General features: G+C 47.3%; 47 protein-coding genes, 9 tRNA genes and 2 pseudogenes (1 of these 58 running past the window's edge). 44 read left to right on the top strand and 14 right to left on the bottom strand.

Translation table 11 applies throughout. The features are described 5' to 3' along the window. From corC to COW15_RS19310, 5 genes are all read right to left on the bottom strand, one after another. Positions 1–9: the start of a CNNM family magnesium/cobalt transport protein CorC gene (corC, locus tag COW15_RS19330; protein WP_293635153.1), read on the bottom strand. The gene continues 867 nt to the left of window position 1, outside the view; only the first 9 of its 876 coding nucleotides appear in the window; it begins with the start codon at positions 7–9; its stop codon lies off the left edge, out of view. A 39-nt stretch (positions 10–48) separates the two neighbouring features. Further along, on the bottom strand, positions 49–510 hold the full coding sequence (gene ybeY / locus COW15_RS19325; protein ID WP_293635151.1) for an rRNA maturation RNase YbeY: 462 nt from the start codon (positions 508–510) through the stop codon (positions 49–51). Continuing rightward, on the bottom strand, positions 500–1555 hold the full coding sequence (locus tag COW15_RS19320; protein WP_293635149.1) for a PhoH family protein: 1056 nt from the start codon (positions 1553–1555) through the stop codon (positions 500–502). Before COW15_RS19320 ends, ybeY begins: the two co-directional genes overlap by 11 nt. A gap of 195 nt (positions 1556–1750) precedes the next feature. Next, positions 1751–3175, bottom strand: a complete 1425-nt coding sequence (miaB, locus tag COW15_RS19315; RefSeq protein WP_293635147.1) for a tRNA (N6-isopentenyl adenosine(37)-C2)-methylthiotransferase MiaB — start codon at positions 3173–3175, stop codon at positions 1751–1753. An 85-nt stretch (positions 3176–3260) separates the two neighbouring features. After that, entirely contained in the window at positions 3261–3593 is a 333-nt protein-coding gene (locus tag COW15_RS19310) for a hypothetical protein (RefSeq protein WP_293635145.1), read from the bottom strand. A 302-nt stretch (positions 3594–3895) separates the two neighbouring features. Between COW15_RS19310 and COW15_RS19305 the strand changes: the two genes are divergently transcribed. The 10 genes from COW15_RS19305 to COW15_RS19260 all read left to right on the top strand — a co-directional run bounded on the left by COW15_RS19305 (position 3896) and on the right by COW15_RS19260 (position 8132). Beyond that, on the top strand, positions 3896–5110 hold the full coding sequence (locus tag COW15_RS19305) for an FAD-dependent monooxygenase (protein ID WP_293635143.1): 1215 nt from the start codon (positions 3896–3898) through the stop codon (positions 5108–5110). A 154-nt stretch (positions 5111–5264) separates the two neighbouring features. Further along, a complete protein-coding gene (pth, locus tag COW15_RS19300) occupies positions 5265–5852 on the top strand; it encodes an aminoacyl-tRNA hydrolase (RefSeq protein WP_293635141.1) in 588 nt (195 codons plus the stop codon). Between the two features lie 130 nt (positions 5853–5982). After that, positions 5983–7074, top strand: a complete 1092-nt coding sequence (ychF, locus tag COW15_RS19295) for a redox-regulated ATPase YchF (RefSeq protein ID WP_293635139.1) — start codon at positions 5983–5985, stop codon at positions 7072–7074. A gap of 208 nt (positions 7075–7282) precedes the next feature. Next, positions 7283–7359 (top strand) — tRNA-Met (locus COW15_RS19290). Between the two features lie 86 nt (positions 7360–7445). Then, positions 7446–7530 (top strand) — tRNA-Leu (locus COW15_RS19285). Positions 7531–7605: 75 nt separating this feature from the next. After that, positions 7606–7680, top strand: a tRNA-Gln gene (locus COW15_RS19280). A gap of 21 nt (positions 7681–7701) precedes the next feature. Next, a tRNA-Gln gene (locus tag COW15_RS19275) sits at positions 7702–7776 on the top strand. A gap of 2 nt (positions 7777–7778) precedes the next feature. Further along, a tRNA-Met gene (locus COW15_RS19270) sits at positions 7779–7855 on the top strand. 81 nt (positions 7856–7936) lie between these two features. Continuing rightward, positions 7937–8021, top strand: a tRNA-Leu gene (locus tag COW15_RS19265). 36 nt (positions 8022–8057) lie between these two features. Further along, positions 8058–8132 (top strand) — tRNA-Gln (locus COW15_RS19260). Positions 8133–8519: 387 nt separating this feature from the next. Here COW15_RS19260 and COW15_RS19255 read toward each other — a convergent pair. Next, positions 8520–8987: pseudogene (locus tag COW15_RS19255) on the bottom strand (hypothetical protein); the annotation flags it as partial. Positions 8988–9503: 516 nt separating this feature from the next. Between COW15_RS19255 and greA the strand changes: the two are divergent. The 4 genes from greA (at position 9504) to secF (ending at position 13889) form a co-directional block, all read left to right on the top strand. After that, positions 9504–9980 (top strand): transcription elongation factor GreA, encoded by a 477-nt coding sequence (gene greA / locus COW15_RS19250; RefSeq protein ID WP_293635135.1) that lies wholly within the window; start codon positions 9504–9506, stop codon positions 9978–9980. Between the two features lie 332 nt (positions 9981–10312). Next, the gene (locus COW15_RS19245; protein ID WP_293635243.1) at positions 10313–10921 is read left to right on the top strand and encodes a hypothetical protein; all 609 of its coding nucleotides are present in this window, start codon (positions 10313–10315) and stop codon (positions 10919–10921) included. A 221-nt stretch (positions 10922–11142) separates the two neighbouring features. Further along, positions 11143–12957, top strand: a complete 1815-nt coding sequence (gene secD / locus COW15_RS19240; RefSeq protein WP_293635133.1) for a protein translocase subunit SecD — start codon at positions 11143–11145, stop codon at positions 12955–12957. A gap of 2 nt (positions 12958–12959) precedes the next feature. Beyond that, positions 12960–13889, top strand: coding sequence for a protein translocase subunit SecF (secF, locus tag COW15_RS19235; RefSeq protein ID WP_293635131.1), 930 nt, complete (start codon positions 12960–12962; stop codon positions 13887–13889). A gap of 83 nt (positions 13890–13972) precedes the next feature. Here secF and yhbY read toward each other — a convergent pair whose 3' ends face one another. Then, complete coding sequence (gene yhbY, locus COW15_RS19230) at positions 13973–14272, bottom strand: ribosome assembly RNA-binding protein YhbY (RefSeq protein ID WP_006082725.1); 300 nt, start codon at positions 14270–14272, stop codon at positions 13973–13975. Between the two features lie 90 nt (positions 14273–14362). On the opposite strand from yhbY, the gene rlmE reads away from it, so the two are divergent. From rlmE to rpsO, 14 genes are all read left to right on the top strand, one after another. Continuing rightward, a complete protein-coding gene (gene rlmE, locus COW15_RS19225; RefSeq protein ID WP_293635125.1) occupies positions 14363–14992 on the top strand; it encodes a 23S rRNA (uridine(2552)-2'-O)-methyltransferase RlmE in 630 nt (209 codons plus the stop codon). A 29-nt stretch (positions 14993–15021) separates the two neighbouring features. Next, positions 15022–16995, top strand: coding sequence for an ATP-dependent zinc metalloprotease FtsH (gene ftsH, locus COW15_RS19220; RefSeq protein WP_293635123.1), 1974 nt, complete (start codon positions 15022–15024; stop codon positions 16993–16995). A 165-nt stretch (positions 16996–17160) separates the two neighbouring features. Next, the gene (folP, locus tag COW15_RS19215) at positions 17161–17994 is read left to right on the top strand and encodes a dihydropteroate synthase (protein WP_293635122.1); all 834 of its coding nucleotides are present in this window, start codon (positions 17161–17163) and stop codon (positions 17992–17994) included. A 74-nt stretch (positions 17995–18068) separates the two neighbouring features. Continuing rightward, entirely contained in the window at positions 18069–19406 is a 1338-nt protein-coding gene (gene glmM, locus COW15_RS19210) for a phosphoglucosamine mutase (protein ID WP_293635121.1), read from the top strand. A 194-nt stretch (positions 19407–19600) separates the two neighbouring features. Beyond that, on the top strand, positions 19601–20383 hold the full coding sequence (tpiA, locus tag COW15_RS19205; RefSeq protein ID WP_006082720.1) for a triose-phosphate isomerase: 783 nt from the start codon (positions 19601–19603) through the stop codon (positions 20381–20383). Between the two features lies 1 nt (position 20384). Continuing rightward, positions 20385–20720: a preprotein translocase subunit SecG gene (gene secG / locus COW15_RS19200; RefSeq protein WP_293635114.1), complete on the top strand. Its 336-nt coding sequence runs from the start codon at positions 20385–20387 to the stop codon at positions 20718–20720. 11 nt (positions 20721–20731) lie between these two features. After that, positions 20732–20818, top strand: a tRNA-Leu gene (locus COW15_RS19195). 81 nt (positions 20819–20899) lie between these two features. Next, a tRNA-Met gene (locus COW15_RS19190) sits at positions 20900–20976 on the top strand. A gap of 172 nt (positions 20977–21148) precedes the next feature. Beyond that, entirely contained in the window at positions 21149–21604 is a 456-nt protein-coding gene (gene rimP, locus COW15_RS19185; protein WP_198780765.1) for a ribosome maturation factor RimP, read from the top strand. Positions 21605–21633: 29 nt separating this feature from the next. Next, positions 21634–23133 (top strand): transcription termination factor NusA, encoded by a 1500-nt coding sequence (gene nusA, locus COW15_RS19180; protein WP_293635109.1) that lies wholly within the window; start codon positions 21634–21636, stop codon positions 23131–23133. A 25-nt stretch (positions 23134–23158) separates the two neighbouring features. Next, positions 23159–25801 (top strand): translation initiation factor IF-2, encoded by a 2643-nt coding sequence (gene infB / locus COW15_RS19175; RefSeq protein WP_293635107.1) that lies wholly within the window; start codon positions 23159–23161, stop codon positions 25799–25801. Between the two features lie 63 nt (positions 25802–25864). Then, positions 25865–26308 carry a 30S ribosome-binding factor RbfA gene (gene rbfA, locus COW15_RS19170; RefSeq protein ID WP_007646038.1) on the top strand — a complete coding sequence of 148 codons (444 nt, stop codon included), beginning with the start codon at positions 25865–25867 and terminating at the stop codon, positions 26306–26308. Next, entirely contained in the window at positions 26308–27255 is a 948-nt protein-coding gene (gene truB / locus COW15_RS19165) for a tRNA pseudouridine(55) synthase TruB (protein WP_293635105.1), read from the top strand. Before rbfA ends, truB begins: the two co-directional genes overlap by 1 nt. Positions 27256–27398: 143 nt before the next feature. Beyond that, positions 27399–27668, top strand: coding sequence for a 30S ribosomal protein S15 (gene rpsO, locus COW15_RS19160; protein WP_007646044.1), 270 nt, complete (start codon positions 27399–27401; stop codon positions 27666–27668). 167 nt (positions 27669–27835) lie between these two features. On the opposite strand, the gene COW15_RS19155 is transcribed toward rpsO, so the two are convergent. Next, the gene (locus tag COW15_RS19155; protein WP_293635102.1) at positions 27836–29884 is read right to left on the bottom strand and encodes an EAL domain-containing protein; all 2049 of its coding nucleotides are present in this window, start codon (positions 29882–29884) and stop codon (positions 27836–27838) included. A 195-nt stretch (positions 29885–30079) separates the two neighbouring features. Between COW15_RS19155 and pnp the strand changes: the two genes are divergently transcribed. The 11 genes from pnp (at position 30080) to deoD (ending at position 43325) form a co-directional block, all read left to right on the top strand. After that, on the top strand, positions 30080–32179 hold the full coding sequence (gene pnp / locus COW15_RS19150; protein ID WP_293635100.1) for a polyribonucleotide nucleotidyltransferase: 2100 nt from the start codon (positions 30080–30082) through the stop codon (positions 32177–32179). 192 nt (positions 32180–32371) lie between these two features. Next, on the top strand, positions 32372–33274 hold the full coding sequence (gene nlpI, locus COW15_RS19145; RefSeq protein ID WP_293635098.1) for a lipoprotein NlpI: 903 nt from the start codon (positions 32372–32374) through the stop codon (positions 33272–33274). A gap of 97 nt (positions 33275–33371) precedes the next feature. Continuing rightward, complete coding sequence (gene prfC / locus COW15_RS19140) at positions 33372–34952, top strand: peptide chain release factor 3 (RefSeq protein WP_293635096.1); 1581 nt, start codon at positions 33372–33374, stop codon at positions 34950–34952. Between the two features lie 81 nt (positions 34953–35033). After that, positions 35034–35207, top strand: coding sequence for a hypothetical protein (locus COW15_RS19135; RefSeq protein ID WP_293635094.1), 174 nt, complete (start codon positions 35034–35036; stop codon positions 35205–35207). An 11-nt stretch (positions 35208–35218) separates the two neighbouring features. Next, a complete protein-coding gene (locus COW15_RS19130) occupies positions 35219–35983 on the top strand; it encodes a TatD family hydrolase (protein ID WP_293635092.1) in 765 nt (254 codons plus the stop codon). Between the two features lie 176 nt (positions 35984–36159). Beyond that, positions 36160–37419, top strand: a complete 1260-nt coding sequence (locus tag COW15_RS19125; protein ID WP_293635090.1) for a NupC/NupG family nucleoside CNT transporter — start codon at positions 36160–36162, stop codon at positions 37417–37419. 349 nt (positions 37420–37768) lie between these two features. Then, positions 37769–38608, top strand: a complete 840-nt coding sequence (locus COW15_RS19120; protein ID WP_293635088.1) for an outer membrane protein OmpK — start codon at positions 37769–37771, stop codon at positions 38606–38608. 416 nt (positions 38609–39024) lie between these two features. After that, on the top strand, positions 39025–39795 hold the full coding sequence (gene deoC, locus COW15_RS19115) for a deoxyribose-phosphate aldolase (protein ID WP_293635086.1): 771 nt from the start codon (positions 39025–39027) through the stop codon (positions 39793–39795). A 172-nt stretch (positions 39796–39967) separates the two neighbouring features. Beyond that, on the top strand, positions 39968–41299 hold the full coding sequence (gene deoA, locus COW15_RS19110; protein ID WP_293635084.1) for a thymidine phosphorylase: 1332 nt from the start codon (positions 39968–39970) through the stop codon (positions 41297–41299). A 9-nt stretch (positions 41300–41308) separates the two neighbouring features. After that, complete coding sequence (locus COW15_RS19105; protein WP_293635082.1) at positions 41309–42523, top strand: phosphopentomutase; 1215 nt, start codon at positions 41309–41311, stop codon at positions 42521–42523. Between the two features lie 91 nt (positions 42524–42614). Continuing rightward, a complete protein-coding gene (gene deoD, locus COW15_RS19100) occupies positions 42615–43325 on the top strand; it encodes a purine-nucleoside phosphorylase (RefSeq protein WP_293635080.1) in 711 nt (236 codons plus the stop codon). 93 nt (positions 43326–43418) lie between these two features. On the opposite strand, the gene COW15_RS19095 is transcribed toward deoD, so the two are convergent. After that, complete coding sequence (locus COW15_RS19095; protein WP_363700819.1) at positions 43419–44249, bottom strand: AhpA/YtjB family protein; 831 nt, start codon at positions 44247–44249, stop codon at positions 43419–43421. A gap of 79 nt (positions 44250–44328) precedes the next feature. On the opposite strand from COW15_RS19095, the gene serB reads away from it, so the two are divergent. Further along, positions 44329–45324 carry a phosphoserine phosphatase SerB gene (gene serB / locus COW15_RS19090; protein ID WP_293635076.1) on the top strand — a complete coding sequence of 332 codons (996 nt, stop codon included), beginning with the start codon at positions 44329–44331 and terminating at the stop codon, positions 45322–45324. A 114-nt stretch (positions 45325–45438) separates the two neighbouring features. Continuing rightward, positions 45439–46410, top strand: a complete 972-nt coding sequence (locus COW15_RS19085; protein ID WP_293635074.1) for an alpha/beta fold hydrolase — start codon at positions 45439–45441, stop codon at positions 46408–46410. A gap of 26 nt (positions 46411–46436) precedes the next feature. On the opposite strand, the gene COW15_RS19080 is transcribed toward COW15_RS19085, so the two are convergent. Continuing rightward, positions 46437–48818 carry a PilZ domain-containing protein gene (locus tag COW15_RS19080; RefSeq protein WP_293635072.1) on the bottom strand — a complete coding sequence of 794 codons (2382 nt, stop codon included), beginning with the start codon at positions 48816–48818 and terminating at the stop codon, positions 46437–46439. Positions 48819–48970: 152 nt separating this feature from the next. Here COW15_RS19080 and radA point away from each other — a divergent pair, with 152 nt between their 5' ends. Continuing rightward, positions 48971–50335, top strand: a complete 1365-nt coding sequence (gene radA, locus COW15_RS19075; protein WP_293635070.1) for a DNA repair protein RadA — start codon at positions 48971–48973, stop codon at positions 50333–50335. A gap of 56 nt (positions 50336–50391) precedes the next feature. Here the strand turns inward: radA and COW15_RS19070 are convergent, their stop codons facing one another. Then, the gene (locus tag COW15_RS19070; protein WP_293635068.1) at positions 50392–50763 is read right to left on the bottom strand and encodes a PilZ domain-containing protein; all 372 of its coding nucleotides are present in this window, start codon (positions 50761–50763) and stop codon (positions 50392–50394) included. A 453-nt stretch (positions 50764–51216) separates the two neighbouring features. Here COW15_RS19070 and COW15_RS19065 point away from each other — a divergent pair, with 453 nt between their 5' ends. Continuing rightward, on the top strand, positions 51217–52569 hold the full coding sequence (locus COW15_RS19065) for an NCS2 family permease (protein WP_293635066.1): 1353 nt from the start codon (positions 51217–51219) through the stop codon (positions 52567–52569). Between the two features lie 39 nt (positions 52570–52608). On the opposite strand, the gene COW15_RS19060 is transcribed toward COW15_RS19065, so the two are convergent. The 3 genes from COW15_RS19060 to COW15_RS19050 form a co-directional block, all read right to left on the bottom strand. Next, positions 52609–53040: a CBS domain-containing protein gene (locus COW15_RS19060; RefSeq protein ID WP_293635064.1), complete on the bottom strand. Its 432-nt coding sequence runs from the start codon at positions 53038–53040 to the stop codon at positions 52609–52611. Positions 53041–53181: 141 nt separating this feature from the next. Further along, positions 53182–55077 (bottom strand): GNAT family N-acyltransferase, encoded by a 1896-nt coding sequence (locus tag COW15_RS19055; protein WP_293635062.1) that lies wholly within the window; start codon positions 55075–55077, stop codon positions 53182–53184. 4 nt (positions 55078–55081) lie between these two features. After that, on the bottom strand, positions 55082–56155 hold the full coding sequence (locus tag COW15_RS19050; protein WP_293635060.1) for a UDP-2,3-diacylglucosamine diphosphatase: 1074 nt from the start codon (positions 56153–56155) through the stop codon (positions 55082–55084). 382 nt (positions 56156–56537) lie between these two features. On the opposite strand from COW15_RS19050, the pseudogene COW15_RS19045 reads away from it, so the two are divergent. Next, positions 56538–57671 (top strand): annotated as a pseudogene (locus COW15_RS19045) (IS4 family transposase); the annotation flags it as partial.

Raw genomic sequence — 57671 nt, 5'->3', positions numbered from 1 at the left:
GTCACTCATAGTTTTCTCATTAACTTAGATAAATCTTATCTCAGTTAATTATTCTTCCTTATATGGGTCAGTAAAACCTAAGCTTACAATGAGTTGAGTCTCCAATGACTCCATCTCTTCGGCTTCTTCATCTTCGATGTGATCATACCCTAGCAGATGCAGACAACCATGTACAACCATGTGCGCCCAGTGGGCCTCTAGGGTTTTTTGCTGCTCACGGGCTTCATTTTCAACGACTGCGGCGCAAATAACAAGATCCCCAAGCAATGGAAGTTCAATTTCTGCTGGGGCTTCAAAGGGAAAAGACAGCACATTGGTCGGTTTATCTTTACCGCGATAGGTACTGTTAAGCATTTGGCTTTCACGACTATCGACGATGCGGATCGTCAATTCTGCCTGTTCCATGCTGTTGCCAATGGCTGTTTTCGCCCATAGGGTCAATTGTGCCTGTGTTGGCAGGTAGTCGCTTGTGGTGGCGTATTGCACATCTAAGGCTAAATCAAGACTCATGCTTTAGGGCTTCCTGCTGTTGTTGAAGCTGTTGATAGTGACTTTCTTTTTGCGCCTTTAGGGCCTGCTCTTTTTGATCGAAGGCGTCGTAGGCTTCAACGATACGTGCAACCACAGGATGGCGGACTACGTCTTGGGAGACGAAAAAATTAAAGCTGATCTCTTCAACTTGGCTTAATACTTCAATCGCGTGGCGTAAACCTGACTTAATATGTTTAGGTAAGTCGGTTTGGGTGATATCACCGGTGATCACCGCTCGGGAGTTAAAACCAATACGGGTTAAGAACATCTTCATTTGCTCAATAGTCGTATTTTGGCTTTCATCGAGAATAATAAAGGCATCGTTTAAGGTGCGACCGCGCATATAGGCAAGTGGCGCCACTTCGATGACGTTTTTTTCGATCAGGCGCTCGACCTTCTCAAAACCGAGCATCTCAAACAGGGCATCGTAGAGTGGCCGCAGATAGGGATCGACCTTTTGGCTCAAATCGCCGGGTAAGAATCCGAGTTTTTCACCGGCTTCTACTGCGGGGCGCGTTAACAGAATACGGCGCACTTCTTGGCGTTCTAACGCATCCACAGCCGCAGCGACGGCGAGGTAGGTCTTACCTGTTCCCGCAGGGCCAATACCGAAGGTGATATCATGGCGCACAATATTGGCCACATAGGTGCTTTGGTTCGGATTGCGCGGTTTAATGACGCCGCGGCGGGTTTTAATGTGCAGGGCTTTATCGTCACCGCTATCGTCCTGCTCAAGGGCGATGGCCTCTTGAATGGCGATATGCACTTGTTCAGGCTCGAGATCCGGTGTGCTGCCTTTCACCGTTTGGGTTTCAATATAAAGCTGTTTAAGTAGATTATTCGCACTTAAACAGTTACGTGGCAGTCCAGTGATTTGAAAATGGTTGTTTTTGCGAACAATTTCAACGCCTACACGACGCTCAATCTGTTTGATATTATCATCGAATGGACCGCACAATGACGCCAGACGGCGGGTTTCGGCGGGTTCGAGATACAGATTCATAGTGGTTAATTTACTGGACAAATAGTGCTCCTACTGCCAAGGGAAAAGCTATGTGCGATATGTTTTACCGCAAGATAATGTCAGTTTACGAGCCATAGCCGATAATTGCTAACGGAAAATAGCAATTGCCTCGGTAGACTTAAACAAAAGTGTGAAAGCAAAAGGGCGACTAAGTCGCCCTTCTTTATATAGGTTCTGTTTCATCCGATTTAAAGCTTACGGCTTAAATTGAGTGACACCTAGATCATCATCTTGCTTATGTTTAGCAAGGATATCCGCTGGGCGTAGGCTGCGGCGCAGATCCATTTCATCTTCACCACGGATAAACTTGCCGCGCAGTGAGTTGGTATAGACGTCAACAATTTCCACATCCACAAAGCTGCCAATATGCTTAGGCTGACCCTCGAAGTTCACGACTCGGTTGTTCTCGGTGCGACCACGTAACTCCATCGGATTTTTCACCGAAGGACCTTCAACCAGAATACGCTGCACTGTGCCCATCATATGGCGGCTGTAGCGCATGGCTTGCTGGGTGATACGATCCTGCAGAATGGCCAGACGTTGCTTTTTCTCTTCCATATCGACGTCATCGGGTAAATCCGCCGCTGGCGTGCCCGGACGTGCGCTATAGATAAAGCTGAAGCTGTGGTCGAAACCGATTTCTTCAATTAACTTCATGGTGTCACTAAAGTCATCTTTGGTTTCGCCAGGGAAGCCAATGATAAAGTCAGAACTGATTTGAATATCTGGACGGGCTTTACGCAGGCGGCGGATGATCGACTTATATTCAATCGCCATATGGCCGCGTTTCATCGCCGTGAGAATTCGGTCAGAGCCTGATTGTACGGGTAAGTGCAGGAAGCTGACTAATTCAGGAGTATCTTGGTAAACGTCAATAATATCCTGAGTGAACTCAATTGGGTGGCTTGTGGTAAAGCGAATGCGATCTATGCCGTCGATGGCGGCGACAAAGCGCAATAATTCCGCAAAGCTACAAATAGCGCCATCGTGGGTTGCACCGCGATAGGCGTTAACGTTTTGACCGAGCAGGTTCACTTCGCGCACGCCTTGCTCTGCCAACTGGGCGATTTCAAGGATGATGTCATCCAGTGGACGGCTGACTTCTTCACCGCGGGTATAAGGGACCACGCAGAATGAGCAGTATTTGCTGCAACCTTCCATGATAGACACAAACGCCGTTGGGCCTTCGGCGCGTGGCTCTGGAAGGCGGTCAAATTTTTCGATTTCAGGGAAGCTGATATCGATAACCGCTTTGTCACCACGGCGCACTTGCTCGATCATGTCCGGCAGACGGTGCAAGGTTTGTGGGCCAAAAATAATGTCGACGCATTGGGCTCTGTCTTTAATCGCTTTGCCTTCTTGAGACGCAACACAACCACCCACACCTATGATGAGGTTGGGGTTTTTATCTTTCAGCGTCTTCCAGCGCCCGAGCTGATGGAACACTTTTTCCTGCGCTTTTTCGCGGATGGAGCAAGTGTTGAGCAGGAGGATGTCAGCCTCCGACGCTTCTTCAGTCAAGGTATAACCTTGGTATTCGCCTAACAGATCAGCCATCTTGGATGAGTCATACTCATTCATTTGACAGCCCCAAGTTTTAATATGGAGTTTTTTACTCATCAGTTGTGTCGCCCTAAGATGCCCAGTAAAAATAGCGCGACATTTTACCTGCAGTTAGGGCCGCTGACCAGCTTTGTCCACACTTTTACTTGTTGGCTTTCGCCGTTTGTGATAACCACATAGAAGCTAGGTTTTTATCCTTGGTAGTGGCTTGTGCGATTTCAATGCGGTTAAGTCCTTGCGCTTTAGCCATTTCCAGTAAGCCGTTGCGTGCTTGAATGCTAATGTCCTCACGGATCTCGAGTCGAAATTCGCTCAATATTTCCGTGGTATGTTGATATAAGGCATAATCGAGCGGTGAGCGGTAAGTCACAGTGATAATTTCCATATTCGGGTTTGCCGCCATGGCATGACTCAATGGAATTAAGCTGCAAACCAGTAAGCTACCTGCTATCTGTAAATGGGTGAGTGTTTTCATGACATCCTCGCTAAGGTGTAAGGTGGATTCACTTGTTAACTCGTTAGATACGGCTAGGGCTAGTTAAGTGAGATGTTAAATTTGTTTTACTCCGCTCGCATAAAGTTTCTCTCAATGGTGTCGCTTAGAGTGTAGTGAGTATAGAAAAAGGCGAATGTTGCCTTTGTAAGCAACTGTGCGCAAAAGCCCCTATAGCAACATTTGCTCACCTTTGAGCCTAAGTTGACATGCTTTTGATACAATGCCGGCGGTTTCCCATGGGGTTGGCATCAATTAAAAAGGGAATATAAGTAGTGATAGAGATGAGCCAAAATAAACCTGTAACACAGGTTGCACCCGATGAACTGACATTTGACGTGATTTTAGTGGGCGGCGGTATGGTTGGCGCGGCGACCGCTATTGGGCTTGCAGAGCAAGGTCTTAAGGTGGCGGTAGTCGAATCTTTTGTACCTAAGGCCTATGAGCCCGAGCAGCCGTTAGATGTCCGAGTGTCTGCCATTAGTGTCGCCTCTGAAATGCTACTCGATCGCTTAGGGGCGATGGATATGTTGCTACAAATGCGCAATGTGCCTTACCTTGGCCTAGAAACTTGGGAACTCGAGGGCTGCATTACTCAATTTCACTGCAGTCAAATTGGCGTCAGCCATTTAGGGCATATTGTTGAAAACCGTTTAATTCAACTTGCGCTGTGGCAACGGATGGCGCAATTGGATGGCATCACCTTATATTGCCCAGATAAGGTCGCGGCATTTGCCCGTGATAGCGATAGCGTCAGTGTGCACTTACAGTCCAACATTAAACTGACCGCTAAGTTATTAGTGGGGGCCGATGGCGCAAATTCCCAAGTACGCCAGTGGACGGGGATTGGGACCACGGGTTGGGATTACGCCCAATCGGCGATGCTGATCAATATAAAAACGGCACAGGGCCAACAGGATGTCACTTGGCAGCAGTTTACCCCTAAGGGGCCGCGTTCCCTATTGCCTCTGCCCGGTAACAATGCTTCGCTGGTGTGGTACGACGATGCTAATCGCATTAAGCAATTGATGCAGCTTAATAATAAGCAGCTTGCAGAGCAGATAAGAGTGCATTTCCCTGCGCGTTTAGACGCCGATTTTACCGTTGAGAGTAAAGGCAGTTTCGGCCTCACTCGCCGCCATGCACAGCGTTACTATCGGCAGAACGTGGTGATCTTAGGGGATGCCGCCCATACGATAAACCCGCTTGCAGGCCAAGGGGTGAACCTAGGGTTTAAGGATGTTGAAGCGCTGCTTGCGGTCATCAAAGAGGCATTAACACAGCAGGAAGCTTGGTGGTCTAAAGCGGTTTTGGCTCGGTATCAAGATAGGCGATACCGGGATAATCAATTGATGATGACGACTATGGATGTCTTTTATGCGGGTTTTAGTAATGATATTTTGCCGCTGAAACTGCTGCGAAATGGCGCACTCAAATTGGCCAATATCAATTCACCTATCAAGCAAACCGTTCTCAAATACGCTATGGGTTTAAACTGAAGCTTGAGCTTTCCGGGATTCTGAAGCGGTAAATTGATGCGGCATTTGTTGACTTTGGCTTTGAGTGCTAAAATGCCGCGTTTTTAGCGAGTATGGTCCATTTCAGTCGTATTTCCCATGACCTAAATAGGACAACATCAGGATATTGAGTGTCATGAGCGAAATTAAATTAATCGTTGGTCTTGCTAATCCTGGGGCCGAATATGCACAGACGCGCCATAATGCTGGTGCTTGGTATGTGCATGAGTTAGCAAGGGTTTGCGGCGTGACCTTAGTGCCGGATAGCAAGTGTTTTGGTCTAACGGCGAGGGCGGTATTGCATGGCAAAGATGTGCGTTTGCTGATCCCGACGACGTATATGAATTTAAGTGGTAAAGCCGTAGGCGCATTGGCGAATTTTTTCCGAATTACGCCTGAAGAAATTTTAGTCGCCCACGATGAGCTTGATATGCCACCCGGGGTGGCTAAATTTAAGTTGGGTGGCGGCCATGGTGGTCACAATGGTTTGAAAGATATCATTGCCAAACTCGCGAATGATAAGAATTTTTATCGTCTACGCATAGGTATTGGTCATCCTGGGGATAAAAACCAAGTCAGTGGTTATGTTTTAGGTAAAGCCCCAGCCAAAGAGCAGGAACTGATCGAAGCCGCAATCGACGAAGCGGTGCGTTCCACTGAGGTCCTGTTTAAAGAAGACATGGTAAAAGCCATGAACAGATTACACTCCTTTAAAGCGGAGTAGGTTTTGCCTGCGGCGAAACATCGGTATTAAGTGATTTAATCATTCAGTAATGTGCTGCCATAGGGCAGGACGACTAAACCTCGCTGGTGAGTGTGACTTGTCAGCCAATAATCGAGAGAAAGGTAAGCATATGGGTTTTAAATGCGGCATTGTTGGTCTTCCTAACGTAGGTAAATCAACGCTTTTTAATGCGTTAACTAAGGCAGGCATCGAAGCGGCTAACTTCCCGTTTTGTACCATTGAACCTAACACGGGCGTGGTACCTGTACCGGATCCACGTTTAGATGCCCTAGCGGCGATTGTAAACCCACAACGTGTGTTACCAACGACTATGGAGTTTGTGGATATTGCAGGCTTAGTCGCGGGCGCCTCTAAAGGTGAAGGTTTAGGTAACAAGTTCCTTGCCAACATCCGTGAAACCGATGCGATCGGTCACGTAGTCCGTTGTTTTGATGATGATAACATTGTTCACGTCGCTAACAAGGTTGATCCTGCTGGTGATATTGAAGTCATCAACACTGAATTAGCCCTAGCCGACCTAGACAGCTTAGAGCGTGCGGTTATTCGTCAGCAAAAACGCGCTAAGGGTGGCGATAAAGACGCTAAGTTTGAGGTTGAAGTCTTAGAGAAAATGCGTCCAGTGCTAGATGAAGCCAAAATGCTGCGCTCTATGGATCTCTCTAAGGAAGAGTTGGAAGCGGTAGCTTACCTGAACTTCTTAACCTTAAAACCAACCATGTATATTGCTAACGTGGCGGAAGATGGTTTTGAGAATAACCCGCATTTAGATGCCGTTCGTGCGATTGCAGAAAAGGAAAACGCAATTGTCGTGTCGGTGTGTGCGGCGATCGAATCTGAATTAGCCGAAATGGATATTGAAGAACGCGATGAGTTTATGGCCGATCTAGGGTTAGAAGAACCCGGTCTGGACCGCGTGATCCGCGCCGGTTATCAGTTGCTGAGTCTGCAAACTTACTTTACCGCAGGTGTAAAAGAAGTGCGTGCTTGGACTGTGCCAGTGGGTGCCAGTGCACCGCAAGCTGCGGGTGTTATTCACACCGACTTCGAGCGTGGCTTTATTCGTGCCCAAGTGATGGCCTTTGAAGACTTCATCACCTATAAAGGTGAAGCGGGCGCGAAAGAAGCGGGTAAATTACGCGTTGAAGGTAAGACTTACATCGTTAAAGATGGCGATGTAATGCATTTCCTATTTAACGTATAAGCACTGTTATTCAAGGCGTAAGCTTTAGAATTTTAAGCTTGGGATGGGCAACAGAGGCTAATTTAGCGCATCTGTTGCTCAGTTTGGTGAAGTAATAGCCGAACAGCTTAAGCTGAGGGAAATAGCGAAAAAAAGCTGTTGACCTCGATACATCGAATAAGCATAATACGCCCCGTTCCTCGCTGAGAGGGGCGCGCAATACTGTAGTGGCAATGTAGCTCAGCTGGTTAGAGCACAGCACTCATAATGCTGGGGTCGCAGGTTCAAGTCCCGCCATTGCTACCATTTTTTAAAGAAAAGATTCTTTTAAAGATGACGTTATTGTTCTAGCAATAAGCTAGCATCACTTCAGGATGTTAACTTGAAACAGTGCGGGAATGGTGAAATTGGTAGACACGCCAGATTTAGGTTCTGGTGCCGAAAGGTGTGAGAGTTCAAGTCTCTCTTCCCGTACCATTATTTTAAAGTTTAAGTTTTGAAATAAGAATTTAGAAGCATCGGCAATAGCGGATGTTTGAAACAGAGTTTAGTTGGGGTATCGCCAAGCGGTAAGGCACCGGGTTTTGATCTCGGCATACCTAGGTTCGAATCCTAGTACCCCAGCCATTTTTCAGTTTCCAAGTTGTTTGGGGTATCGCCAAGCGGTAAGGCACCGGGTTTTGATCTCGGCATACCTAGGTTCGAATCCTAGTACCCCAGCCATTGGCAATGTAGCTCAGCTGGTTAGAGCACAGCACTCATAATGCTGGGGTCGCAGGTTCAAGTCCCGCCATTGCTACCATATTTAAATCCACGCTAAATCATCTGATTTACCTGGAAAAATTCAGAACTACTTGTATGAGTAAGTCTGGTACATTTTGATGCGGGAATGGTGAAATTGGTAGACACGCCAGATTTAGGTTCTGGTGCCGCGAGGTGTGAGAGTTCAAGTCTCTCTTCCCGTACCATCAAAATGCAACCGCTAAGGTTGATGACAAGTTAATTGGGGTATCGCCAAGCGGTAAGGCACCGGGTTTTGATCTCGGCATACCTAGGTTCGAATCCTAGTACCCCAGCCATAGTTAAAAAGCCCGTCAATGACGGGCTTTTTGCTTTTTGTCTTTTGTCTTGTACTTCGTCAGTTGTCCTTTTATTTCCCTGTTATTTTTCAACATACCTTTTTATCGCGTCAGCCTGGGAAAGCTGAACAGGGTTAAGGTTTGTGATAAAAGCGAGAGGGAACGATATAACGGCGGTGAGATAAGTGTTCAATCGAGATAAAAAGCCACAGTGCTTGAATAAACACTGTGGCTTGAGTCGGCATTATGCTTTAAAGCATTATCGCAACTTGGCGGAAATACTCTCGCACAATAATAGGTCGCCCGAGAATTGTCCCGTCATTATTGTACAGGCTTGATTTCTTTGATTGGTGTCGCTTCTTTTAGTGGTGTGATTTCAGTATTCGCCTTTTGCTGCAGTTTTTGCGGATCGGTATAGTCGGCGAGTTCTTTTGGCCAACTAGGAACGAGTTTCTCAGCCTGATCCGTAAACTGCTCAGAGATAATTTGGGGCGAGCCACCCGTTAGCAACATTACTGCCATTTGGTTGGTATCCGAGTTCCATACAAATCCAGCTTTTTCAGCCATTTCAGGCACTGGAGTGTAAGTCGACACCATATAAAATAAGGGGCCTTCCTGTTGAATTTTGTCGGCAGTTTTAAGCAATGACATGGTCGTGTCGTAGTTATCCCCTAATAAGGCTTGCATACGATCTTTGATTAAGGGTTGCTCAAATAATCCAACATCATTTGGATTTAAGCCGACGAGGGGTTTGAGCAAGGCCCACATCAGTTGGCCTTGGGGTGACATTAATAAAAGTGGAGCAACACAGGCGTTGAGCATTAACGCGAGCCACAGGATATGCAGGCAACGCATTTTTTTGAGCAGAGATGTACTCAAGATGATATTTCCTTCGAAGTACCAGCAAGTCGCCGGCGGCGGATTGTAGCCGATCGCGATGCTGTAAACGAGGGGGGTAAAAAGTTAATTTTAAAGTGGAAGTTTTACATAAATACCTCCATTTTAAGTGCAAAATGCCACCGCCTGTTCGGCGAGTGAGTCTTTGTATTGAGTTACCTTTGTCTGTGGACTATTTATCGGCGCAGCAGGTATCACTACTACTGAACTAGTGGATTTAGGTTTCATTGCTGGTAACTCTGCTTCAGGTTGGGTAAGCTGCATCAATCTACAGTTTTTGATGCGACAATATAAAAGGTGAACGACATTCTGTCATTGTCATGCCTTGAATTGAAGCACGTTATGCGCCCTGAAACTCGTATCTTGAGGTAGCTTGGGTATAAGGTTAGAATAGCGCAATTCCACCCTCATTTGACTGTGCTGACCTTAGCGTTGGCACGGGTTGCTTTTGTTTTAAAGGAGACGAAATAAGTTATGACTAAGGTTCCTATGACCGTTGTCGGTGCAGAGCAGCTGCGTAAAGAATTAGACATTCTCAAGTTTGAACGTCGCCCTAAAATTACTGAAGCGATTGCCTCAGCAAGGGAATTAGGCGACCTAAAAGAAAATGCGGAATACCACGCAGCCCGCGAGGAACAAGGTATTTGCGAAGCGCGCATCCGCGATATTGAGGGTAAGTTATCTAACGCGCAAATTATCGATGTGACTAAAATGGCAAACAATGGTCGTATCATTTTTGGTACCACAGTCACCATTTTGAACCTCGATACCGATGCCGAAGTGACCTACCGTATCGTAGGTGACGATGAAGCCAATATTAAAGAAAACCTGATTTCAGTAAACTCACCTATTGCCCGCGGCTTAGTGGGTAAAAACGAAGGCGATGAAGTGTCTATCACGACGCCAGGCGGCTTAACTGACTACGAAGTCATCTCGGTACAGTATTTATAATCGGCTTATCGTGCCGTGAGTGTGACTCGTGATGGTTCTAAAACCGCCCTAGGGCGGTTTTTTGTTATCCGTCGATTGAGTTTGTATGGTGTTTAGTGCTCGCGCTTAAGGTTTAAATTTAGGTTTTTAGTCAAGGATGGAGACAGCGCAGAGTCAAACCTTGGGCAAGATGGATAAAGATTAATTTGTCTCTTAATGCTGCTTTACCTAAGCTGCAGGTTAAGTGAATGTTCCAGTGCCGTTTATCCGTCACCGAACTCACTGTATTGATGGTTTTTATTGTTGATTTGATAAGAGGGCACGCTTTGGTAAAACACTGGCGTACGGGATTGATGTTAGTTTGCGTGGCGATCATGCTGATTGCGCACTCGGCTAGCTATACGCCAAAAACCTCAATACAACGCAGTGTTGCAAGTCACCATTATATTCAGACACATACAGATCTTAAGAAAGCGGCTCTGAAACAAACGGCTCAGATGCACACTGTGAGTCTTGATAGTTCAACTCCCGATGCAGAGGCAAACGCCGAATCTCAAAGTTTGCCCGATGCTATTGCTCAATCGAATTCACATTCTGATGCGCAAACCGTTGAAAGCTGCGGCTCGTTGAGTAGCCATGATGTCCATAGTGTCAGTTCAGACTCAGCATCCCAGCCAACACCTTGTCCAAGCTCAGATTACGTGAGTCATTCGGACGACTTAAATTTTGCCCCAATAAATTCGTCGCGCTTTATCAGCCTTGCCCAGCACGATGTGCGTGAGGTTAAGCCAGAATATTTGCTGGCATTGGATTTTACTGCCGAGCCCAGGCTCAATGTCGTTGAACCGCCCAAGCTTGATATCATATCGGACTGGACGCTTTCAGCCGTATCTTCCCCCGCCCTAATTTCGGGGTGGAAAGTCTCAAATCTTCAATATCGATTTAGCCAACAAGCCGCTTAACCCGCTTATTTAGGCGTGCTATCGACTGGAGTTCGCTCCCGTTGAACGTGCATGCCATTGCATTTTTGTTCTCACCGAAACTTTTATCGCGGCTGCATTCGCTGTGATACTTGAGCCTAACAAGCTTAGCTTGCTGGTGCTCAATACCTGTTTCGGACTGATATCAATATGTTCGCTTAACTTTGATTTAAAAGTTAGGTGATAGATGGCGAGTTAATCCCATGGAAATTAAACCCAATAAACGGCTGCTAAATCACTATTCAGCTTGGAAATATATAGTCCTTATCGTCACCATCATAGTGATGTTATTCAGTGCCTTGCCGACATTTTTTGGCGAGGATGCTGCGGTGCAGGTGGGGGCAAAGGCGGGGTTAACACTCACCCCCATTGCCCTTAGGGATAAGCTGCAAGCGCAAGGCGTAACGGTAAAACGTATCGATCAAAAGAATGGTGAAACCTTGATTGTTCTTGCCGAGGATAGTCAACAAACCTTAGTCAAAACTTTGGTTTCCTCTATGGTGACAGATCCAAAAGAGTTGACCTTATCCCTTGCCAGTGCGGCGCCAAGTTGGTTGCAAAATTTAGGTTTTCAGCCGATTAAACTGGGGCTCGACTTACGTGGTGGCGTGCAGTTTCTACTCGATGTTGATGTTGAGCCTGTGTATCAAACTCAGGCAGAGGCGCTGGTCGATTCGCTACGTCAACTCATCCGTGAACAGAAGATCCGTGGTGCCAGCGTCTATTTAGACCAAAGTAGCCAGTTAAACCTGACCTTGCCCGATAATGATGCCCGGGCCGCCGTGCGTCAGATGATGAAACAGTCCTATCCCAATTGGCAATTATCCAATGCCGATGGTGCGGGTTTACAGATTAAGTTGAGCCAAGAGGAACAAACGAAACTGCGTAATTTGACCGTGCAGCAAAACCTGCAAGTTATGCGCAGTCGTATTGAAGAACTCGGTATCACTGAAGCCTTAGTGCAGCGCCAAGGTGAGCATCGAATTCGGATTGAGTTGCCTGGCGTGCAAGATCCTGCGGCGGCGAAAAACGTCATTGGTGCTACGGCGAGTCTGGCGTTCTTCGAGGTGAAAGAGTCAGGCTCTGTGAATGCCATGGTACTCAACGACAAGTCGGGTAAGCCTATTTATGTGAGCCGCACGCCTGTGCTGGGTGGCGATCATATTGTCGATGCCAGAGCGAGTTTAGGTGAGATGGGCATGGCCGAGGTGAACATTAATCTCGACCGTGTCGGCGGGCAAAAAATGTCTGCATTTTCCCGCACCAATATCGGCAAACCTATGGCGACGTCTTACAGCGAATACAGCCGTGATGAACAGGGTAAGGCCAAGCAAACCCAAGAGATTATCAGCGTCGCGACCATTCAATCCCAGCTTGGGGATCGCTTCAGCATTACAGGTGCAGGTACCTACCAAGAAGCACAGCAATTAGCCCTGTTACTGCGAGCGGGTTCTATGACAGCGCCCGTGACTATTGTTGAGGAGCGCACCATTGGCCCGACCTTAGGTGCTGAAAATATAGAAAATGGTTTTGCCGCCCTCGGTCTAGGTATGGGAATTACCTTGTTATTTATGGCGCTTTGGTATCGCCGCCTCGGTTGGGTGGCGAATATCGCGCTGATTTCCAACATGGTGATCCTATTTGGTTTACTGGCGCTTATCCCTGGTGCTGTGTTGACCTTACCTGGGATTGCGGGTTTGGTGTTAACAGTCGGTATGGCTGTCGATACTAACGTGCTGATTTTCGAACGAATAAAAGACAAATTAAAAGAAGGTCGCAGTTTTGCGCTGGCAATTGATACTGGGTTTGATAGTGCGTTTTCGACTATTTTCGACGCTAATTTTACCACTATGATCACGGCTGTCGTGCTGTACTCCATCGGTAATGGCCCAATTCAAGGTTTCGCCTTGACCTTAGGTCTTGGTCTATTGACCAGCATGTTTACCGGTATCTTTGCCTCAAGGGCCTTGATTAACTTAGTTTATGGCCGTGATGCTAGCCGTCATGTGAGGGTATAAGTATGAAAAATATGAATTTAATGACTAATTTAACTCAGTGGCGTTATGTTTCTAGTGCTATCTCAATTTTATTGATGGTAGCGTCATTAACTATCATAGGTGTGAAGGGGTTTAACTGGGGCTTAGATTTTACCGGTGGTGTAGTGACAGAAGTTCAGCTCGACAGCAAAATCACCGGCAGCGAGTTACAACCCTTACTTAACGCGGCTTACCAGCAGGAGGTGAGTGTGGTTTCGGCCAGTGAACCGGGCCGTTGGGTGCTACGCTATTCCGATATAAAGAGTGTCGATACACAGAGTACGGATACCGAGCAAGGGAATATCGATATTCAGCAGGCATTAGCGCCGCTTAACGCTGAGGTGCAAGTACTGAATAGCAGCGTTGTTGGGCCGCAAATTGGTCAAGAACTGGCGGAGCAGGGCGGGTTAGCGTTGTTAGTGGCTATGCTGTGTATTTTGGGATACTTAAGTTATCGCTTCGAATGGCGACTCGCGTCGGGTGCTTTGTTTGCGCTAGTGCACGACGTCGTGTTTGTCCTAGCGTTTTTCGCGCTGACGCAGATGGAGTTTAATTTAACGGTTCTGGCGGCTGTGCTGGCGATTTTAGGCTATTCGTTAAATGACTCGATTATCATTGCCGACCGTATCCGTGAGTTATTGATTGCAAAACCTAAGCTTGCGATTCAAGAGATTAATAACCAAGCGATTGTGGCGACATTCTCCCGCACTATGGTGACCTCAGGGACAACCTTAATGACGGTCGGTGCGCTGTGGATCATGGGCGGTGGGCCGTTGGAAGGATTTTCGATTGCGATGTTTATCGGTATTTTAACCGGTACATTCTCATCGATTTCTGTTGGCACCTCACTGCCTGAGTTTTTAGGTTTAACGCCTGAGCATTATAAAGAGCAAGTGATCTCTGATACACCTTAGTGCTTTATTTTCATTCGTAGCAAAAACAAAGAGGCCACTCAATTGAGTGGCCTCTTTGTTAACACAATAAAAATCAAGAAAAATTACTTTGCCTTTGGCAAAGCAATCTTCATTTCGGGTGATTGACGATAAATCACCAGAATATGACCAATAAGTTGCACTTTTGCGGATTGAGTTTCACGTACTATGGCATCAACGATGGCATTTTTTAGCTCTCTGTCGGCAGAGGCTACTTTCACTTTGATCAATTCATGATAAGCGAGTGCGCTTTCAATTTCAGCGAGTACACCTTCAGTCAATCCATTGGCACCAAGCAGCACCACTGGCTTTAGCGGATGCGCTAGACCTTTTAAATGCTGTTTTTGTTTGGTTGTTAAGTTCATTTCTACCAACTTTTGCTGAGTTACTGTTGAAAAACGGCTATTCTACCCTTATATAGCCCTTGTGTAACTCTCAATTGTTGCGGATTTTAAATGTCAGGTAAAAAACGTACGGCCAGTTCCAATCGCTGGATGCTGGAACACTTTGATGATCATTATGTCAAACTAGCACAGAAAATGGGATTGCGATCTCGCGCTGCGTTCAAGCTTGAGGAGATCCAGCAAAAGGATCAACTTATTCGCTCAGGCATGACTGTAGTTGACTTAGGAGCTGCGCCGGGAGGCTGGTCTCAAGTGGCGGTTAAGTTAGCGGGAGATAAAGGTAAGGTCATCGCCTGTGACATTTTACCTATGGATCCCATCGTCGGGGTAGACTTTTTGCAAGGGGATTTTCGTGAAGATAAAGTCCTTCAAGCATTGCTTACCCGAGTCGGTGCGGATAAGGTTGACGTTGTGTTGTCTGACATGGCGCCCAACATGAGTGGTTCAGACGGTGTCGATCAGCCGCGTGCCATGTATTTAGTGGAACTGGCGTTAGATATGTGTCATCAAGTGTTGGCACCTAATGGCAGTTTTGCGGTCAAAGTCTTTCAGGGGGAGGGCTTTGACGAATATATGAAAGCGGTTAAAGAGGCGTTCAAAGTCGTAAAAACACGTAAACCGGACTCTTCACGGGCGCGTTCCCGGGAAGTCTATCTTGTGGCGACTGGGTACAAGTTGTAGTAACCTAGCGTTAATCATCGCAAGACTTTATGAGGTCTAGTAATTTGAGTGACATGGCAAAAAATCTAATACTCTGGGTTGTCATCGCCGTTGTGCTGATGTCAGTGTTTCAGGGTTACTCCCCCTCTTCTTCGTCATCGCAGAAGATGGATTATTCTACTTTCCTAGACAATGTTCGTGATGGGCAAGTCGCTACCGTTGAAGTGAAAAGTGACCAACGTACTATCGAAGGTTCAAAACGCACTGGCGAAAAATTCACGACCATCATGCCATTGTATGATCAAGATTTGATTAATGATCTTGACCGTAAAGGCATCACCATGAAGGGGCAAGAAGCCGAAGAGTCAGGGTTCCTAACTCAAATCTTCATCTCTTGGTTCCCAATGTTATTGCTTATCGGGGTATGGATTTTCTTCATGCGCCAGATGCAAGGCGGCGGTGGCAAAGGCGCTATGTCCTTTGGCAAGAGCAAAGCCAAGCTGATGAGCGAAGATCAAATCAAGACCACTTTTGCCGATGTTGCTGGCTGTGATGAAGCCAAAGAGGAAGTGAAAGAGCTGGTTGATTATCTGCGTGACCCAACTAAATTCCAAAAATTGGGCGGCCGTATTCCAACGGGCGTGCTGATGGTGGGGCCTCCAGGCACGGGTAAAACCTTGCTGGCGAAAGCCATTGCGGGTGAATCTAAGGTGCCTTTCTTCACTATCTCGGGTTCTGACTTCGTTGAAATGTTCGTTGGTGTCGGTGCATCCCGTGTGCGTGACATGTTCGAACAGGCGAAAAAGTCTGCACCTTGTATCATCTTTATCGATGAAATCGATGCGGTCGGTCGTCAACGCGGCGCGGGTTTAGGTGGTGGTCATGATGAACGTGAGCAAACACTGAACCAAATGCTGGTTGAGATGGACGGCTTCGAAGGTAATGAAGGCGTTATCGTTATCGCGGCAACTAACCGTCCAGACGTACTCGATTCTGCACTGCTGCGTCCAGGTCGTTTTGACCGTCAAGTGGTCGTTGGCTTACCTGACGTGCGTGGTCGTGAGCAGATTTTGAAAGTGCATATGCGTAAAGTACCGCTTTCTGAAGACGTGAAGGCGAGCGTGATTGCCCGCGGTACACCAGGATTCTCGGGTGCTGACCTAGCGAACTTAGTCAACGAAGCGGCCCTGTTTGCGGCTCGCGGAAATCGCCGAGTTGTGGGCATGGAAGAATTTGAACGTGCTAAAGATAAAATCATGATGGGTGCTGAGCGCCGTTCTATGGTGATGTCTGAAGCCGAAAAAGAAATGACCGCATACCACGAAGCGGGCCATGCGATTGTGGGTTGTTTAGTACCAGAGCACGATCCTGTGCACAAGGTGACTATCATTCCCCGCGGCCGTGCACTGGGGGTGACTTTCTTCTTACCCGAAGCAGACTCAGTCAGTCAGAGTCGTCGTAAGCTAGAGAGCCAAATTTCGGTCGCCTACGGTGGTCGTCTAGCAGAAGAGCTTATCTACGGTACAGAAAAAGTGTCGACTGGCGCATCACAGGACATCAAATACGCGACATCCATTGCGCGTAACATGGTGACCCAGTGGGGCTTCTCGGACAAGCTAGGTCCATTACTCTATGCCGAAGAAGACGGTGAAGTGTTCTTAGGGCGCAGCATGGGCAAAGCCAAAGCCATGTCCGATGAAACGGCGACGGTTATCGATGCCGAAGTGAAAGTTTTTATCGATAAAAACTATGGCCGCGCAAAGCAGATATTGACGGATAACCTCGATATTCTGCATGCGATGAAAGAAGCCTTAATGAAGTATGAAACCATTGACTCACTGCAAATTGACGATTTAATGAATCGCCGTGAAGTACGCCAACCCGCCGATTGGCAAGTCGATGACAATGGTTCAAACGATAAAGGTAATAGTCAGGGTGAACCTGCGGTCAATACGGAGGAAACCGCTAAGGCGACTCCCGTTGAAACTGAACTTAAAGATGTCGATGAATCGCCCGTTAAGTAAGTTGTCGTAATTGAAAGAGAACCCCGTAAAGGGGTTTTCTTGTTTTACCTTGCTAGAAAATTGATTGCGCTGTCATTTGTCACTGTTTCTCTATTATAGAGATCGCTGGGCAGTGAATAGAAAATAGATAACGCGCTAGCAAGCTGTCCCAAATGGAGTAAATGCGTGTTTGAATTAATTGCTGATACTAAACGCCTGTCTTTAGCTTCCCCCATTGTGATGGGGATCCTCAATGTGACTCCCGATTCTTTTTCCGATGGTGGAAAATTCACCTCCTTCGAACTGGCCTGCAAACATGCGGACGAAATGGTCGCCCAAGGCGCCAAAATCATTGATATTGGCGGCGAGTCGACAAGGCCGGGCGCTGCAGAAGTGAGTATCGAAGATGAATTAGCGCGAGTGATCCCACTGGTGAACTATGTGGCTAAACACCATGATGTGTGGATCTCGGTCGATACCAGCAAACCCGAAGTGATGCGCCAATCCGTTGCTGCGGGTGCACATCTGATTAATGATGTACGCGCTTTAATGGAGCCCGGTGCGCTCGAAGCTGCCGCGCAGTTGAATGTGCCTATCTGTTTAATGCATATGCAAGGCGAGCCGCGCAGTATGCAGAGTGCTCCCGAATATCAAGATGTTGTTGCCGAGGTTTCGACTTTTCTCGCCGAACGGATTCAGGCTTGTCTCGATGCTGGCATCCCGCGGGAACACTTATTGATAGACCCCGGTTTTGGCTTTGGTAAAACTTTAGAACATAACTATGAACTACTGGCAAAGTTAGATACTTTTGCCCAGTTTGAGTTGCCAATATTGATCGGTTTATCCCGTAAGAGCATGATAGGCAATCTTCTGGGAAGACCGACCTTAGAACGTTTGGCGGGGAGCCTAGCTGGCGCTATGATAGCGGCACAGAAAGGGGCGCATATTATTCGCGTACATGATGTTCCTGAAACTATGGATATGCTTAAAGTGTTACAAGCGACACAGGCATATCTCTAAACGCTATTCTTGCTAAGTAACTAATTAATATTATGATCCCAGTTAACTGGGACACATTTAGTGTATGGGGCGATATGAAAGAACGTAAATTTTTTGGAACTGACGGTATTCGGGGAAAGGTCGGTTCAGGACAAATGACGCCTGAGTTGGCGCTGAAATTAGGTTGGGCCGCGGGGCGGGTATTATCCCGCAGTGGGACCAAAAAGGTGATTATCGGTAAAGATACCCGTATTTCGGGTTATATGTTCGAATCGGCATTAGAAGCAGGCCTTTCTGCCGCCGGTCTTAATGTGATGTTAATGGGGCCGATGCCAACGCCTGCTGTTGCCTATTTAACCCGCACGTTCCGTGCCGAAGCTGGGGTAGTGATCAGTGCCTCACACAATCCCTATTACGATAATGGTATTAAATTTTTCTCCACCGACGGCAGTAAGTTAGACGATAACCTAGAGTTAGAGATTGAAGCCGAACTTGAAAAGCCCCTCGTTTGTGTCGAATCGCATCTGCTTGGCAAAGTGTCGCGGATTGAAGATGCCCGTGGCCGTTATATTGAGTATTGCAAAGGTAATTTCCCCGCAGAACACACGTTAACTGGGTTAAAAATTGTCGTCGATTGTGCCCATGGTGCAACCTATCACATAGCGCCAGCGGTGTTCCGTGAGTTAGGTGCCGAGGTGATTGCCATTGGTGATAAGCCTGATGGCGTGAATATCAACGACAAAGTTGGCGCAACGTCCATGGGCAAGATTTGTGAAACCGTGTTGGCCGAAAATGCCGATTTAGGTATCGCACTCGACGGTGACGGTGACCGCATTATGATGGTTAATAGCAAAGGCGAAGTCATCGACGGCGATCAAATTTTATATATCTTGGCCTGTGACGCAAAAGCCCGTGGTGTGTTACGTGGCGGCGTGGTTGGCACCTTAATGTCTAACCTTGGGCTTGATCTTGCCTTGCAAGCATTGGATATTCCCTTTGCCCGTTCAAAGGTGGGCGACCGCTATGTGATGGAACTACTGAAAGAACTCGATTGGCGCATCGGCGGTGAAAATTCAGGGCATATCCTGAATCTTGACCACGGCACGACTGGTGATGGCATCGTCGCTGGGATCTTAGTGTTAGCGGCCATGCGTCGCCAAAATGCTACGCTTGAACAACTGACCTCTGCGATGGAAATGTTGCCACAGGTCTTAGTCAATGTGCGCTTTGAGGGCGAACACGATCCCCTTAAGTCCGACAAGGTTAAAGCGGCCCAGGCCCATGTCGAGTCACAACTCGGTGCCCGTGGTCGAGTATTACTACGTAAGTCAGGTACTGAACCTTTGATCCGTGTCATGGTAGAAGGTGACGATCATAGTGCAGTATTGGCCCACGCAAATTTGATCGCGGATGCGGTAAAATCGGCAAGCTAGTATTTGCCCATTTTGTAATGAGTGTGGCTGATATCGATTGAAAATGAAGATGTTAGCTGCACAAATGAACAGAAAGTGGCTTTGAAGTGTAAAAATTAAGCATTCCAACCTGATATCTAAAAAAATTCGAATTTAGCTATTGTAACTTAATAAGTGGTTCGCTATTATTCACGCCGCTTTCAGAGGAGACAGTGATGGCACTCAGACGTCCTATGGTAGCTGGCAATTGGAAAATGAACGGCAGTGCGGCATTAGCCCAAGAGTTGTTCAAGAAATTTGCCTCTAAGCTCCAAAATGATTCAGCTGAAGTGGTTTTATGCCCGCCTTCTATCTATCTAGAGAGCGTTAGGCAACTGCTAGAAGCAAACAAGGAAGCGTTAGACGGTTCACTTGTTAGGATGGGCGCACAAAATCTAAGTCAACATGACTTTGGCGCTTATACCGGTGAAGTTTCAGGTCAGATGCTAAAAGATTCAGGATGTCGATATGTGATTATCGGGCATTCAGAACGTCGCCGTATGTACGGAGAGACGAGTAATATCGTAGCGGAGAAATTCGCCGCTGCACAAAAGCACGGTCTGACCCCAATATTATGTGTGGGTGAGTCGGGGCCAGCACGGGAAGCAAGACGTACCTTTGAGGTGATTGCTGAAGAGTTGGATATAGTGATCCAGAAAAATGGCACTATGGCTTTTGATAACGCCATTATCGCCTACGAGCCGTTATGGGCTGTAGGGACAGGTAAGAGTGCGACGCCAGAGCAGGCTCAGGAAGTTCATGCGTTTATTCGCAAACGCCTCTCTGAAGTATCTCCGTTTATCGGAGAAAATATCAGGATTCTCTATGGTGGTAGTGTGACACCGAGTAATGCTGCAGATTTATTTGCCCAACCTGATGTTGATGGTGGACTGATTGGCGGTGCCAGTTTAAACTCTAGCGAGTTTTTAAGTCTGTGTACCATAGCGATGAGCGCATAATATGTATGAAGTTTTAGTGGTTGTTTACTTGTTGGTTGCATTAGGTTTAATTGGCCTGATCTTAATCCAGCAAGGTAAAGGAGCTGACATGGGGGCCTCATTTGGCGCCGGTGCATCGGGTACCTTATTCGGTTCAAGCGGTTCAGGTAACTTCCTGACACGCACAACGGCGATTCTTGCCATTGCATTTTTTACCTTAAGTCTGTTGATTGGCAACTTAAGTGCGAATCACGCAAAAAATGAAGATTCATGGAAAAATTTAGGTTCTGATACTGAACAGGTGACTCAACCTGTTGAGCAAGAAGCCGAAAAGTCAGAAACCAAGATTCCTGACTAGTAAAAAGTTTAGCCGAGGTGGTGAAATTGGTAGACGCGCAGCCTTGAGGTGGCTGTGTCCTAACGGACGTGCGGGTTCAAGTCCCGCTCTCGGCACCAAATTAACTAAGATAGACGAGGTAACATCTCTCTTAGTTATTGCAAGAAAAGACGATAGTCAATATACTTGCACACAGTTGACGCGGGGTGGAGCAGCATGGTAGCTCGTCGGGCTCATAACCCGAAGGTCGTCGGTTCAAATCCGGCCCCCGCAACCAGCTCCTAGTAACGAATAGTGTTTGAATTCGTTATGGTTTACAGGTTCTTGACACTAATGACCTCGTGATTACGGGGTTTTTTGTTATCTGGGACTTTTAAATTTGTCGTATATTCTATACGGCGTTGTACTAGGGCTATTAAGCCCTTTTTTGTTTTTTCCGGGGGTCAATTTTGGCAACATTAGAATCCAGACTGGCAGAAATGCTCAAAGTGCCTGTGGAAGCATTAGGCTTCCAACTCTGGGGCATTGAATATGTTCAAGCGGGTAAGCATTCAACACTTCGCGTGTTTATTGATGGCGAAAACGGTATCAATATCGAAGATTGTGCCAATGCCAGCCGTCAAGTCAGTGCTGTACTCGATGTTGAAGACCCTATTCCGACTGAATATACCCTAGAGGTTTCTTCACCTGGTGTGGATAGACCGCTGTTTACTGCCGAGCAGTACGCGGCCTACGTGGGGGAAGATGCGAAAGTTCAACTGACTATGCCTGTCGCGGGCAGTCGTAATTTAAAAGGCGCCATTACCAAGGTTGAAGGGCAAATGCTCTCGCTGAACGTCAATGGTAAAGAGCTAGTTGTCGCCCTGGATAATATCCGTAAAGGCAACGTAATCGCTAAGTTTTGATGGTTTCAAGGTGAACGAGGCAAGACGAGATGAATAAAGAGATTCTGCTAGTCGCTGAAGCGGTTTCAAATGAAAAGGCCGTTCCACGCGAGAAAATTTTTGAAGCGCTAGAGATCGCTCTGGCTACTGCAACCAAGAAAAAATACGAAGGCGATATCGACGTTCGTGTTTCCATCGATCGTAAAACTGGCGGCTACGAAACATTCCGTCGTTGGATGGTGGTTGATGATCACGGCGAAGCCCTAGAGAACCCATTCCGCGAGATCACGCTCGAAGCGGCACGTTACGAAAATCCGGACATTCAACCGGGCGAATATATCGAAGACGATATCGAGTCCGTGGTATTTGACCGTATTACCACCCAAACTGCCAAGCAAGTCATAGTACAAAAAGTACGTGAAGCAGAGCGTGCGCAAGTGGTTGAGCAGTTCCAAGATAAAGAAGGCGAGCTGATCACCGGTGTGGTGAAAAAAGCGACCCGCGAAAGTGTTGTGGTCGATTTAGGCAACAATGCCGACGGCGTGCTGTTCCGTGAGGATTTAATTTCACGGGAATCGTTCCGCCCCGGTGACCGCGTGCGTGCATTGCTGTACTCAGTACGTCCAGAAGCCCGCGGTGCCCAGCTATTTTTAACACGCACTAAGCCTGAAATGCTGATTGAGCTTTTCCGTGTTGAAGTGCCTGAAATTGCCGATGAGCTGATCGAAGTGATGGGCGCCGCCCGTGACCCAGGCGCTCGCGCAAAGATTGCCGTTAAGTCGAATGACCGTCGTATCGATCCAATCGGTGCGTGTGTCGGTATGCGTGGCGCACGTGTACAAGCGGTATCGAATGAACTGGGTGGCGAGCGTGTTGATATCGTATTGTGGGATGATAATCCAGCACAATACGTGATCAATGCGATGGCGCCAGCCGATGTGGCCTCTATCATAGTTGACGAAGATAACCATTCAATGGATATCGCCGTTGAGGCTGATAGCTTGGCACAAGCCATTGGACGTAATGGCCAAAACGTACGTTTAGCGACTCAACTGACAGGTTGGGAACTGAACGTTATGACAGTGGAAGACATGAATAAGAAGCATCAGGCCGAAAGCGCCAAAGTGATGAGTCTATTTATGAGTTCATTGGATGTCGATGAAGATTTTGCACAAGTACTCGCGGATGAGGGCTTTACGTCGCTCGAAGAAATCGCATATGTACCTGTGTCTGAATTATTGGCGATTGATGGTTTTGACGAAGATCTCGTTGAAGCTTTACGTGAACGTGCAAAAGCGGCGATCTCGACCAGAGCACTCGCCACTGAAGAAGCACTAGATGGTGTGGAGCCAAGTGATGAGTTGCTAGCACTTGAAGGTGTTGAAAGACACTTAGCCTATGTTTTCGCTAGCAAAGGTATTGTGACTCTAGAAGACTTGGCTGAACAAGGCATTGATGATTTGATCGAAATTGAAGAATTGACAGAAGAAAAAGCAGGTGCGCTCATCATGGCTGCCCGCAACATCTGTTGGTTTGGCGAAGAAGCATAAGTCGATCAACAGGGGGATTTAACTGATGGCAGATACTACCGTAGAGAAATTGGCCACGGAAGTGGGTAAAAGTGTTGAACGTCTGATTGAGCAATTCGCTCAGGCAGGTATTAAGAAAGGCCAAGCCGATAATGTATCTGAAGCTGAAAAGCAGCAGTTACTGGATTATCTGAAAAAGCAGCACGGTGGCGAGAGTGCCCCGACTAAAATGACGCTGCAGCGCAAAACGGTATCAACCCTGAGCGTAGCCGGTAATGGCGGTCAATCTAAAGATGTGAAAGTGGAAGTGCGTAAAACCCGCACCTTCGTTAAGCGTGATGTGAATGACGCTGTGCTAAAAGCGGAAGAAGAGGCGAAAGCGGAAGCTGAAGCATTAGCAAAAGCAAAGGCCGAAGCGGAAGCGGCTCAAGCGGCCAAGGCGAAAGCTGAGGCGGAAGCTAAGGCTAAAGCAGAAGCGGAAGCCAAGGCAAAAGCCAAAGCGGCGGCAGAAGTGAAAGTAACCAAAGATGCTTCTCCAGAAGCAGAAGCGGCACGTTTAGAAGCAGAGCGTTTAAAAGCGGCGCAAGAAGCGGCGACTAAACGCAAGCAAGATGAAGAAGCGGCAAAAGCGGCCGAAAAAGCCCGTCTATTGGCGGAAGAAAACTCTAAGCGTTGGGCCGAAGAAGAGCGTCAACGTATAGAAGCTGAAAGAAATGGCGATCACCACATCACCACCTCTAAAGTAGCCCGTGCTGCCGAAGATACCTCTGATCTGGATGAAGAAAAACGCGGTCGTCGTGCTCGTAACAAGAGCAACGCTAAGAAGCGTGGCGGCAAAGATGCCCGTGATGGCCGTGAAAAGCACATGCGTAACCGCAGCACTGCACCCGAGTCTATGGCCCACGGCTTCAACAAGCCTGTTGCTGCCGTAAGCCGTGATGTGCGTATCGGTGAAACTGTGACTGTTTCTGAACTGGCGCATTTAATGGCGGTGAAAGCGACTGAAATCATCAAGCAAATGATGAAAATGGGCTCTATGGTCACGATCAACCAAGTGTTAGATCAAGAGACTGCCCAGTTAGTTGCCGAAGAAATGGGTCACAAAGTGGTGCTAATTCGTGAAAACGAACTTGAGCATCAAGTCTTGTTAGACCGTGACGATGAGGACGGCGTTAAGCTGGAATCCCGTGCACCGGTTGTGACCATCATGGGTCACGTGGATCACGGTAAGACCTCTTTGCTCGATTATATTCGTCGCGCCAAGGTTGCTGCCGGTGAAGCCGGTGGTATTACTCAGCATATTGGTGCATACCATGTTGAGACTGAAAACGGCATGATCACTTTCCTCGATACCCCTGGCCACGCCGCGTTTACCGCAATGCGTGCCCGCGGTGCCAAGGCGACCGATATCGTTGTATTAGTGGTTGCGGCCGATGACGGTGTAATGCCACAGACGATCGAAGCTATCCAACACGCGAAAGCGGGTAACGTGCCGTTAATCGTCGCAGTGAACAAGATGGATAAACCGGAAGCGGATATCGATCGCGTTAAGAGTGAACTGTCGCAACACGGCGTTATGTCTGAAGATTGGGGTGGAGACAACATGTTCGCCTTCGTATCTGCTAAGACAGGTGAAGGCGTTGATGATCTACTCGAAGGTATCCTACTGCAGGCGGAAGTTCTAGAGCTTAAAGCGGTACGTGATGGTATGGCTGCGGGTGTGGTTATCGAATCCCAACTGGATAAAGGTCGTGGCCCTGTGGCAACAATCCTGGTTCAGGAAGGAACGCTGCGCCAAGGCGATATCGTTCTATGTGGCCTTGAGTACGGTAAAATCCGTGCGATGAAGGACGAGAACGGTCGTTCAATCACTGAAGCGGGTCCATCAATCCCTGTTGAAATTCTGGGTCTGTCTGGCGTACCGTCAGCCGGTGATGAAGCCACAGTCGTACGTGACGAGCGTAAAGCCCGTGAAGTTGCCCTGTATCGTCAAGGCAAGTTCCGTGATGTGAAATTAGCTCGTCAACAGAAATCTAAGCTTGAAAACATGTTTGCGAACATGACAGACGGCGAAGTGAAAGAACTGAACATCGTTCTTAAAGCTGACGTACAAGGTTCACTGGAAGCGATTACCGACTCGTTAACGGGTCTGTCTACCGACGAAGTGAAAGTGAACATCATCGCTCGCGGTGTGGGCGCACTGACCGAAACCGATGCGACCTTAGCCGCAGCGTCTAACGCTATCATGGTTGGCTTTAACGTGCGTGCCGATGCACAGGCGCGTAAGACCATCGAGAGTGAAAGCGTTGATTTACGTTACTACAGCGTTATCTATAATTTGATTGATGAAGTGAAAGCGGCGATGACAGGTATGCTGTCTCCTGAGTTCAAACAACAAATTATCGGTCTGGCTGAAGTTCGTGACGTGTTCAAATCACCTAAGCTGGGGGCGATTGCTGGTTGTATGGTGACCGAAGGTACCATCAAGCGTAGCGCACCAATTCGCGTACTGCGTGATAACGTGGTGATCTTCGAAGGTGAACTCGAATCACTGCGTCGCTTTAAAGATGACGTTAACGAAGTTCGCAACGGTATGGAATGTGGTATCGGCGTTAAGAACTACAACGATGTTCGCGTAGGCGACCAAATCGAAGTATTCGAAACCATCGAAGTGGCACGTACTCTGTAACGATAAAGAGGGCGGCATTAGCCGCCCTTTCGATTTAATGACATTAGCTATGGTACAGATATTATGGCAAAAGAATTCAGTCGTACACGTCGCATAGCGCAGCAGTTACAGCAAGAGCTTGCTCTGGTGTTGCAGCGCGACATGAAAGACCCCCGTATTGGTTTTGTTACCGTGAATGACGTCGATGTCTCCCGTGATTTAAGTTACGCCAAGGTCTTTGTGACCTTCTTTGAGGAAGACAAAGAAGTTGTGCAGGAAAAGCTCAACGCTCTGATCAGCGCCGCGCCTTATATTCGCACCCTTGTGGCTGGCCGGATGAAGCTACGAGTTATGCCTGAGCTGCGTTTTGTCTACGATAGCTCATTGGTTGAGGGGATGCGCATGTCTAACCTCGTCAGCCAAGTGATCAACCAAGACAAAGCGAAACAGCAGCAATTTGGCAGCGCTGAAGATGTCCAAGATGTGGACGCGACGGACGATACCGAAGATACGGAAGGTAAAGATTAATGGCTCGTCGTCCAAAAGGCCGCTTTATCGACGGTATCGTGTTGTTGGACAAAGCCACAGGCATGAGTTCCAACTTTGCGCTGCAACGGGTAAAACGCTTTTTTAATGCGAATAAAGCTGGGCACACGGGCGCGCTCGATCCGCTAGCCACAGGCATGCTGCCCGTATGTTTAGGCGAGGCGACCAAGTTTTCACAGCATTTGTTAGATGCTGATAAACGTTATCTAGTGACGGCAAAACTGGGCCAGCGCACCGATACCAGTGATTCCGATGGTGAAGTGGTGCAGACGCGTCCCATGGATTTTACCGAGACACAACTAATGGCTGCGCTCGAGCATTTCCGTGGCGATACAATGCAAGTGCCTTCAATGTACTCTGCACTAAAATATCAGGGACAGCCCCTGTATAAATATGCGCGTGAAGGCATTGAAGTGCCCCGTGAAGCGCGGCCTATCAGGGTATTTGAGCTTAACTTTATCAAGCTCGAAGGTGATGAGTTGACCTTGGACATCCATTGTTCGAAGGGCACTTATATTCGCACTATTATCGATGATTTAGGTGAAATGCTTGGCTGTGGTGCCCATGTGATCATGCTGCGCCGCACCCAAGTCGCTCAGTATCCCTATGCTAAAATGGTCACCCTTGAGCAGCTTGAAACTCTCGTTGCCAGGGCCCACGAGCAGCAGATAGAGCTGAGCCTGTTACTCGATCCTCTGCTATTGCCTATGGATACTGCCGTTGCCGATTTTCCCGAGGTGAATGTACCCGATGCCAGTGCAGCCTATCTGATGCAGGGGCAAGCGGTACGTGTTGCGGGGTTAGAGGCCGATAAATTAGTACGTATTACCCTAGGGGATGCCCATCGATTTGTTGGCATTGGGGCGATGAATGCTGACGGTCTGTTAGCGCCTAAGCGACTCATTGTTATCCATGACGAGCCGGCATAGTCGCGTATTGAACCGATTCGAAATCATTGTTCGATTAAGACCAGCCTGTTATTGCGCTAGGGTTGGATTATGGGTAGAATAGCGCGCCCTCTGGCTGAGTTAGTGATCGGCTAGGGATTCATACTATATATTTGGAGAGACACATGTCACTAAGTACTGAAGCGAAAGCAAAAATCCTGGCTGAATTTGGCCGTGGCGAAAACGACACTGGTTCAACTGAAGTTCAAGTTGCTTTGTTAACTGCGCAAATCAACCATTTGCAAGATCACTTCAAAGAGCACATCCATGATCACCACTCACGTCGTGGTCTGTTACGCATGGTTAGCGCGCGTCGTAAGTTAACTGCTTACCTGAAGCGTACTGATGCAGAGCGTTACAACGCACTGATCCAAAAGTTAGGTCTACGTCGTTAATCTCACGTCGACTAACGTAAAAAAGGAGGCTTAGCCTCCTTTTTTATTGTTCTAAATCTGGTTTTCTCTATGTTGCTCAACCGTCAACCGTCAACCGTCAACCGTCAACCGTCAACCGTCAACCGTCAACCGTCAACCGTCAACCGTCAACCGTCAACCGTCAACCTCTACCACTTGCCATCGATATGGGCAATGCTCGCGGTTTGGCTTGCAATATAGAGGGCTTCAAAATCTGCTTGGGGCAAAGGTTGGCTAAAATAGAAACCTTGTCCAATCTGGCATCGATTTTCCTTAAGCCAATCGAGCTGAAGCTCATTCTCAATCCCTTCGGCAACGATCGTTAAATTGAGCTGCTTACCAAGCATTAAGATAGTGGATGCAATTGCACTGTCGCACGGTAAATCCGATACAAAACAACGGTCAATCTTCATCGTCGTGATGGGAAGATGCCGCAGGTATGAGAGTGAAGAATATCCAGTCCCAAAATCGTCTACTGCGATACCAAACCCCGCGGATTTCAATTGCTCAAGCTTAACGATGGCCAGTTCAATGTCGTTCATTAATGAGGTTTCGGTGATCTCTATTTCTAACAGCTCAGGTTGGATCTGATAGCGCAGCGCCATTTGTTTGATATCTGAGACTAGGCTTGCATCGGCAAATTGTTGCGATGCAACATTAATCGCAATCGGGATCGCATAGTGATATTTTTTCTGCCATTCCCTTAAGGTTTTACAGCTTTGCTCTATCACCCAGCGGCCAATGGGAATAATGATGCCGGTTTCTTCGGCCACGGGAATAAATGACATAGGGCTGATTAAACGGCCGTCTTTTTGCCAACGAATAAGGGCTTCACAGGCGATAACTTTACCTGTCTGCAGATCGAGTTTAGGTTGGAAATAAAGTAAAAATTCATTGTTTTTCAGTGCATCATGTAATGATGCTTCGGTGCGTAAGCGTACCGCCGCGCGTTCGGTCATCTGTTGCTTGAAGAAGGCCCATTGATTGGAGCCCGCCGCCTTTGCACTGTACATGGCGATATCCGCATGGCGGATAAGATCCTCCGCGCTATTGCCGTCTTCGGGATAAATTGAAATACCAATAGACGCGGCCGGGTGGATTGCATGCTCATTGAGCTGAATAGGCACATTGAGCTGAACTAACAGTTTATCGACAAAGTCTGCCGCTTGATCAGGGGAATGTACCGAATCGGCTAATATCACAAATTCATCGCCCCCTAAACGGGAGACAGTGCCTTTATCGCCCACAAAACGTTCTAGCATGCGGGCTATTCTGGCTAAAAACTGATCGCCCAGCGCGTGGCCGAGGGAGTCATTGATATTTTTAAAGCGATCTAAGTCGATAAACATCAAGGCAAAGCTGCGCTTCTGTACACGGGAGCGTTGAATCGTGACTGCGATGGTTTCGAGTAATAGTGTTCTATTTGGTAATCCAGTAAGCGGATCGCGGGTCGCCATTTTTCGCAGTTTAGATTGTGTCTGACTAAATTGGATCAGGATTTGATTAAACTTAGAGGTCACTAAGCCTAATTCGTCATCCTTATGGGCGCTGGACATGGGGAGTAAATTTTCATCCGGCGAATCGGGCTCAATCTTATCAATCGCTTCGCTTATTCTCGCTATTGGCTGGGTCAAGAAACGGTGGAATACCACCGAGAGCACTAAGGTGAGCAATAGGGCGCGGGCCAATGTGGCAAGGAACCCCAATTTTAATTGTGAAAACAGGGTGTTGGTCAACTCTTGGGTGTCGTAAAAAATAGTCAGAGTGCCGATAAGCTGCTGTTTTTGAGTGCCTTCAAAATAGAAGGGGCGGTATAAGGGCCGAGAAATTTCTTTCAGATCATCGAAGAGTTTATTGCTGAGGCTGATAAATGTTTGCGAGTTATTTTTTTTATTATTACTGACGGAAACAAACATTGAACCATCATCGAGCTCAATCACCGCCGAGCCTACATGTTCGACTTTGATCGCACCTTCTAAGGTCTGCTTCGCTAAATTATCATCTAAGGCCCAAACGGCATTGGCTGCGGGCTGCTCTACTGAATCGAGCAGTTCCTGCTGTGTGGTGGTCAGTTGTTGTTTGGTTGAGACGACAACGAGGGCGATTTCAACGATAAAAATAGCGATAGCGAAAAATAACGCAGTAAATACGACGAGGTTAGTTTGTTTCCAAGTCAGGGATTTAAAGCGACCCGTCATTCAGCTCGTCCTTTATGATTGTTTTTCGCCATAGGGATGATTTTCCGTATCAAATGAAAGCATAACTCTTTGTAGATTTACCCACTTTAGTGAAAAGATAGGTCTTTGTCATCATTATCTGCTCTTTATCTATTGTCCTTAATTGCAGTATACTTACGCGCGTAATTCAAGGTCATTAATTAAGGAATGGGTCACGTGAATCCAATTGTAAAGAGTTTTGAGTATGGTCAACATACAGTCACCCTAGAAACGGGTGTTATAGCGCGTCAAGCCGATGCAGCCGTGTTAGCGAGTATGGGTGACACGACAGTGTTAGTCACTGTTGTAGGTAAAAAAGAAGCCGAAGCCGGTCGTGACTTTTTCCCTCTGACTGTTAACTATCAAGAAAAGACCTATGCAGCGGGTAAAATTCCTGGTGGTTTCTTTAAGCGTGAAGGTCGTCCTTCAGAAGATGAGACATTAATCGCTCGTCTGATTGACCGCCCAATTCGTCCTCTTTTCCCTAATGGTTTCAAAAACGAAGTTCAAGTGATCATCACTGTGGTTTCTGTCGATCCACAAATCGAGCCAGATATCATTTCCATGATCGGTACTTCAGCGGCACTGGCTATTTCTGGTATTCCATTCAGCGGTCCTTTAGGTGCGGCTCGTGTGGGTTATATTAATGGCGAATACGTACTGAACCCAACTGTTGCTCAAATCGAGACTAGCCAACTGAACTTAGTGGTTGCAGGTACCGAAAGTGCAGTATTAATGGTGGAATCAGAAGCCCAAGCATTACCAGAAGAAGTGATGTTAGGTTCTGTCGTTTACGGTCACGATCAACAACAAGTGGTTATTAAAGCGATTGCTGAATTTAAAGCAGAAGCTGGCAAACCAATGTGGAATTGGACCGCACCAGTACAAGATGAAACCTTAGTCGCCCAAATTAAAGAGTTGGCTGAAGCGGGTTTAGGCGATGCCTATAAAATCCAAGTTAAACAAGAGCGTTATGCTCAAGTTTCTGTCGTTAAAGCGGCAGCAAAAGAAGCCTTATTAGCCAGCAATCCAGATGTTGATCTACGTGAAGTGGACAATTTACTGGGCAGCTTAGAGAAGAAAGTGGTTCGTGGTCGCATTATCCGTGGTGAGCCTCGTATCGACGGTCGTGAACCCGACATGATCCGTGCATTAAGCGTGTTAGCGGGCGTATTGCCACGTACTCACGGTAGCGCACTGTTCACCCGTGGCGAAACGCAAGCCCTAGTGACTTGTACTTTAGGTACTGAACGTGATGCACAGAAGATCGACAGCATCATGGGTGAGCGCACTAACCGTTTCATGCTGCACTATAACTTCCCTCCATACTCTGTTGGTGAAACCGGCATGGTGGGTTCACCTAAGCGCCGCGAAATCGGCCATGGTAAGTTAGCTTGGCGCGGTATTAATGCCGTTATGCCTTCAGCGGCTGAATTCCCATACAGCGTGCGCGTGGTATCTGAAATCACTGAATCTAACGGTTCAAGCTCTATGGCATCAGTATGTGGTACCTCTTTAGCACTGATGGACGCGGGTGTACCTATCAAGACTTCTGTCGCCGGTATCGCTATGGGTCTAGTGAAAGAAGGCGATGATTTTGTTGTTCTTTCTGACATCTTAGGTGATGAAGACCATTTAGGTGATATGGACTTTAAAGTGGCGGGTACCCGTAACGGTATTACTGCACTGCAGATGGATATCAAGATCGAAGGTATCACTAAAGAAATCATGGAAATCGCACTGCAACAAGCCTATGGTGCACGTGTGCATATCCTGAACGTGATGGACCAAGCTATTGGTTCACATCGTGCTGATATTTCTGATCATGCACCACGCATCACCACGATCAAAATCAACCCAGAAAAAATCCGTGACGTTATCGGTAAAGGCGGCGCCGTTATTCGCGCTCTGACCGAAGAGACGGGCACTACGATTGAACTGGAAGACGATGGTACAGTGAAGATTGCCTCTTCGAATGGCGAAGCAACTAAAGAAGCTATCCGTCGTATCGAAGAAATCACTTCAGAAGTGGAAGTGGGCCGTATCTACAATGGTAAGGTTATCCGTATCGTTGATTTCGGTGCCTTCGTCAACATACTGCCGGGCAAAGATGGTTTAGTACACATTTCACAGATCAGTGATGAGCGTGTGGCTAACGTGTCCGATCACCTTGAGCTGAACCAAGAAGTGACAGTTAAAGTCATGGAAGTGGATCGTCAAGGCCGTGTAAGACTGTCAATTAAAGAAGCACAAACGAAAGAAGCTGCAGCAGAATAATTGAGAGATAAACTCAGTATTCCCATGCACTTTTAAGTGACTGCCCAAAAAGGAGATCCATTGATCTCCTTTTTATTTGTTCAAATTTAATTAAGTTGCGATTAATGCTATTCGTCAATAGCAGTCCGGTGGTGGGATTGCTATCATGAACATTCTTCTGCGTGTGTTGGGAATCTAAAAAGGTAGAAATGGATGAGTCTTAAAATTAGAACCGCTATTGTTGCTGTGCTGGCGGCTGCCAGCCTGATGTTGGCTGGATGTGCAACCACTCAGTCTCCCTTAGAGAACCACAATGATGTTGAAGGTAAGTTAGTCGTTGCCCCAGTCATGCCCGATTATAAAGTCGAAGTGACACTGGCGAAACTCAATGAGATTTTATCCGCCGTCGAGTTAACCAATGAACAAAGGGCGCGTTTTCATTATGACCGCGGTGTGATTTATGACAGCGTGGGTTTAAGGCTGCTGGCGCGTATTGATTTTATGCAAGCGTTGAAGCTCCAGCCCGATCTGGCCGATGCTTATAATTTCCTTGGAATTTATTACACCCAGGAAGGCGATTACGACAGCGCCTATGAGGCCTTCGATGGGGTGTTAGAACTATCACCTAATTATGATTATGCCTATTTAAATCGTGGCATCGCGCTCTATTATGGTGATCGCAATGACCTTGCGGTAAAGGATATGCAAGCCTTTTATGCTGGCGATAATAAAGATGGTTACCGCGCATTGTGGTTGTATTTGATCCAGTCAAAAGACAATGTGACCGAAGCCAAGCGTCAATTACAGGAACATCGCCAAGTCCTCGAGGCCGATGCTTGGTCAACTGTTATCGTTGACCATTATCTTGGTTTAAAAAGCCGCGATGACGTATTTTCCGCGGCAAAATTAGGGCTGACCCATCCCAAAGAATATGCTGAGCGTTTATGTGAGGCCTATTTCTATTTAGCCAAAATGGCGATAGAGACTAAGCAATATCAGGATGCCGCGAACTATTTACGTCTTGCTCTGGCGACCAATATTTATGATTTTGTCGAACACAGATATGCGCGTATTGAATTGGCAAAAGTTAAAGGCTTGCTAGAGGAAGCAAAATAACCTCTGCACCCCGAGTTCATCTCGGGCTTTGCCTAGCCAAGTGAGCAGTGAGGCGCTATAATTTGCGCCTTTTTAGCGATACGAGTGCATAGGTTAAATGTCAGACAATAAAGTAGAGGTCGATAAACGTCGCACCTTCGCGATTATATCGCACCCCGACGCGGGTAAAACCACCATTACCGAAAAAGTGCTGTTATTCGGAAACGCTTTGCAGAAAGCGGGGACGGTTAAAGGCAAAAAATCGGGTCAACATGCTAAGTCTGACTGGATGGAAATGGAGAAGGACCGTGGTATTTCTATTACTACGTCTGTGATGCAATTCCCCTACGGCGGTGCCCTCGTTAACCTACTCGATACACCTGGTCACGAAGATTTCTCGGAAGATACCTATCGTACGCTGACCGCTGTTGACTCCTGTCTGATGGTCATTGACTCTGCAAAGGGTGTTGAAGATCGCACCATCAAGTTGATGGAAGTGACCCGTCTGCGTGATACGCCGATCGTGACCTTTATGAACAAACTCGACCGCGATATCCGTGATCCTATCGATCTGATGGATGAAGTTGAAAACGTACTGAATATCGCCTGTGCGCCTATTACTTGGCCTATTGGCAGCGGTAAAGAATTCAAAGGTATTTACCACATACTGCGTGATGAAGTGGTGTTGTATCAAGGTGGTATGGGACACACTATTCAAGAACGTCGTGTGATTGAAGGCATTAATAATCCAGATTTAGATAAAGCGATTGGCAGTTATGCCGCCGATTTACGTGATGAAATGGAATTAGTGCGCGGTGCATCGAATGAGTTCGACCACGCGGCTTTCTTAAAAGGCGAGTTGACGCCCGTGTTCTTCGGTACGGCATTAGGTAACTTCGGTGTGGATCATATTCTTGACGGTATTGTCGAGTGGGCCCCTAAGCCATTACCGCGTGAAAGCGATGTCCGAGTGATCATGCCCGATGAAGAAAAGTTCACTGGTTTTGTGTTTAAGATCCAAGCCAATATGGATCCCAAACACAGGGACCGAGTTGCCTTTATGCGTGTCTGTTCGGGTCGATACGAACAAGGCATGAAAATGCACCATGTGCGTATCGGTAAAGATGTTAACGTCAGCGATGCTCTGACCTTTATGGCAGGTGATCGTGAGCGCGCCGAAGTGGCTTATCCTGGCGATATCATTGGCTTACATAACCATGGCACTATTCGCATTGGTGATACTTTTACCCAAGGTGAAAAGTTCCGTTTCACAGGCGTGCCTAACTTTGCGCCGGAAATGTTCCGTCGTATTCGTCTGCGCGATCCACTCAAACAAAAGCAATTGCTTAAAGGTTTAGTGCAGTTATCTGAAGAAGGTGCTGTGCAGGTCTTCCGTCCATTAGACACCAACGATTTGATCGTGGGGGCTGTGGGCGTGCTGCAGTTTGAAGTGGTAGTTGGCCGTTTAAAGAGTGAATACAATGTCGAAGCCATTTACGAAGGTATTAGCGTTTCTACCGCTCGCTGGGTTTATTGTAAGGATGAGCGTAAGCTAGAAGAGTTCCGCCGTAAGTGCAGCCAAAACTTGGCCCTCGATGGCGGAGATAACTTAACTTATATTGCGCCAACTATGGTAAACCTGAATCTTTCGATGGAAAGATATCCGGATATAGAGTTTGCGAAAACCCGCGAGCATTAATCTTGGTTGGTTTGTTGTAGTGTTTAAATGGCGGTGTATTACCGCCATTTTTGTACCTAATTTACGGTTTGGGATGCTGATATGGCTAATTGGATCACAAAATCATGGCAAGCTTACATTCGATGGTGCGATCAAATGGGGCTCACTCCTGAAAATCGCCGTTGTTGTATGCCACGCCTTGAAGATCCGCCGCTCACGCCTAAGCGCGCATCGAAACCTGCATCGAAAACTGAGTATAAACTCGATGATGAGTGAGGTATTGGCCTATGTTAGATACCCACGCGCATCTAGATTTTCCTGAGTTTGATGCTGACCGTGAGCAAGTGGTTCAGCGTATGCATCAAGCTGGGATCAGTAATCTGATTATCCCTGGCGTTTCCCCCGAGCACTGGCAAAAACAACTCGCCGTTGCACAGCAATATCAAGCCTATTTTGCATTAGGCATCCATCCTTGGTTTTGCCCAGAGGATGTTGACGCTGGGATCTTGGCATTAACATCTGAAGTGACTTCGTTGCTCGAATGTCCTCGTTTTGTTGCCATTGGTGAATGTGGCTTAGATGCGCTTTATCCCTCAACTTGGCCGCGGCAGTTAGCTTTTTTTGAGGCGCAACTGGCGTTAGCTAAATCCGTTCATCTGCCGGTTATTGTCCATAGTGTGAAAACCCATGCCGAGGTTTTGGCCTGTTTAAAAAAATATCAATTGCCTAGAGGCGGTGTGATACATGCTTTTTCTGGCAGCGTTGAGATTGCGCAGGAATATATTAAGTTAGGTTTTAAGCTCGGGATTGGTGGTTTGATTATGAACCCCAACGCCAAAAAATTGCTCAAAACAGTCGCTGAATTATCGCTCGAAAACTTCCTACTTGAGACTGATTCTCCCGCCATGACACCGATAAATGTTACTGAAAAACGTAACCAACCCGCCAATGCTGCGCTTTTTATCGACAAAATTGCAACTTTGCAAAAAAAATCAAGTGTTCTAATATCAGAACACTTGATGTTGAATGCAGTGCAACTGTTTGACCTTTAGTTGTTTTTAATTAAACAGGTGTAGGTCGCATTAACATTCTTCACTAAGCGATTGAAATTAAACTCCAAAAATTTGATCAAAACGACGATTTTCGACTTTGCCTCGGGTATAATCTGACTCGGAAATAGGTTGATTAACAACATAATTAAAAAGTGTTAACAATAGGGTGATGGTTAATGAATATATTGATGAGTCTAGTAGGGGTGGTCGTCCTGCTTGCGATAGGTTTCCTCCTATCGAATAACAAAAAAGCAATTAATCTGCGTACAGTGGGTGGCGCTTTAGCTATCCAGGCCGCCTTCGGTGGTTTTGTACTGTATGTTCCTGTCGGTAAAGATATCCTGAAAAGTGTATCTGACGCCGTCTCTAGTGTGATTGGTTATGCACAAAACGGTATCGGTTTCCTGTTTGGTGATTTAGCTAACTTCAAACTTGGCTTTATCTTCGCTGTTAACGTATTGCCAGTTATCGTGTTCTTCTCTTCTCTGATCGCCGTTCTGTACTATTTAGGCATCATGCAGTGGATCATCCGTATCATCGGTGGTGGTCTGCAAAAAGCATTGGGCACAAGCCGTACTGAATCTATGTCAGCAACTGCTAACATCTTCGTGGGTCAAACTGAAGCGCCGTTAGTGGTTCGTCCATTTATTCCAACTATGACGCAATCAGAACTGTTTGCGATCATGGTGGGTGGTCTAGCTTCAATTGCGGGTTCTGTATTAGCAGGCTATGCGCAGATGGGCGTGCCTATCGAATACTTAGTCGCAGCATCATTCATGGCGGCACCAGGTGGTCTATTAATGGCTAAACTGATGCACCCTGAAACTGAAGCCGCTAAAAACGATATGGATGAGCTGCCAGAAGATCCTGATAAGCCAGCTAACGTGTTAGACGCTGCTGCTGCGGGTGCTTCATCTGGTATGCACTTAGCGCTGAACGTAGGTGCCATGCTGTTAGCCTTCGTTGGTTTGATTGCGATGATCAACGGTATTATCGGTGGTGTGGGCGGTTGGTTTGGTGTTGAAGGTTTAACACTTGAGCTGATCCTAGGTTATGTGTTCATGCCTTTAGCCTTCCTAATCGGTGTGCCTTGGAACGAAGCTTTAGTTGCCGGTTCTTTCATCGGTCAAAAGATCATTGTTAACGAATTCGTCGCTTACTTAAACTTTGCTCCTTACTTAAAAGACATTGCCGATGGCGGCATGCTAGTCGCTGAAACGGGCTTAGCAATGACAGACAGAACTAAGGCGATTATTTCGTTTGCTCTGTGTGGTTTCGCTAACTTGTCTTCAATTGCGATTCTGCTGGGTGGTTTAGGTGCTATGGCGCCTAACCGTCGCCATGATTTAGCGAAAATGGGTATTCGTGCGGTTATCGCCGGCTCACTCGCTAACTTAATGAGCGCCACAATTGCGGGTCTGTTCTTAGCTATCTAAGTTAAGACGATCACAGGGGGGAACCCCACTAACTAGGTCCTGGCTATGCAGGGCGGGACCTAAGTTAATTCAACCATTTTCCAGTAGTGATTCCTGTAGTGAATAGTTTCTCCGATGGTATTGAGCGGAATACAAAGAAACTCGATTTGTCATTCTGTTCGTATGTCGTGAATGCACGGTTAAGTTAATTACTCGTGATAAAGAAGTCGCGACTTTGTTCACAATTAAGAATTTTGTGTTCGTGATTTTACGCTAGATTATTGAGATTTTTTTTAATCTAGGTAGAATGCGAGCGCCACAAAAAGAACGCTACCCTCGATGGTAGCAAACAAGATAAATGGGGTTGATGATGAAAAATGTTAAAACTTTAGCTTTAGCCGCTACTGCAGTAGCTGCAATCTCTGGCAACGCATTTGCTGCTGATCGTACAGACCTTCACGGTTCTGACTACAAGTGGATGCAGTTCAACGCTATGTACTCTATCGGTGAAAAACCTGATAACCCAGCTACTGGCGACCAACACAACTACTTAGAAATGGAATTCGGCGGCCGTTCTGGTATTTTCGATCTCTATGGTTATGTTGACGTATTCAACTTAGCAAACCAATCAAGCAGCAATGGTGACAAGAACCCAGGTTCTGGCACTAGCAAGCTGTTTATGAAGTTTGCACCACGTGTATCTATCGATGCATTAACTGGTAAAGACTTATCTTTCGGCCCAGTACAAGAAGTTTACTTCTCAACTCTGTTCAACTGGGATGGTCTGAACGGTGAAGGCGTTAACTCTACATTCTGGGGTGTTGGTGCTGACGTAAACGTGCCTTGGTTAGGCAAAACAGGTATGAACCTGTACGGTTACTACGACATGAACGCTAAAGAGTGGAACGGTTACCAATTCTCTGCTAACTGGTTCAAGCCTTTCTACTTCTTCGACAACAAGAGCTTCCTGTCATTCCAAGGTTACATCGATTACCAATTCGGTGCTGACGAAGACAAGACTGCTTTCGTACCAAAAACCTCTGACGGTGGTAACATCTTCTTCGGTCTATACTGGCACTCAGATCGTTACGCTCTGGGCTATGGTCTGAAAGGCTTTAAAGACGTTTACCTGTTAGAAGATGGTGCAGGTGCTCTGGCTTTAGAATCAACAGGTTGGTCACACTACCTGTCTGCTACTTACAAGTTCTAATCGCTTGTAATAGCCGTTGGAGCCGCAATCTGCGGCTCCACATTTAATCTGCCATAAATCTTTATCTAAACTTATTTAGAATGCTGGGCAGTGAGTTTATATAAAGGTTTGTGTTTTTCTCGCGCTAAAACGGATTTTTCGCGGAAAAGTAGGAACAAGGTCTTACTCGTATCCTCTCTTCCGGTCTTCAAGGATTCAAGTCGTGATCACTTATAGTCAATTTAAGTGTCAGGATGCGTATGTGTTATGCATAGGCAAGATTGAATACCTAATAACAAAGTAATTTACCTAAGTAAGTTACTCGGCATCGCCTGAAGGCCCGGCCATATAAAAATAATCAAAAATAATGCCACCTCTAAGCCTTGCTTTTAAGAGACTGATTTTTATTTATTTAATTTTTCTTTTGGAGAGCTATTATGACTGATTTAAAAAAAGCAGCACAACGCGCCATCGAGTTAATGGACTTAACCACATTGAATGATGACGACACAGATCAGAAAGTGATCGATCTGTGCCATAAAGCGAAAACCGCCGCTGGCAACACCGCCGCTATCTGTATTTATCCGCGTTTTATCCCCATCGCACGTAAAACCTTAGACGAAATTGGCGCCGAAGATATTCAAATCGCCACTGTCACTAACTTCCCCCACGGCAATGATGATATCGCCATTGCGGTACTCGAAACCCGTGCCGCAGTCGCCTATGGGGCCGACGAAGTTGATGTGGTATTCCCATATCGCGCGCTGATGGAAGGCAACGAAACCATAGGTTTTGAATTAGTTAAAGCCTGTAAAGAAGCCTGTGGTGAAGTCTTATTGAAAGTGATTATCGAATCTGGTGTATTAGCCGATCCTGCGCTTATTCGCCGTGCATCTGAGCTTGCAATCGATGCAGGTGCTGATTTTATCAAAACCTCTACCGGTAAAGTGCCTGTTAACGCCACCCTCGAAGCGGCCGAAATTATGCTGACTGTGATCAGCGAGAAGAACCCTAAGGTCGGTTTTAAGCCTGCTGGCGGTGTGCGTGATGCTGCCCAAGCCGCAGAGTTCTTAGGGGTTGCCGAACGTATTCTGGGTGCTGACTGGGTGTCTCCACGTACCTTTAGATTTGGGGCTTCAAGCTTACTCAACAGCTTGTTACACACCTTAGAATTAGCCGATGCGCCTAAGCCTAGCCAAGGTTATTAATCACAGATTAATACAAAAACGGTATATCGAATCTAATTAAGTGTGACCTAAATCTAGTTGAAAACATCAGAACTTCGATAGCATGTGTTTGTAATATTGCTACAGTTTTGATGTTTCATTGCAAAGATAAATGCCAGACTTTGGATTTGGCATCTATCTTGGAGGCAGTATCATGTTTCTAGCTCAAGAAATTATTCGTAAGAAACGTAATGGTTTAGCGTTAAGTTCCGAAGAGATACAGTTCTTTGTTAAGGGTATAACCACCAATGCCGTGTCTGAAGGTCAGATTGCCGCACTCGGGATGGCAGTGTACTTTAATGACATGAATATGGATGAAAGAATCGCGTTAACGATCGCTATGCGTGATTCGGGCACTGTGCTTAACTGGCAATCCTTAGGTCTTAACGGGCCTGTAATCGATAAGCACAGTACGGGCGGTGTCGGTGATGTTATCAGCCTGATGCTCGGCCCTATGGCCGCCGCCTGTGGTGGTTATGTGCCGATGATTTCGGGCCGTGGCCTAGGTCATACCGGCGGCACCTTAGATAAGTTTGACGCTATTCCAGGTTATCAGACCGAGCCTTCAAGCGAATTATTCCGCAAAGTCGTCAAAGACGTCGGTGTGGCCATTATTGGTCAAACGGGCGATCTGGTTCCCGCCGATAAGCGTTTTTATTCCATCCGTGACAATACCGCGACCGTCGAATCCATCTCCCTTATCACCGCCTCGATTCTGTCTAAGAAATTAGCCTGTAGCTTAGATGCGTTGGCGATGGACGTAAAAGTCGGTAGTGGCGCCTTTATGCCAACCTATGAAGCCTCCGAGGAATTAGCGCGCAGTATTGCTGCGGTGGCGAATGGTGCTGGCACTAAAACCACGGCCTTACTCACCGATATGAACCAAGTGCTCGCATCCTGTGCGGGTAATGCGGTTGAGGTGAAAGAAGCCATTGATTTCTTAACCGGTGCTTACCGTAATCCTCGCCTCTACGCTGTGACTATGGGTCTTTGTGCCGAGATGTTGCTCCTGGGAGGTCTCGCCTCTGATGAAGCCGATGCCCGTGCCAAGTTAAACCGTGTATTAGATAACGGCCGCGCTGCCGAGATCTTTGGCAAGATGGTTTCTGGCCTGGGTGGTCCTGTCGATTTTGTTGAAAACTACAGTAAATATCTGCCGCAGTCGCAAATTATTCGTCCAGTGTTTGCCGATACGCAAGGGTTTGCCCACAGCATGGATACCCGCGAGCTTGGTTTGGCTGTTGTTACCTTAGGTGGCGGCCGCCGCAAACCCGGCGATGCACTAGACTATAGTGTTGGTCTGACTCAAGTATGCGCCCTTGGCGATAAAATTGACTCATCAACACCGATTGCCGTGATCCACGCGCAATCTGAAGCAGCCTTTGCCGAAGCGGAAAATGCAGTCAAAAAAGCGATTCACATTGGTGAAACCGCTCCTGAAAAAACACCTGAGATCTATGCTTATATTCGTGCGTCGGATCTTTAAGGAAGTATTATGAAACGTACAATTATTATGATGTTGGACTCCTTTGGTATTGGCGCAGCAGCCGATGCCGCCAAGTTTGGGGATATAGGATCTGACACTTTTGGTCATATCGCAAAAGCTTGCGCCGAAGGCAAGGCCGACATCGGCCGTGAAGGCCTACTTAAGTTACCTAATTTAGCTCGCCTCGGCCTAGGCCATGCGGCGATGGAAAGCACGGGTGCCTTTGCACCGGGGTTTGGTGAAAACGTTCAACTGATTGGCGCCTATGGCCATGCTCAAGAATTAAGTTCGGGTAAAGATACCCCGAGCGGTCACTGGGAAATGGCGGGTGTGCCCGTATTATTCGAATGGGGCTATTTCAGCGAGCATCAAAATTCATTCCCGAAAGAGCTGACGGATAAGATTTTAGCCCGTGCGGGACTCGATGGTTTCTTAGGAAATTGTCATGCCTCTGGCACCACCATTTTAGAAGAGTTAGGTGAAGAACATATGCGTTCTGGCAAGCCTATTTTCTATACCTCGGCTGACTCAGTGTTTCAAATCGCCTGCCACGAAGGCACTTTTGGTTTAGAAAACCTCTATCGTCTTTGTGAAATTGCCCGTGAAGAGTTAGAGCCCTACAACATAGGCCGGGTGATTGCCCGTCCGTTTGATGGTACTGGCCCTAGTGACTTTGCCCGTACTGGCAACCGTAAGGATTACTCCCTAGAGCCGCCAGCAAAAACCGTGTTAGATAAGCTGAAGGAAGCCGGTGGCGAAGTGGTGAGTGTGGGTAAGATCGCCGACATTTACGCTTACTGCGGTATCACTAAAAAAGTGAAGGCGAACGGCCTTGAAGCCTTATTCGATGCGACCTTAGCCGAAGTTAAATCCGCCGGCGATAACACTATAGTGTTTACTAACTTCGTCGATTTTGATTCCCACTATGGCCACCGCCGTGATGTTGCTGGCTATGCTAAGGGGCTGGAGTATTTTGATGCTCGCTTGCCCGAAATGCTGGCCTTACTGGGTGAAGACGATTTGCTGATTTTAACCGCGGATCATGGCTGCGACCCAACGTGGCAAGGTACGGATCATACCCGCGAGTATGTGCCTGTACTTGCCTATGGCGCTGGTTTAAAAGCCGGAACGCTTGGCCGCCGTAATAGTTTTGCCGATATAGGTCAATCAATTGCGAGCCACTTTAAGCTCGAGCCAATGGCCTATGGCGAGTCGTTTATTTAATTAAACGCACTGGATATCAATTTGGCGGCTGAAATTGGGCCGCCAGTAAACAAAGACTTAAGTCTTAATAAAATAAACAGGGGTTATTTCGATGGCAACACCACACATTAATGCTGTAGAGGGCGCATTCGCTGAGACGGTTCTGTTTCCTGGCGATCCATTACGTGCAAAATATATTGCTGAAACATTCTTAGAAAATGTTGAGCAAGTGACTGATGTTCGAAACATGCTAGGTTTTACTGGTACTTATAAAGGCAAACGTATTTCGGTAATGGGTTCTGGCATGGGTATTCCTTCATGCTCAATCTATGCAACTGAATTAATTAAAGATTACGGTGTTAAGAACCTGATCCGTGTAGGTACTTGTGGCGCGATCAGCACTGACGTTAAAGTGCGCGATGTAATCATCGGTATGGGTGCTTGCACCGATTCTCAAGTGAACCGTTTACGTTTCAAGGGCCAAGATTTCGCTGCTATCGCGAACTACGAGCTGATGAATGCCGTGATCGAATCTGCCAAAATTAAAGGCACTAAGATCCGTGTGGGTAACGTATTCTCTGCCGATTTATTCTACACTCCCGATCCACAAATGTTTGACGTGATGGAAAAAATGGGTGTATTAGGGGTAGAAATGGAAGCCGCTGGTTTATACGGAGTTGCCCATGAGTTTGGTGCCCGCGCCCTGTGCGTTGTGACCGTATCTGACCATATCCGCACCGGCGAAAAAACCTCTGCCGAAGAACGTCAAACGACCTTCAATGACATGATTATCATGACCTTAGATGCGGCTATTACCCTGTAATTCACTGTAATTGTTGCTTGGGTTAAAAGGGTTCGCACTGCGAACCCTTTTTTATGGGTCAACCCGTCGCCGAGATTACGTAGCTTGATGGATTTAGCCAGTGGAATCCGTATCGAGATCGCTGGGCTGGGCAGGGCTTTTCTCCGCGCCAGTTTTTGCTTGGTTTTTAACGCGGCGAATCGTTTTTACTTTGGGTTTTAATTCTGATTTAACGCGCTCTTCGACTTTGTCCTCGATATTTTTAGAGGCATCTAATGCGGCTAATTCTGCGTCGGTCGCTTCCCTCTGTTTGGCCTTGTTATTTTTCTTGGGATTTTGGCGTAATTTAACCCGGGTGCGGCGGCGGTCAAAATCGGCACGTTTAAAGGAAAGGGCTCGGGATAACAGCATGCCAATTAAGCCCGCGACCAGCAGCATGATTTGCTGTTGCTCCATATTCAGGTTGTGGGCTTCTTTTATTTCATTAAAAAACAGTTTGGTATCGAGTCTGACCTCAACATAACCCAGATTCTTACCCTCTTGGATCACAGGTTCAACATAGGGCGGATATTTGCTGAGGAGCAGGTTCATTTCTTCGGAATCGGGATCGGCTCCTTCTTTGGTAATACTTTGGGCAAAGGAGAGTCGGATGCCTTGGTCACTGAATATGGCCGCTGATATCACCTTAGGATCTTCGACTAGCGCACTGGCTAACCATTGCAGTTGCTCATCGTTCTGCAATTGTAGTGCCGGTGCCGCGCTATAGGCGGTTTGCTGTACCAGTAATCTTGCCATCTTTTGCGTTTGGGACTTTAGAAGCAGTTGACCTTGTAGTAGGCTTGTCTGCCACAATTGCACTAAGCCCACCATCAAGGTCAAAGCGATGGCGATTTGGAGTAGTCGGCTGATTTTATGGCTTTTCTTAAGCCCTTTAAGATATAACACTTCGACCCTTAACATTTAACTCGCTTGCCTAATCATAATTGATTATGAGTGAGCCCGATAGTTGGAGAACACCCGTCCTATGGAATGCTTGAACCAAGATGCCTTGTTTGTATGGTTAGCTGCTAGCCCCTCGCCACGGTTTGAGTACCAAGGGCATGCCTTTGAAGCTTACCAAGAGTCAGCGGGGACGCCATCGGATTCTCTCTTTCGTATGCGGCTAATTTATGATGATCTCAGTGTTGAAAGTGCACTCGCGGCTTGGATGCTTTCCCTTGCTAAAACACTTGGACTTGACGTCATTTATATCGCGCCTATTCGCCGCCAAGTGGCTTTACACTGTATCGAGCTGGCCTTGCCACTTGAGCCTAGCGGTGAGCTGCTAGCGACTTTCCCCAATGATTTAGCCGAGTGTCATCTGATTAGGCAGGCATTGCCTAAGCTGAGTGCACCTGGGTTATTGGTCATGGATATGGATTCAACTGCGATTCAAATTGAATGTATCGACGAATTAGCGGCGATGGCGGGGGTTGGTGAGCAGGTGGCTGCGATTACGGAACGTGCCATGTTGGGGGAGTTGGATTTTGAGCAGAGTTTACGCCAACGTGTAGCCCAACTTAAGGGGGCCGACGCCAGTATTATCGAGAACCTATGTGAGCGTCTGCCTTTGATGTCTGGCCTTGAACCTATGCTTGCCGAGCTTAAGTCACACCATTGGCGCTTAGTGGTTGCTTCCGGTGGCTTCACGCCATTTGTCGGTCATTTGAAGCAGTTATTAAGTCTGGATGCCGCCTTTGCCAATGAGTTAGTGATTACTGACGGACGCCTCGTCGGTGAGGTGATGGGAAAGGTTGTCGATGCCCAATTTAAGGCCGATTTGATAGCAGCCTGCAGTGCCGATTGGCAAATCCCACTGGGACAGAGAGTGGCCATTGGCGATGGTGCCAATGATATTCCTATGGTTCAAGCGGCGGACTTTGGCATCGCCTTTCATGCTAAACCTAAGTTAGCCGCTGCGGCCGATGCGAATATTCGTCGACTCGATTTACGGGTTCTGCCTTATTTACTGCAGTATTAGACGCTTTTTCAAGTGATAAACCACTTAGGCCAACCCGAGTTAGAGTAATGACTCTTGTTTTTTGAATCCGAGCTGGTAGTTTAGTCTTACTTGATAAACTACCAGTGACTTACTTTGACTCAGCACGCCTCGGTTTCGCCCATTTCACAGTCTTCGCTTTACTTACCTTACCGTGACGGGCACTTACATCTGCGTCAGCTACTGCCTGCTAACCCAGATTTTTCTAAAACGCCGATATTGATGCTCCACGGCGCTATGTCTAACGGACGGGTGTTTTATAGCCAAAATGGTCGGGGCCTTGGCTGCTTCCTCGCTCGAGCTGGGTTTATTGTTTATGTGCTCGATACCGCAGGCAGGGGGCTGAGTCTGCCTAAGATCACCCGGGATTTTACCCTAGGGCAGGGCGAGGTTATTCGTGAGCAGATCCCCTTAGTACAGCAATTTATTCTGGATTTACATCAACAGGCCTGCCAAGAGACTAACGCCATCGCACCGTCTAAGGTGCATTGGTGCGCCCATTCCTGGGGCGGTGTGCTAATGGCGAGCAGTCTAGCGCGTTATCCCCAATTGCAGCAAAGTGTTCGCTCACTATTGACCTTCGGCAGTAAGCGTACTATCCGAGTTAAATCCTTTAAAAAGTGGTTGATGGTCGATCTGTTTTGGAATCGATTCGCGCCTAGTTTGGCCATGGGGCAAGGCTATCTCGCCGCCGATAAATTAGGCGTCGGTATGGATAACGAGAGCCGAGCATCACTCAATCAAAGTATCGACTGGGTGCGGGGGGATTGGCGCGATCACGATGATGGGTTCGATTATGCAAAGGCGGCAAAAGAGGCGCTTTGGCCGCAGGCTTGGTTTATTGCGGGGCAGAATGACACTGTGCTAGGGCATCCCGAAGATGTCGCCGATATGGTGCGCGAATGTGGATTCGAGCAAGTGAAGTTGACTTTGCTATCTAAGGCTAATGGCTTTAAACACGATTACGGTCATGGGGATATGCTGACCCACTTGGATGCTGCAGGCGATCATTTTTTGCAGATCCTAGACTGGTATTTAGCGTTTGATCTGTGTGTGCTTAGGGATTAGGACCTGCGGATGTTCAGCTGTGCTCACTAGGCCGACTTTTGATGTAATACGGGGTACCTGAGTTCCACTTCTTGGGTGATATCGAGTAGCTCGCCGACACCTATGATCCGCCAAAGCTGCTCTTCTAACTGTTTTGCTCTATGATTTGCATGGACATTAATGTATTCAAGTTCGCGGCGAAGATAACTGATATCGGGTTTTTCCGTTGCTCCGCGGTAGATGCGCAGGGCGATAAAACGGCCAGCCATTTTACTCTGATTAATAAACGCCACCTTAGCTTTTGCATCCCCAACCTCACTCGCTAGGACACACTTCAAATGGATCTGCCCACGGGATTGACGGGTCAGTTGAATAAATACCTCAATAAAATCCATATCCTGCTGGGGTTTCATTTGGCGTATTGGCTCAAGGATCTCCCGTTTGAAGAAACCATCCTTAAGTAGCGGCGCTAAATTGTATTGCAGCGCATCAGAGGTGCCTGCTGCAAAAATATCACTGATATCATCCCGTTGAGTGCCTACCCCAAGGCAGGCGACCTGGGCTGATTTGGTGGTTTTTTCGATAAAATAGGGCACGGAATGGAGTTCGCGCAGCAGAATATTTTTTAAACCATCGGCAAGTTCTTTGACTTCACTATTGTTTTCGGTCAGTTGCTCTAACTTTTCCTTATTATGGGCAATGAGTTTATTTAAAAATTCGACACCGACATGTGGGGTATGGCCCATAACGGCGGTTAAGTGCAAGGTCACGCCATTTTTACGGGTGCGTACTAGGCGATAGGGCAGATGCTCGAGTTGTGTTTTACCTGCGATGGCTTGTAGCTTGGGCAAACTGAGCATTAAAGGCTTGTTAGATGAAAACGCCGTTGGATTATCTAAGGTTAACTGCATCCCTCGGCTAGAAATATCTAAGGTAATGCCGCTGGCCCTGAGTTCGCCCTGGGAGAGGTTGACTAAGGTTTTAAAGGCGAAGCGCGCCTCTTGCCTACGTTCACTAAACTGCATTGAAATCGGCTTAATGGTATGGGCTGTCAGCCGTTGCTGGCCAAAGGCTTTTAGGGCATTAGCATTGCTGTTATCCTGCCAGGCGTTATAGGTTAATCTCGCATCCTCATTGGTCAGATCAACGAGTTGCAGCATATGGCTAAACAGGGATAATTGCTGCTCGACCAGCGGGTTATACTTAGTTTCATCCCCCGGTAACGTGGCGCGGCGATAGCCCTTTTCATGGTAGATTTTATCTTGGGTGAGCTTGAAAATTCGCCAACTGGGTTTGGTGGATGCAAAACCTAAAAATAGCGGCATTAACCCCTTAGCTTTGAGTTCGGCTAAAGTGGCGGAGTAAAAATACAAACAGCCCTGCGCGTTATAGGTAAAACTAAAAAACAGTCCATGGTCTGGATTTTCCGGATGAGCGAGCAGTGCCGATAAACGTGCCTGAGTGAGCATGGCGGGGAGTTGGCTGATATCATTTTCATCCTGAAAATAATGCACTATTTGTTGATTATCGCGGCTCAGCAACATATGGCTGATAGCTTGCGTCTGTTGATTGATAAATAGCGGTAAATGTGGCAAATGGGGTAAATAATGGCGCTCAAATCCTAGGCCAGACGCTGTGACTAACACATCGTTGACATCTAGCTTATAGCGTAATTTGTAGCCACGAATTAAATTGCCGAGCATTTCACCTAGAGCATCTGTGCCGCCAATACGTTTCAATCTTAACCAAATAAACTCGCCATTAGTCTGGCTATCGACAATTTGATAATCGACACCAAGTTGTAGGTCCGGATAGTAATATTCTTCGCTCAGTTCGAGGAGCTTCACTTTGAGCGGTTTATCGAGATCGAAGGGATGATTAGCCGCGAGTCGAATGCGAGCCCCGCCAATGGAAAGATCGACTGTGATCCCAGGGATTTCCCCTCGGCCCATTTGTGAAGCCGTAATACGGATGCTGTAATTCATCCGTTCTTCGGCGCGATTAAAATAACTGCCGAGGACCACTCCCGGCACCATAAAAGGTTCGGATTCGATACTGTCGGTCTGTGACGTTCCTTGGCGTAATTTTTGTCTGCGCTGCTGATGGGCAGTCAGCACATATTCATACACGCCTAAAGTGTACTGATTACGGTATAAGGACATGGCTTCAAACAAGCTGTGTTTAGCGGGCTCATCTAGAAAATGACGCTGCTGGCCGAGCATGACTTCAGTGCAGGGGAGTTCAGATTTATCCCTAAGATCGATGATCCGTGTACAGGGCGACGCTAAGCGATTCAATTCCATTTTCAGTAGAAAACGTGTCGAATTGGTTTCATCAATCGTTAGCTGCTGGAAAATCTCTTGGAAATTAGGTTCCATGAGCAGCGGCTTTAGCTGTTCTATGAGTGCACTGTGGTTATCTAAACTCATGTAGGGTTCTTTTTAATGCTTATTAATACCCAAGCTACCTGAATAGACGAATTCTGCATCTTCAGGTTGTTTGGGTCTATGTTGTGCTGTTAGTCTTATGTCGGCAGTATTCACAGTTACTTAAATTGATTTTATACAGATTTTAATGAGTTATGGCAAAGAATAAAACCGCGTACGTATGTAATGAGTGTGGGCAAGACTTTCCCCGTTGGCAAGGCCAATGTAGTGCTTGTCAGGAATGGAATACCATCACTGAGGTAAGGCTCGGGGCGGCTTCTCCTGGGCGCGGTACAAAGTTTGTCGGTTATGCCGGTGTCAGCAGCAATGAAGTGAAGACCTTAGATCAAATTGATCTCAATGCTCTGCCACGCATATTGAGCCATTTCGGAGAGCTTGACCGTGTGCTCGGTGGCGGTATTGTGCCGGGGTCGGCGATCCTGATCGGCGGTCATCCCGGTGCGGGTAAGAGCACCTTATTATTGCAAACCCTATGTTATCTGGCGGAGCACATGCCTGCACTCTATGTCACGGGTGAAGAGTCATTGCAGCAGGTGGCCATGCGCGCCCACCGCTTAGGTTTGCCGACCAACAAATTACGCATGTTATCGGAAACCAGTGTCGAGCAGATTTGCGAAGTGGCCCTTAAAGAATTGCCTAAGGTCATAGTGATCGATTCGATTCAAGTGATGCATATGAGCGATGTGGCATCGAGCCCCGGTAGTGTGTCGCAGGTGCGTGAATCCGCCTCTTATTTAACGCGGTTTGCGAAGGAAAATGGGATTGCGGTGATTATGGTCGGCCATGTGACTAAGGATGGTAGCCTAGCCGGACCTAAGGTGCTGGAGCATTGCATCGACTGCTCAGTGATGTTCGAGGGCGATAGCGATAGCCGTTACCGCACCTTACGTTCCCACAAAAACCGTTTCGGTGCGATCAATGAGCTAGGCGTATTTGCCATGACAGAGCGTGGCTTAAAAGAAGTCGCCAATCCTTCGGCAATTTTCCTCTCCCGTGGCGAGGAAGAATCTTCAGGTTCCCTAGTGATGGTGGTGTGGGAAGGTACGCGGCCATTACTGGTTGAATTGCAAGTGCTGGTGGATAACTCGGCCATGTCTAATCCCCGGCGTGTTGCTGTGGGTATGGATGCTAATCGTTTAGCCATGTTGCTTGCGGTGATGCACCGTCACGGTGGCTTACAGATGTCGGATCAAGATGTGTTTGTGAACGTGGTAGGCGGCGTGAAAGTGACAGAAACCAGCGCTGACTTAACGCTATTGTTGGCGATGGTGTCGAGTTTTCGTGGCGATATTCTACCCAGCGATTTAGTCGCCTTTGGTGAAGTCGGTTTATCCGGTGAAATTCGCCCTGTCCCTAATGGTCAAGAACGATTAGTTGAAGCCGCTAAACATGGTTTTAAACGGGCAATCGTACCTAAAGCGAACGTACCGAAAAAGCCACCATTGGGCATGGAAGTCATTGGCGTATCAAAATTATCCGAAGCCCTTGAGGCTATTTAGCAAAGCAAACCGCACCCTCAAGGGCGCGGTTTTAGTTATAGGATGAACCTTAGGAGTTAATCGGCGCTGTTGTGTTTTTCAATAAAGAGCGCTAATTCGCGGTTTAACAAGGAGGTATCGCCTAAGTTGAGTTCAACCATGCGCTTTAGGTGGCTAATGCTATCGACATCAATAAAGCTGCATTTGAGACCTAATTGGCCATTCCTATGGTGGACTAACTCAGTTTCCATTTTTAGCTCGATATCGGATCCTGGGAGGATGAAGCTCAGGGTAATAGGTTGATCTGTGCTGGTGAAATGCTCAGGTTCTTCAACTAATGCGCCATTAAGGCTGAGGTCGAGGATGGTAGTTTGCCACTGCTCGTTACCTTGTTGCAAAGATGCGCTAGCAGCGAATAAAATCCGCGAAAACTTGCGTCTCTCGTCCATAACCGATCCTTTTTCTTTCATAGTCTACCAACATGAGCCCTCATTCGTAGTGGTAAGCATAAGTCATATTCATAAGTCTGTAAAAGCTCTGCAAATTATTGTGTGATACTGCGTGCCGTCGAACAATCTTAAGGTCGTTTTTTAAACAACTGATTTCGCGTTTTTTGGCTAATTATTTATCAAAGTGTTGGTGATGTCTTAGCTATCTGGCGTGGTTTACAGTATCATCCGCGGCCAACAACGGCTGTGTCTACAGGGTTAACTATGGTTGACTCTAACGAAGCATCATTGCTTGCAGATCATGGATTTTTCCCATAGTAGGAAAATGATGTGGATCTCTCACCTAAATCCGGTGGATTTGGGGCTCTAATCTGCCGCAGCCAGCGTCGCCAATCCTGCTTAATGCGGATGGTATCGACCCTATTTTAAGAGATCACAAGGTATAACAACACTATGTCTGAGCAATTGAGTTCAACTGCCGTACCCTCAGGTTCTTTTCTGGACCAGTATTTTTCAATAAAGCAACGTGGCAGCACGGTTCGCCAAGAAGTGATTGCGGGATTAACCACTTTCCTCGCTATGGTTTACTCGGTGATTGTAGTGCCTAACATGTTAGGCCAGGCGGGATTTGACCCCGCTGCCGTGTTTATCGCCACCTGTTTAATTGCCGCTTTTGGTTCTTTGCTTATGGGGTTATGGGCAAACTTACCTATGGCGATTGGCTGCGCGATTTCGCTCACCGCCTTTACGGCCTTTAGCTTAGTGCTAGGTCAAGGGATGTCGATTCCGGTCACCCTAGGTGCGATTTTCCTGATGGGTGTGACGTTTACACTTGTGAGTGTGACGGGAATTCGTCAGTGGGTGCTGGCTAATTTACCCCGGGGCATTGCCCACGGTACTGGCATAGGTATCGGTTTGTTTTTACTCTTGATTGCCACTAACAGCGTGCAATTGATTGTGGCTAATAACGCAGGCTTGCCAGTGAAACTGGGTGACATTAACAGCTTACCCGTTATCGCGACTGTCATAGGTTTAGCGGCGACAATCGGTTTAGAGCGCCGTGGTGTTCCTGGTGGGATTTTACTAGTGATTATCGCGCTATCGGTATTTGGTTTAGTATTCGATCCGAGTGTGAAATACCAAGGCTTGTTCGCCTTCCCTGATTTTACCTCAGAGCATTCACTGATTGGTCAGCTCGATATTATGGGCGCCTTTAATCCTGTGGTATTGCCTATCGTATTAGCGTTAGTGATGACGGCGATATTCGATGCGACCGGCACAATCCGTGCTGTGGCTGGCCAAGCTAATTTGCTCGATAAAGATGACAATATTGTCGGCGGTGGCAAAGCGTTAACCTCAGACTCCGTCAGCAGCATGGTGGCGGGTTTAGTCGGCGGCGCACCCGCGGCTGTGTATATCGAGTCGGCGGCGGGCACTGCGGCGGGCGGTAAGACAGGGTTAACGGCCACGATCGTTGGCGTACTGTTTTTATTGATGGTGTTTTTAGCACCGCTAAGCTATTTAGTGCCAGCCTATGCCACTGCACCAGCATTAATGTATGTCGGTTTATTGATGCTAAGCAATGTGGCAAAACTCGATTTTAACGATAAAGTCGATGCCATGGCGGGCTTAACCTGCGCCGTGTTTATCATCTTAAGCTGTAATATCGTTACTGGTATTATGCTCGGCTTCGTGACTCTGGTGGTCGGCCGTATTTGTAGCGGCGAGTGGCGCAAACTCAAGTTAGGCGTGCTCGCCATTACCTTAGGTTTAGTGGTGTTTTATATGGGTGGGTGGGCGATCTAATTCCAACCCTATTGGTATGAAAGCGAGTGCAATCTAAGATTAGCACTCGCTGTCTTCTGTCGCACGGTGTTCGCAGTAGGCGCGCAGTAGATCCTTCCAAGTCACGATTCCGACTAAGTCCCCCTGCTCTAAAACGGGTAAACAACCGATATTATGCTCGAGCAAAATGCGGGCCGCCGTATCTAAATTAATGTGAGATGCGATGGTGACAGGATTACGCGTCATCACTTGATGCACACGTTTTTGCAGGGTTTCAAGATCTTTTACCGTTTCAGCACTGCTGCCGAGGTTAGGGCTGATGGCACGCAGTAAATCTCGCTCCGATAACACACCTTCAAGCTTGTTCTCATCCACGACAAGTAAGTGATGAAAGTTAGCCTGTTCGAAAATTTCCTTAGCGACAGAGAGGCGATCGTCCATTTCGACTGTGACGACCCGGGTACTCATAATATCGGCGATAATGATCGTCATGATACTCTCCCTGTTATTGAAACATGTTCTGTTAATGTACCGCATTACAGATACTTATAACAGAGTGGTGTTTAATTAGCCAACCCATTCTCCTAAAGTATTAACCTAAACAGGTTTAAGATCGAGCCTAAGGGTTTTTGGTTAATCCGCTTCGTTATATTCATCTTCGAGGGCTATCGGTCTGCGTTCGGCCTCCGGTAAATGTATGCCAATATAGCGTTGGTACTTTTTCCCTTTCAATTTATGGGTATCGACCAAGACTAAACCATCGATACAATCGCCAAAGTCGGCGTCGATACCAAAGGCGAGGAACTTAACCCCATCAGCCTTACACAGCTCGCCATATTGTTTGTAGAGGGTTGGCACTGCGGCGCCCATGCTGGCGAGCACTTGTTTGAGTTGCTTGAAGTTGCTCTGATAATCCTCGCAGAAATATAAATCATCTAACTTGGCTTTTTGGGATTTGGATAAACCAAAGGGCGACATAGATACCGCCATCTGCTGCGCAGGGGCAAATTCCCGCGCATAGAAGTGCACAAGCATTTCTCTGGCGCTGCCGGGCAGTTGATTGCTGATAGACACTGGGCCAAATAGGTAGCGGTATTCAGGGTGTTTGGCGAGATAAGCGCCTATGCCAAACCACAGATAATCTAAGCTGCGTTTGCCCCAATATTTAGGCTGCACAAAACTGCGGCCAAGCTCTAAGCCTTGTTTCACGAAGGGCATAAAGCTGTCGGCGTATTGAAACAGGGATTGGCTGTAGAGGGCGTTATCGCCGTATTTTTCTAACACTTGGTCGCCACTGGCAAAACGGTAGGCGCCGACAATTTCAAACTGCTCTTTATCCCACAGCACTAAGTGCTGGTAGTAGGAATCGTATTTGTCGATATCGCGGCGTTTGCCCGAACCCTCTCCCACGGCGCGAAAGGCGATTTCCCGCAGGCGACCAATTTCCCGCATGATGGGATTGCTGTCGTGGTGCTGGTACAGGTAAATCAACTTGTTATCTTGCGTCTCCCCGAGTAGTTCGCATTGCTGCAGCGCCGCTTGCAGTTCACGGCGCGATTCAGGGTGGGCGATAGCGTTTTGGGTGATAAACAGTGGGTCTTTATCTTTGCCGATACGATACAAGTGATTTTTAAGCAGTTTTATCTTGGTCTTGAGGGGAAAGTCCATCGAGCGCACGGCTTCATTGGGAATAAGCTCGCCGATACGGATCGGCATATTGCGTTTGGCCTGCTTGAACATTTCTTTCACCAGCAACAGGGTGGCAAGTGGCTTGTAAATCATAGATGCGCCGTAGAAGGTGGCGGAGTTTTTGGCATCTAAAAATATCGGCAGTAAGGGCGCATTACAGGAAATCGCCATCTTTAAAAAGCCAGAGTGCCATTGGGTATCACGTACGCCGTTAGGGCGAAGGCGCGAAACTTCGCCCGACGGGAAAATCAGCACAGCGCCTTCGTTACGCAGGTGCTGGTGGATTTTTTCTAAATGCTGTTTCGGTGTGCCGCCCGTCATATTGCGCACCGGCAGTAGGATTGAGTGCAGCGGTTCCAGCGCCATCAAGAGTTCATTGGCGACGACTTTAATATCGGGGCGAATTTCGCTGATAAGTTTAATCAGCGCTAAACCATCGAGCGAACCTATGGGATGGTTGGCGAAGATCACCACTCGGCCTTCGCAGGGAATGTTTTCAATCTCGTTGGCGGGCACGGTAAAGCTAAAGTCGAAACTCGCCAGCACTTGCTCGACAAAGTCCACGCCCTGTAAATAGGCATATTGATTGGCGATATCATTGCATTGTTTTTCATTGAGCAGGTAACGCAGCATGGCCTTGGCGGGTTTAGCGAGCCAAGGTTTGTCGTTGATCGACGGCAGATTTTGTTCAACCATATTATCAACGGTAAAAATCATGCTCTTAGCCTTAAGCACAGGTGGCTGCGTGGTATGGAGTTTATCGTTATGGCTGCTTAGCGTCTGCTCATTGTGTGCTATAGCGCTATCTAATTTATTCATATTTTTATCTTTTTGATTCATAGTATTAGGCGGCATCACTGGGGCGAGTTTCGCCGATATTTGGGTTTGGCATTGGCTGCGCTGCCGTTTTTTGTTGTTGGTTTTTGTGCGTCTCAGGCGGCTGTTGCACTAACGCTATGCTGCTGAGAATATCGAGCTTTAAGGTTTGCTCGTTCCAGCGGCACAGCTGTAATTCACCGCTTAAGGTTTCTGTGATTAAGCTGCAGTTTTCGACCCAGTCACCGTCGTTGGCGTAGATGATCTGCCGCTGCTCAGGTGTACTTTGGGGCGTGCAGTATTGCGCCGCTCTGGGGTGGGTAGAGAGTTCTGGCTGATGGATATGGCCGCAGATCACGCCGTCAGCATCGAAGTGCTGGGCATAGTTGAGCACCGCTTGACGATAATGTCCGATAGCGGCTTGAGCCTTACCCACTTTAGATTTGATGTAACTTGCCAGTGACCAATAGGGATAACCTAAGCGCTCCCGCAGGCTGTGGAGATTGCGGTTAAGGAACAGTAATAAGTCATATAAATGGTCGCCCAATATGGCGTAGAAACGGCCGACACAGACATCGGCATCGAACTGATCCCCGTGGAGCATCAAGAGCTTATGACCGCCAATGCCCTGGTGAATATGTTGGCGGGCAATTTTGATATTCCACAGACTAAGCTCTGCATAGGGTTTTAACAGTTCGTCGTGGTTACCCGGCAGATAAGTCACTTGGGTGCCGTTTTGTGCTAGTTCGATGATCTTTTGCAGCACTTTATTGTGGCTATCGGGCCAGTGCAGCTTACGTTTCAGCGCCCATAAATCCACAATGTCGCCGACCAGATACAAGTGCTGGCAGCGCACGGTTTCAAGCAAACTGAGCAGGTAGTCGGCCTTGCAATCCTTACAACCTAGATGAATATCCGACAACCAGAGGGCATTGACTGTGGTGGTGTGGCTGTTAGTCGCATTGATTAAGCTGGAAATGGTTGGCGTTAAGAAGGAAGCGGTATTAACAGTGGATGATGGATTATTGAGGGGAAGGTTGCGGTGATTGTTGAGTGTGTGGCTAAGCGTGTGCTCAAGCCTCTGGTAATTGGCTCCAGTCATCTGATATTCACCCTATGCGGCTGTTGACTGCCTTAGAGAGTAGCCACTTGCTTTGACTGAATGATGAAGCTTAAGTGACATGCAGATGACAAAAAGGTGGATTAGCCTAGACTGAACCTGTCAAGATTCAGATCTGGATGCAATGAGAATCAGCAGGGGGATTTAGCTTACTTTAGCCTCAAAGCAAGATTACTGAACCATATATTGCATTATATGCATTGCCACTGTTTCCACAGTGACACGCCGTGAATATGTCCATATTAGGCTCGACGCTGAAGAATCCCCTGATGATTTTCAGATAAATCATTAGATTGGGGTGAACTTGCACTTTGAAGTGTGATCAGATGGAAGTGCGAACAAACATCAATCACAGGGCTTCAAGGTGCAAGTGTTAACTATCTTACATCAATCTCTCTATCAACATTGTCCAGAAATCCATCAAAAGCGACTTAATACCCTCATGGTCGCCTGCAAAGCCCTCATCAATGCGGATTGTCTCACCCTAACGCATTTAGGCCGACATATTGATGGCACCAGCACACAGACTAAACACTCGATAAAACGCATGGATAGATTGTTGGGCAACCCTCATCTTCACCATGCAAGACTGGCGGTTTATCAGTGGCATGCAAAGTGGCTGCTGACTACTCATACGATGCCGACCATACTGGTAGATTGGTCAGATATGCGTGAAGGTCGTGAGCTGATTGCGCTACGCGCCTCTATTGCTATCAAGGGCCGATCTATCACGCTCTACGAGCGAACATTTCCGTTAATCCTGCAAGGCACTCAAACTGCCCATAATCAGTTTCTGAATGAATTCAGACAAGTGTTACCTGACAACATTACCCCGCTGATAGTCACTGACGTGGGCTTCCGTAATCCATGGTTTCGAAAAGTCGAGCAGCTCGGTTGGTATTGGCTGGGGCGTGTCAGAGGATTAAGTGTCTATCGGCCGCATTTTCACTAAAAGCGCTTTATCCCAAAGCCAGGCGTCGCGTAAAACATGTTAGGCGGGTGGCATTATCGGTAAAGAAACCCTTGTTATGTGAGGTGGTGTTGTTCAGGGGCCCAAGTAAAGGCAGAAAAGGTCAGCGAAGTACGACAACAGACTGTCACCATACGGCGCAATGGACGTATGAACTGACCGCCAAAGAACCTTGGGCACTGGTGACTAACTTGACTATGGAGGCCATGTCGCCTCAAAAACTGGTCAATATTTACCAAAAGCGGATGCAAATAGAAGAAACCTTTAGAGATTTAAAAAGTCCCACTTATGGCTTTGGTTTACGTCATAGCAGAACACGTTATGCGGCGAGGATGGACATACAGCTATTGATAGCGTTATTAGTGCAACTGGCATTTTGGTGGGTAGGGTTATACGGGGAAACAAGCAATTACAGCGGCACTTCCAAGCCAACACTGTGAAGAAACGGAATGTGCTCCAAAATTGGAATTTGACGCTATCACAGCTCTCAATCCATTTTGAGGGACGCTTAGAAAACCATATCGATCT

This window comes from Shewanella sp. CG12_big_fil_rev_8_21_14_0_65_47_15, from assembly GCF_002783505.1.
Classification (GTDB): domain Bacteria; phylum Pseudomonadota; class Gammaproteobacteria; order Enterobacterales; family Shewanellaceae; genus Shewanella.
Note: the sequence above shows the minus strand (reverse complement) of the source record. Positions and strands in the feature narration are given on the sequence as shown.

Bases quoted from the DNA above. Each gene is read 5' to 3' on its own strand.
- ybeY (WP_293635151.1), bottom strand. From the start codon at position 510: ATGAGTCTTGATTTAGCCTTAGATGTGCAATACGCCACCACAAGCGAC.
- miaB (WP_293635147.1), bottom strand. From the start codon at position 3,175: ATGAGTAAAAAACTCCATATTAAAACTTGGGGCTGTCAAATGAATGAG.
- COW15_RS19310 (WP_293635145.1), bottom strand. From the start codon at position 3,593: ATGAAAACACTCACCCATTTACAGATAGCAGGTAGCTTACTGGTTTGC.
- COW15_RS19305 (WP_293635143.1), top strand. From the start codon at position 3,896: ATGAGCCAAAATAAACCTGTAACACAGGTTGCACCCGATGAACTGACA.
- pth (WP_293635141.1), top strand. From the start codon at position 5,265: ATGAGCGAAATTAAATTAATCGTTGGTCTTGCTAATCCTGGGGCCGAA.
- ychF (WP_293635139.1), top strand. From the start codon at position 5,983: ATGGGTTTTAAATGCGGCATTGTTGGTCTTCCTAACGTAGGTAAATCA.
- greA (WP_293635135.1), top strand. From the start codon at position 9,504: ATGACTAAGGTTCCTATGACCGTTGTCGGTGCAGAGCAGCTGCGTAAA.
- COW15_RS19245 (WP_293635243.1), top strand. From the start codon at position 10,313: ATGTTAGTTTGCGTGGCGATCATGCTGATTGCGCACTCGGCTAGCTAT.
- secD (WP_293635133.1), top strand. From the start codon at position 11,143: ATGGAAATTAAACCCAATAAACGGCTGCTAAATCACTATTCAGCTTGG.
- secF (WP_293635131.1), top strand. From the start codon at position 12,960: ATGAAAAATATGAATTTAATGACTAATTTAACTCAGTGGCGTTATGTT.
- yhbY (WP_006082725.1), bottom strand. From the start codon at position 14,272: ATGAACTTAACAACCAAACAAAAACAGCATTTAAAAGGTCTAGCGCAT.
- rlmE (WP_293635125.1), top strand. From the start codon at position 14,363: ATGTCAGGTAAAAAACGTACGGCCAGTTCCAATCGCTGGATGCTGGAA.
- ftsH (WP_293635123.1), top strand. From the start codon at position 15,022: ATGAGGTCTAGTAATTTGAGTGACATGGCAAAAAATCTAATACTCTGG.
- glmM (WP_293635121.1), top strand. From the start codon at position 18,069: ATGAAAGAACGTAAATTTTTTGGAACTGACGGTATTCGGGGAAAGGTC.
- tpiA (WP_006082720.1), top strand. From the start codon at position 19,601: ATGGCACTCAGACGTCCTATGGTAGCTGGCAATTGGAAAATGAACGGC.
- secG (WP_293635114.1), top strand. From the start codon at position 20,385: ATGTATGAAGTTTTAGTGGTTGTTTACTTGTTGGTTGCATTAGGTTTA.
- nusA (WP_293635109.1), top strand. From the start codon at position 21,634: ATGAATAAAGAGATTCTGCTAGTCGCTGAAGCGGTTTCAAATGAAAAG.
- infB (WP_293635107.1), top strand. From the start codon at position 23,159: ATGGCAGATACTACCGTAGAGAAATTGGCCACGGAAGTGGGTAAAAGT.
- rbfA (WP_007646038.1), top strand. From the start codon at position 25,865: ATGGCAAAAGAATTCAGTCGTACACGTCGCATAGCGCAGCAGTTACAG.
- truB (WP_293635105.1), top strand. From the start codon at position 26,308: ATGGCTCGTCGTCCAAAAGGCCGCTTTATCGACGGTATCGTGTTGTTG.
- rpsO (WP_007646044.1), top strand. From the start codon at position 27,399: ATGTCACTAAGTACTGAAGCGAAAGCAAAAATCCTGGCTGAATTTGGC.
- COW15_RS19155 (WP_293635102.1), bottom strand. From the start codon at position 29,884: ATGACGGGTCGCTTTAAATCCCTGACTTGGAAACAAACTAACCTCGTC.
- nlpI (WP_293635098.1), top strand. From the start codon at position 32,372: ATGAGTCTTAAAATTAGAACCGCTATTGTTGCTGTGCTGGCGGCTGCC.
- prfC (WP_293635096.1), top strand. From the start codon at position 33,372: ATGTCAGACAATAAAGTAGAGGTCGATAAACGTCGCACCTTCGCGATT.
- COW15_RS19135 (WP_293635094.1), top strand. From the start codon at position 35,034: ATGGCTAATTGGATCACAAAATCATGGCAAGCTTACATTCGATGGTGC.
- COW15_RS19130 (WP_293635092.1), top strand. From the start codon at position 35,219: ATGTTAGATACCCACGCGCATCTAGATTTTCCTGAGTTTGATGCTGAC.
- COW15_RS19125 (WP_293635090.1), top strand. From the start codon at position 36,160: ATGAATATATTGATGAGTCTAGTAGGGGTGGTCGTCCTGCTTGCGATA.
- COW15_RS19120 (WP_293635088.1), top strand. From the start codon at position 37,769: ATGAAAAATGTTAAAACTTTAGCTTTAGCCGCTACTGCAGTAGCTGCA.
- deoC (WP_293635086.1), top strand. From the start codon at position 39,025: ATGACTGATTTAAAAAAAGCAGCACAACGCGCCATCGAGTTAATGGAC.
- deoA (WP_293635084.1), top strand. From the start codon at position 39,968: ATGTTTCTAGCTCAAGAAATTATTCGTAAGAAACGTAATGGTTTAGCG.
- COW15_RS19105 (WP_293635082.1), top strand. From the start codon at position 41,309: ATGAAACGTACAATTATTATGATGTTGGACTCCTTTGGTATTGGCGCA.
- deoD (WP_293635080.1), top strand. From the start codon at position 42,615: ATGGCAACACCACACATTAATGCTGTAGAGGGCGCATTCGCTGAGACG.
- serB (WP_293635076.1), top strand. From the start codon at position 44,329: ATGGAATGCTTGAACCAAGATGCCTTGTTTGTATGGTTAGCTGCTAGC.
- COW15_RS19080 (WP_293635072.1), bottom strand. From the start codon at position 48,818: ATGAGTTTAGATAACCACAGTGCACTCATAGAACAGCTAAAGCCGCTG.
- radA (WP_293635070.1), top strand. From the start codon at position 48,971: ATGGCAAAGAATAAAACCGCGTACGTATGTAATGAGTGTGGGCAAGAC.
- COW15_RS19070 (WP_293635068.1), bottom strand. From the start codon at position 50,763: ATGGACGAGAGACGCAAGTTTTCGCGGATTTTATTCGCTGCTAGCGCA.
- COW15_RS19065 (WP_293635066.1), top strand. From the start codon at position 51,217: ATGTCTGAGCAATTGAGTTCAACTGCCGTACCCTCAGGTTCTTTTCTG.
- COW15_RS19060 (WP_293635064.1), bottom strand. From the start codon at position 53,040: ATGACGATCATTATCGCCGATATTATGAGTACCCGGGTCGTCACAGTC.
- COW15_RS19055 (WP_293635062.1), bottom strand. From the start codon at position 55,077: ATGAATCAAAAAGATAAAAATATGAATAAATTAGATAGCGCTATAGCA.
- COW15_RS19050 (WP_293635060.1), bottom strand. From the start codon at position 56,155: ATGACTGGAGCCAATTACCAGAGGCTTGAGCACACGCTTAGCCACACA.